This is a genomic window from Rudaea sp., from assembly GCF_036560865.1.
Lineage (GTDB): Bacteria > Pseudomonadota > Gammaproteobacteria > Xanthomonadales > Rhodanobacteraceae > Rudaea.
Window position 1 is genome coordinate 1 of the sequence record NZ_DATBQK010000069.1, and the last position, 57,671, is coordinate 57,671.

A 57,671-nucleotide genomic window follows, 5' to 3' on the forward strand; every position below is an offset into this window, starting at 1 on the left:
GGGTTTGTCGCCGCCGCCGGCAGCGAAGCCGTGAGCGCACGCGCGTTCTCTGCCGAGATGAAACGTGGCAACGCAGTTCGTCTACTGTGCTGGGCGCTGCCGTCGCTGCTCGCTCTTTCGCATATCGCAGCGGCACAGCAGATGCCAAACACGGAGATACGCGCTGCAATGATGTGGGCCCTCCCGCAAAATCCGCCCGCGAAAATTCCGGCCGCACCGGTCGACGACAAGACGCCGTTGCATGTGCCGGGCAGTGCAAGAACATTTACCGCGGCGCAGACCACGAATATTTCCAGCGTGCCCGACTGGTGGCCTCAGGATCATCCGCCGATGCCCGAGATCGTCGCGCATGCGCGCGGGCAGACTTGGCCTTGCGGGTATTGCCACTTGCCGAACGGGCAGGGGCGTCCGGAAAATTCCGCGCTCGCCGGATTGCCCGCCGCCTACATCTTCGCGCAGGTCAAGACGTTCCGCAGCGGCGAACGCACGAGCGGCGCGCCGGAGATGGCGAAATACATGCCGGTCGAGGCGCGCAACGTCAGCGATGACGATCTGCATCTGGCTGCGGAATATTTTTCCGGTTTGCACTTCAAGGCGTGGACGCGAGTGGTCGAAACGGCAAGCGTGCCGAAGACGCAATGGGAGCACTTCATGCTGGTGCCGATTGCGGCTGCGGGCCGCGAGCCGATCGGCAATCGCATCATCGAAATGGCGCAGAATCTCAAGCGCACCGAGTTGCGCGATGCGCGCTCCGGATTCATCGCCTATGTGCCGCCGGGCAACATCGCCCGCGGCAAAGCGCTGGCCAGGAACGGTGGCGGCAAGACGCAGGCCTGCATTACCTGTCATGGTGCGGGCCTGCGCGGCGCCGGCGACATTCCGCCGCTGGCCGGACGCTCGCCGACTTATCTCGTGCGTCAGCTGATCCAGTTCCAGGATGGCGGACGCAGCGGCGTAGCGAGTTTGCCGATGCAGGCCGTGGTCGCCAAATTGACTGTCGACGACATGATCGCACTCGCCGCCTACGCCGCATCGCGCACGCCTTGAGGAATCTTCCCCGCAATGTTCTGGCGATTCGTTATGGCGGGTTGGCACATGGCAAATCATTCAGGTCGTCTGTACGGGTGCAGGCGGGAAACTTCAGGCTTTGCCGTGCGAACGGCCCTATACTTCGCCGAGTCCACACCTCAGGGGCGGTTGACGTCGGTGTTTGATCTACCGGGTTTCCACATCACGCGCGAGCTGGGCCGTGGCGGGATGGCGACGGTGTATGTGGCCGAGCAGACATCGCTCGGGCGGGAAGTCGCGCTCAAGGTACTTGATCCGCAGCTGGCCGCCGATCCTTCCTCCACCGAACGCTTGCTGCGCGAAGCGCGCACCGTCGCCAGCCTGCATCACCCGCATATCGTCGCGATATACGACGTCGGCCTGCACCAGGGCATGCAGTACATCGCGATGGAATATCTGCCGTTGGGTGCGATCGCCGCGACCGGCGAGCAGCTCACGCCGCGCGAGGTTTTGCGCTGCGTGCGCGAGATCGCCAGTGCGCTCGACTATGCGCACGCGCACGGCATCGTGCATCGCGACGTCAAGCCGTCGAACATCCTGCGCCACGAGCACGGCAATTATCTGCTCGCCGACTTCGGCATCGCGCGCGTGAACAACACAGGCGCCACGATCACAGGCGCGGGCAGCGTGATCGGCACGCCGGCGTACATGAGTCCGGAGCAGTGGCGCGGCGGTCAGCTCGATGGTCGTGCCGATCTGTACAGTCTTGGCATCGTGCTGTACGAACTGCTGACCGGCGCCGTGCCTTACGTCGGCGACGATCAGTGGGCGGTCGGCATGCAGCATATGAATGCTGTGACACCCGAGCTGCCGGCGCCGTACCGGGGCCTGCAGGGATTGCTGGCGCGGATGCTGGCCAAGCAGCCGGCGGATCGCGTCGCGACTGGCGCCGAAGTGGTGGCGCAGATCGAAGCGATCGAGCGCGAAGGTGGTTTTGCGGACGCACGCACGACCCCGGTGCCGCTATCGAGTGCCAACACATCGCAGCCATCTCGATCGAACTCGCAACAGGCAGCGACGCGCATCTCCGGTCCGCTGCCTGAACCTGGCGTCAGTATGGATGGATCGAGTGCGGCGTATGTCGCGCAAACCGCGCCGTCGTTTTTTTCCGAACTCAAACGGCGCAACGTATTGCGGGTCGGGGCATTCTATGCGGTGGTCGCCTGGCTGCTGGTGCAGGTCGCGACGCAAGTCCTGCCTATCTTCGGCGTCTCCGCGCTGGCGCAGCGGATCATGGTCCTGATCGTCATAGCCAGTTTTCCGCTCGTGCTGGCACTGTCGTGGATCTACGAAATAACACCGCAGGGGATCGTCAAGAGCAACGCCGTCGCGCCGAACGAATCGATCGTGCAGCGCACCGGGCAGAAGCTCAATTTTGTGATCATCGCCGTTCTCGGACTCGCGGTGGTGTTTCTGCTGGCGCAGCGTTTCTGGCTGCCGCAGAAGGCGGCAGAGGCAGCCACGACCATATCGGATAAATCCGTCGCCGTGCTGCCGTTTGAAAATCTGTCGGACGACAAGGCCAACGCCTACTTCGCTGAAGGCATCCAGGACGAAATCCTGACTCGGTTGGCGAAAATCGGCGCGTTGAAGGTGATCTCGCGAACCTCGACCCAGCACTACGCGAGCAGCCCGGACAATCTGCCGGAGATCGCCAAACAGCTCGGCGTCGCCAATATTCTCGAAGGCACGGTGCAGAAAGTCGGCGATGCGGTGCATATCAATGTGCAGCTGATTCGCGCAGCGACCGACGATCACCTCTGGGCCGAGATCTACAACCGCAAGCTCGACGATATCTTCGCGGTCGAAGGCGAAGTGGCCGGCGCGATCGCCGACAAACTGAACGCCAAGCTCAGCGGTGCGGAACAGGAGGCGGTGGCGAAGAAGCCGACCGAAAATCTCGCTGCCTATGACTTCTATCTGCGCGGTCTGGCGTTGGCGGACTCAGGTTACGATTATGCAACGACGCGCAAGGCCATCGCTGCTTATTCCGAGGCTGTGCGTCTCGACCCGAAATTCGCGTTCGCTTGGGCGAGACTCGGAATGGCCGCCAGTTACCTGTATTTCAACAATGTCGATGCCGACAAATACACACCCCAGTTCGTCAAGAACGCGGCCGACACGGCGCTGCAGCTGCAACCGCAGTCGAGTGAGGCGCAACTGGCTCAGGGGGATTATTTGTATCGCGTCATGCGCGATTTCTCCGGCGCGCAGAAGGCGTTCGAAACCATCCTGCAACGTTCCCCGAACGACAAGGCGGCGCTCCAATACCTCGGCCTGGTCGAGCGCCGGCAGGGCAAGTGGGAGCGGGCGCTGGTGCATCTGAAGCAGGCCGCCGAACTCGATCCGCGCGATGCGGGTCTGATGACGACGATCGGCGCCGAGACGTTCGGCAATATGCACCGCTTTGACGAAGCCCTGCAATGGCTGGATCGGGCTGCGGCGCTGGCACCCGGCGATGCGCAGATCATTCCCTACCAGGCCTCCGCTTACCAGGCGATGGGCCGCCTCGCCGATGCGGCACACATACTCGATCCGGTTCCGTCGGCCGGAATCGATCCTCTCGCTGCCTATTTCCGTGGGTATCAAAGATTGCTCGAACGCCGTTTCACGACGGCGATCGCGGAACTGCAACCGGTGCTTGCGCGGCCCGAAGCCACGCTCGATGGCTTCGGCCCCCAGCTGACGCTTTACCTCGGAGACGCGCAGCAGCTGGCCGGGCAAAAAGCTGCGGCGCAGGCCACGTTCGAGCGCCTGATCACGCAGATCGAGCCGATGTCCGCGCAGGTCGATGATTCCCTGCTGCCGGTAATCCTGGGTCTGGCTTATGCTCACGCGGGGCGGCAAAAGGCGGCTCTCGATCAGGCCGCGCGTGCCGTCCAGCTTTACGCCAATGATGCGATCTGGCGGCCCGTGGCCGAATGGGGACTGGCCGAGGTGCAGACCATCGGTGGCGACCACGCTGCGGCGATTGCCACTTTGCGGCGGATCCTCGGCGTACCGGCAGGCCCGACGGTGGCGCAGCTGCGCCTGGAGCCGACCTGGGATCCGCTGCGTGGCGATCCGGCTTTCGACGCACTGCTGAAAGAACATGTCGATGACGGGAAAGGTTCGGGTCCGCAGTGAATTCTTGCTACGTTCCTTCTCCCCTCGGGAGAAGGTGCCCGAAGGGCCGATGAGGGGGAGACAGGATGTCGACCGGAGGTGAACTCCATGGATGGATTGTAATTAGACGCCGTACCCACACCCCACCCCCTCTCCGACGGGAGGGGCTTCAAAGCCGGTCGCCGCACAGATCGAACCTTCCAATAGTCAGGATTTTGCGCATGCGCTGTGCAGAATCCGCTCAGCGTATTCGCCGGCGACGTAGCGATCGCGCAGGACGAACTTCTGGATCTTGCCCGAGCCGGTCAGTGGAAATGCGTCGAGCACGATCCACTGCGCCGGAGTTTTCGGCGCGGCCAGCTCGCGGCGCGCATGGCTAACCAGATCGGCGGCATCGAATGCCGCTCCCGCGCGTGCGCGCAGGAAGCAGATCGCGATCTCGCCCCAGTGCGGATCGGGCACGCCGACCACGGCGACTTCGGCGATGGCGGCATGCGTGATCAGCACATTCTCGACCTCGGCCGGAAAAATATTCTCGCCGCCGCGGATGATCATGTCCTTGCCCCGGCCGGTGATGCGCACAAATCCATTTTTATCCATCGTACCGAGATCGCCGGTGTGCAGCCAGCCATCGGTGTCGATGGTCTTGGCTGTCGCTTCCGCGTTGTCGTTGTAGCCGAGCATCACGCTGTAGGCGCGCACGCAGATTTCGCCGACGGCGCCGAGTGCGACGACCTGATTATTCGCTGTGTCGCGGATCGACAACTCGGTCTGCGGATACGCTTGACCGATCGTCTCGGTGCGCTCGGTCCACGGATCGTCGAGCCGCGTCTGCGTGATGCCCGGTGACGTTTCGGTCTGGCCGTAAATGATCGTGAAGGCGCAGCCGAACGTGTCATGGATGCGCGCGATCAGGTCCGGCGGCACCATTGAGCCGCCGCTGAGTACGACGCGCAGCGAACTCGTATCGCGCGCTTGCCGCGCGTACGCTTCGAGCATCGCGATCAGCATCGTCGGTACGGCGATCATCAGATTCACGCGCTCGCGCTCGATGATCGAAAGCATGTTCGCCGGCTCGAACAGCCGCGCCATGACGAGGCGACAGCGCAATTGCACGCAGCCGAGCAGACCGATCGAGCAGCCGGCCGTGTGGAACATCGGCATGACGTTGAGGTAGGTGTCGCCGGCGCGCGCACCCAGGCGCGCCAGGCTGAAGCGGGCGTTGTTGGTCAGGTTGCGATGCGAGAGCACTGCGCCTTTCGGAAATCCGGTCGTGCCCGAGGTGTACTGCACCTGCGCCGGATCGTTCGCCCGCACGACGGGCCGCACACAAATCTTGCGGGCGACCGCGAACAATGCCGAGTGATCCTCGAGATCGACGATCTCGCGCAGGTTCGGCAGCGTTGAGCGTACGCCGGCGGCAATCTCGGCCAGCGCATTGCCGCGACATTCTCCGACCAGGAACAAGCCGACGCTGCGCGACTGCTGCAGCACGTAGGCGAGTTCCTTCGCCTGATACGCGGGATTCACGGTGACCAGGGTCAAGCCCGCAAGCGCGGACGCGAATTCGAGCATCGCCCACTCCGGCGAATTCGGCGACCAGATCGCGATGCGCTCGCCGGGTGCGAAACGCGAGAGCAGGGCGTCGGCGAGGAACTCGGTATCGCGGCGCAATCCGGCATAGGTCCAACGTCTGCCGATCGAGCCATCGGCACGCGCTTCGACCAGTGCGACGGCATTGGGGTCTTCGGCGGCGGCTTCGAGCAGCACATCGCCGATCGTCGTGTCGCGCACGACTTCGTCGCGCTGAGCCGGAAAATACGATTCCTGCAAGTCGACCTGGTACATCGTGCCTCCCCGTTGGCGCGCAGACAATGCACCGAACGCACGCGACTGGCAAGCGAGTCTGCGGGGCTTCGTCCACGCTCAAGGTATAAAAAAAGCCGCGGGAAAACCGCGGCTTTTTGTTCGCTAGGCGAGTTGAGAATCAGGCAAGGCCAGCCTGCTTCATGACCACGGCGGCGTAGTCCTCGACGACCTTCTCGATGCCTTCGCCCACAGCGAGACGCTTGAAGCCGATCACGTCGGCACCGGCCGCTTTCGCAGCGGCTTCGACGCTCTGGTCGGTGTTGAGCACATAGGGCTGGCCGTACAGCGTGTTCTCGTTGACGATCTTGGCGACCTTGCCGCCGATGATCTTCTCAAGGATCTGCTCCGGCTTGGCCTTGTCCTTTTCCGACATCTTCGCCAGCTCGATTTCTTTTTCCTTGGCGATGAAATCGGCGGGCACGTCGGCGGCCTTGTTGTACGGCGGATTCATCGCGGCAATATGCATCGCGACACCGCGTGCGAACTCCACGTCTCCGCCCTTCACTTCGGCGAGCACGCCGATGCGGCCACCATGCACGTAAGCAGCGACATGATTGGCGCTGTCGATACGCACGAGGCGACGCACCTGCACGTTTTCGCCGACCTTGGTGACCAGCCCCAGGCGCGCTTCCTCGACGGTGGGGCCGAACGAGGTCTTGGCGGCTTTGAGCGCCTCAACGTCCGCAGCGCCGCTGGCTAGCGCGGCCTTGGCGACCTCGGTCGCGAAGGCGACGAAGTTGTCGTCCTTGGCGACGAAATCGGTTTCCGAGTTGACTTCGACCAGCACGGCCTTGCCGCCATCCTGCGCCATGACAATGCGGCCTTCCGCAGCGACGCGGCTGGCCTTCTTGTCGGCCTTGGCCAGGCCCTGCTTGCGCAGCCATTCGATCGAGACGTCGATATCGCCGTTGTTCTGCACCAGCGCTTTCTTGCATTCCATCATGCCCGCGCCGGAACGCTCGCGCAGTTCCTTGACCAGGCTTGCGGTAATTTCCATGGTGAACCTCACTTGGGAATTCTTGGGTGGATACGCGATTTTGAAGATCGCGCGTTACAGCTTCTCCTTCTCCCACCGGGAGAAGGTGCCAAAGGCGGATGAGGGGAGGGCGCCAATTCAATGGCGCCGCGCGTGAAGCGCTTTCCCTCATCCGGCGCTTCGCGCCACCTTCTCCCGCGGGGAGAAGGGAAGCGTTCCGAATTATTCGGCAGTCGGCTCGGCAGTCGGCTCAGCCGCCGCCTCGACCACACCTTCCGCCGCTTCGGCCGGCTTGTCTTCCGCCTTCTTCACGGCAGCAACCGGACCAGTGCGACGCTGACCCGGCAGAGTCTTCTTCGCCGGTGCTGCGGGCCTGCGCGGTCCGGGCTTGCGACGGTCGCGATCGCGGTCGCGGTCACGATCGCGCTGATCGGCCACTTCCTTGGTGCGCGGATTGCCTTCGGCGTCGAGTTCGACGAACTCGTCCTTCGCGGCTGCGGCATATTGCGGCGCGGCGGCCTTGCCTTCGAGCACGGCGTCGGCGGCGGCGCGGGTATACAATTGCACCGCGCGGATCGCGTCGTCGTTGCCCGGAATCGCGTAATCGACCAGGGTCGGATCGTAGTTCGTATCGACCACGGCGACGACCGGGATGCCGAGCTTCTTGGCTTCCTTCACCGCGATGTCTTCATGACCGATGTCGATCACGAACAGCGCGTCGGGCAGGGCGCTCATGTTCTTGATGCCGCCGAGGGACTTGTCGAGCTTTTCCTTCTCGCGGACCAGGCCCAGCACTTCGTGCTTGACCAGCTTCTCGAAACGGCCGTCGATCGACATCGCCTCGATTTCCTTCAGGCGCGCGACCGATGCCTTGACTGTGCGGAAGTTGGTCAGCATGCCGCCGAGCCAGCGCTGTGAGATGTATGGCATGCCGCAACGCTCGGCTTCTTCCTTGAGCGAATCGCGTGCCGAGCGCTTGGTGCCGACGAACAGCACGGTGCCGCGCTTCTGCGCCAGACCCGACAGGAAATTCATCGCGTCGGTGAACAGCGGCAGGGTCTTTTCGAGATTGATGATGTGGATCTTGCCGCGCGCGCCGAAGATGTACGGCGCCATGCGGGGATTCCAATAACGGGTCTGGTGACCGAAGTGCACGCCGGCTTCGAGCATCTGGCGCATGGTGACTTGAGGCATTGTATACTCTCTCTTGCAATGGGCGTCAGCGCATCGTGGATGCGGAAACCCGGGGTTGAACCTCCACGTATCCAGCGCTGGCGACCTCTTGCGAGGCACCCCGACAACGGTATCGATACGTGTGCGGATTTGGGCGGTATGCCCAGTGCGGCCATTGGGAATGCTTCCCCGAGACCGCATTTCCTGATTGCCGTTAGTTACTTACGAAACGGCAACGCGTAACCGTAGAATTATAGCGTGCGTCGCTTGTCACAGACAAGTGCGCCTAGGAAATCGACCGAGAAAGCCATGCCCGTCACCATCAAAACCCCCGAGCAGATCGAAAAAATGCGTATCGCCGGTCGGCTCGCCGCCGATGTGCTCGAAATGATCGCAGCGCACGTGAAACCGGGCATCAGCACCGAGGAACTCGATGCGCTGTGCCACGATTACATCGTCAATGTGCAGCAGGCGGTGCCGGCGAATGTCGGCTACAAGGGCTTTCCGAAGACGATCTGCACCTCGGTCAATCATGTGATTTGCCATGGTATTCCGAGTCCGGGCAAGGTCCTCAAGGACGGCGATATCGTCAATATTGACGTCACCGTGATCAAGGACGGCTGGCACGGCGACACCAGCCGCATGTATTACGCCGGCAAACCCGATGTGCGCGCACAGCGCCTGTGCACGGTCACCTTCGAGGCGATGATGCTCGGCATCGGCGTGGTGCGTCCGGGTGCGACGCTCGGCGATATCGGCAATGCAATCCAGAAGCATGTCGAAGGCAATGGGTTTTCCGTAGTACGCGAATACTGCGGCCACGGTATCGGCCAGATCTATCACGAGGATCCGCAGGTGCTGCACTACGGCCACCGCGGCCAGGGCCTGCGCCTGGAAAAGGGCATGACCTTCACGGTCGAGCCGATGGTCAACGCGGGCAAACCGCAGACGCGCCTGCTGCCCGACGGCTGGACCGTGGTCACCCGCGATCATTCATTGTCGGCGCAATGGGAACACACAGTGACGGTGACCGACGACGGCGTCGAAATCCTGACGCCCTGGCCGCAAGCGGCTTGATGTAAGGAAAGAGCCTTAACCACGGAGTACACGGAGAACACGGAGAGAAGCATTTCAGTTTTGTTTTCTCCGTGTTCTCCGTGTACTCCGTGGTTCAATATTTTGATCTTGATCTGATCTGGAAATAGTGATGCCCACCGCCGTTGCCCATCCCGAGCCCGCACTGCTGCGCATGCCGCGGCTGCCGAAGAGCGTGCCGCGCTCGGGTGTGTCCGAACAGGCGCGTCTCTCCCTGCGTCAGTTGCTCGGCGATATCGGCCGTCAGCTCGCGGATGCGTTCAAGGCGGGCATGAGCGCCGATCAGCTCGTGCTGGCGCGCGCCCAGGCGGTCGAACGCATCGTCGCCCACGTATGGGTCGCCTGTGTCGGTGAGAGGGAGAAAAAAGCGCTGTTCGCGGTCGGTGGTTTCGGCCGCGGCGAGCTGTTTCCGTACTCCGACGTCGATCTGCTGGTGCTTGCCGAGGCGCCGGCGAAAGGCGATTGTGGGCGCGCGCTCGAATTGTTTTTCTCCTGCCTGTGGGACATCGGACTCAAGCCCGGCCATGCGGTGCGTACGCTCGACGAATGCCGCGAGCTGGCCGCGGGCGATGCCACGATTTACACGAGTCTGCTCGATGCGCGCCTGATTCACGGCACGCCGGCGCTGGCGCAGGCGTTCACGTCTTTGACGGACGATGCGCAGCTGTGGCCGCGCGAGCGCTATTTCATCGCCAAGCGCAGCGAGGAAGAGCAGCGCCACGCGCGTTTCAACGACACCGCCTATAACCTCGAACCGAATCTCAAGGACGGTCCGGGTGGCCTGCGCGCGCTGCAATTGATCTTGTGGCTCGGTCGGCGTGTGTTCGCCGCGCCGACGTTCGACGCACTGGTGCGCGATGGCATGATTTCCGCGGCCGAAGCCGCGCGTGCGGAAGATGCGCGCGCGACGCTGTGGCGCATCCGCTATGCGCTGCACCTGATCGCCGACCGCCCCGAAGAACGGCTGTTGTTCGACTATCAGCGTGAACTCGCCGTGCGCCTGGGCTTCAGCGACGAGCACGCGCAGAATCTCGGCGTCGAACAGTTTATGCAGGGCTATTACCGCGCGGCGATCGCGATCCAGCGGCTCAGCGATCAGTTCATGCAGCGCTGCGAGGAAGCGCTCGACCCGGACACCGATGCGCAAACGCTGCGCCTCAACCTCGATTTCGTCAGCGTCGGCGGGCGCCTGGATTGCGATCCGCCCGATCTGTTCCTGCGCCGCCCGGCAGCGCTGATCGACCTGTTCCGTGTCTGGATCGAGCATCCGGAGATCAAGGGGCTGCGCGCCGACCTCTCGCGCCGCATCAACGAAGCGCTGGCGCGCGTCGGCCCCGATCTGGCCCGGGACACCGATGTCAACGCCGCGTTCGCACGCCTGCTGCGCAAGGGCGCGGCCGCGGTCGACGCGCTGGTGCGCATGAACCGCCATGGCGTGCTCGCGCAGTATCTGCCCGCATTTGGGCGCGTGGTCGGGCGCATGCAGTACGACCTGTTCCACGTCTACACCGTCGACGAACACACGATGCGCGTGCTGCGCAACGTCGCCAGGTTTGCCGCCGAGGAAACCAGCAGCGACTACGCGCTCGCGCACGAACTGTTCACGCACCTGCCCAAGCCCGAACTGCTGCTGCTCGCCGCGCTGTTTCACGATATCGCCAAGGGCCGTGGCGGCGATCACTCCGAACTGGGCGAGGGCGACGCGCGCGAATTCTGCCTGCGTCTCGGCCTGTCGCAGACCGATATCGATCTCGTCGCCTGGCTCGTGCGCTGGCACCTGATCATGAGCGTGACCGCGCAGCGCCAGGACATCACCAATCCCGACATCGTGCACCGCTTTGCCGTGAACGTGGCCGACTGGGAACGGCTCGACTACCTCTACCTGCTCACCGTTGCGGATATTTCCGGCACCAGCGCAAAATTGTGGAATTCGTGGAAAGATAAACTTCTGGCGGATTTGTATACCAGTGCGCGCTATATGCTGCGCGCGGGCCTGGAACGTCCGCCGCATGCGGACGAGCGCGTGCGCGAATGTCAGGCGCAGGCGCGCGAATTGCTCGCCGAACAGGACGTCGATGTCGATGCAGTCGCGCGTATCTGGGCAGATTTCCCCGAGGAATGTTTCCTGCGTTTCCGCGCCGAGACCATCGCCTGGCAGACCGCCGCGATCGCGCGCGCCGGATCCGGCGATGCGCCGCTGGTGCAGATCGATGCGCATGGCTCGCGCGGCGGCAGCGAACTGCTGGTCTACGCACCCGACGGCGACGGTCTGTTCGCCGCGGTGACGACCGTGCTCGAACGCATGCGCCTGTCGGTGCAGGATGCGCGCATTGCGACCCTGCGCAGCGGCATGGGCATGGACAGTTTTCTGGTGCTCGATGCGCGCGGCCAGGCGCTCGACGAAACCACCGTCGCTCGACTCACCGGCGCACTCCACGAAGTACTGGCGCAGCGGCCGTACCGCGCGCAGATCAGCGAACAACGGCCGGCGCGGCGCCTGCGCCATTTCCATGTGCCGACGCGCATCGAATTCCGCGACGAGATCGCAATCGGCCGCACCCAGCTTGCGCTCGTCTGTTCGGATCGCCCCGGCCTGCTTGCGGCGATTGCGCAGACCTTGCGCGAACGCGCCGTGCGCGTACACGATGCGCGCATCGCAACCTTCGGCGAGCGCGTGGAAGACTTTTTCCTGATCACCGACGACGACAATCGTCCGCTGAACGCAGCCGACTGCGAAGCCTTGCGCGATGCGCTGGTCGCGCGCGTGGCACCGCCGGCGGCGATATCCAGCACCGTGGAGTCCTATGACATCGCTTGAAAACCTGATCGACTCGGCCTGGGAACGCCGCGCCGAATTGCAAACCGATGAAATCGAAGCCAGCCTGCGCCCGGCGATCGAGCAGGCGCTGACCTTGCTCGAAAGCGGTGAGCGACGTGTCGCCGAGCCGGACGGGCAGGGTGCCTGGCAGGTCAATCAATGGTTGAAGAAGGCGGTGTTGCTGTATTTTCGCATCAATGCCAATCGTTTGATGGGCGCGGCGCCGGCACCGTACTTCGACAAGGTGCCGTTGCGCTTCGAGGGTTTCGATGCGGCCGCATTCCGCGAACTCGGCGCGCGCGCGGTACCGGGCGCGGTCGTGCGCCGCGGCGCGCATATCGCCAAAGACGTGGTGCTGATGCCGAGCTTCGTCAATATCGGCGCGAACGTCGGCGCGGGCACGATGGTGGACACCTGGGCGACGGTCGGTTCCTGTGCGCAAATTGGCAAAAATGTACATTTGTCCGGCGGCGTCGGCATCGGCGGCGTGCTCGAACCGCTGCAGGCCGGACCGACGATCATCGAGGACGACTGCTTTATCGGCGCACGCTCCGAAGTGGTGGAAGGCTGCGTGGTCGAGCGCGGCAGCGTGATCGGCATGGGCGTGTTTATCGGCCAATCGACGAAAATCTACAACCGTGCCACGGGCGAGGTCAGCTATGGCCGCGTGCCTGCGGGCAGCGTCGTCGTCGCCGGCTCGCTGCCTGCGGCAGACGGCAGCCATAGCCTGTACGCAGCGGTCATCGTCAAGCAGGTCGACGCGAAGACGCGCTCGAAGACGTCGATCAACGAACTGTTGCGTAGCAACGACTGAAAGCGCGATGGCGACGCTCGGCCTCGACCATTACAACATCCGCGCGCCAAGTCCGCTGCTCGAACAACTTCGCGATTTCTATTGCGCAGCGCTCGGCCTGCGTAGCGGACCGCGCCCGCGCCTTCGCACGCTTGGTTACTGGCTGTATGCGGGCGAGCAGGCGGTACTGCATCTGAGCGGCACGCGACCCGGCGAAATACGCGCGGTCGGTGTAACGCCGACCTTCGATCATGTCGCGTTCCGCTGCAACGACGATGCGGCGATGCGCGCCGCGCTCGATGCCGCTGGCGCCGCGTACACAGTAGAAGATGCACCCGAGCGCGCACAGAGGCAGATTTTTCTGCGCGATCCCGCCGGCAACGGCATCGAACTCAACTTCGCTATCGACTAGGCCGACGCATGGAACGCATCTCATCCGGACAGACGTTCTTCATGAAACGCGTTTTCCCCATCATCTGGTTCGGCTTCGTCGGGATTGGCGTGATCGTGAGTGGCATCGCGATTTTCTCGGGCAAGGGCACACACGGCCATCCGCCGCCGGCTCCGTTCATGCTGATTCCAGTGCTCATGCTGATTCTTGGCTTCGCTCTGTTCCGCAACCTTCTGTGGGATCTCGCCGATTCCGTGGACGATTGCCGCGACTATCTGCTCGTGCGCCGCGGCAGCGTCGAGGAGCGCGTCGCGCTGAGCAACGTGCTCAATGTCAGCATGACCCAGTTCAGCAATCCGCCGCGGCTGACGCTGCGCTTGCGCAAGCCCGGGCAACTCGGCGACGAGATCGTGTTCATTCCGAAATCGCCTTGTTTCAGGCTGAATCCGTTCAAGCGCAACGAGATCGCCGAGCGTTTGATCTTGCGCGTGGACCAGGCGCGCAACTCCGGAGAGGCACGACGATGATCATGGTTTACGGGCTCGACAAGTGCAGCACCTGTCTGAAGGCGCGCAAGTGGCTGGGCAAGAACAAGATCGAATATCGTTTCGTCGACTATCGTGAGCATCGCGTCGATGCGCCGACACTCAAGCAGTGGGCCAAAACTGTCGGCGGCTGGGAGAACCTGGTCAACCGCAGCGGCATGACCTGGCGCAATCTGCCGACGACGCGCAAGGCACCTGCATCCGACCCCGAGTGGCTGCTGCTGATCAAGGAATATCCGGCGCTCGTGCGCCGTCCCGTTGTCGTGCGCGGCGACGAAGTCAGTCTCGGATTTACCGACAAGTTGTTCGCTACACTGTTCGGCACCCAATAGCCCCCGCTCGTCATTCCGGCGAAAGCCGGAATCCAGTGTCTTTCGTTCTTTTGCGTCTCACACAAAAGCAAAGTCGCTGGATGACCAGCTGCGCTGTTGAAAAGCACCTCCGGCTTTCGCCGGAATGACGAGATAGGGTCTTCGCAGGTTCTTTGCATCGCGGACATTTCATGAGCGAAATCCTAGACCTCACCATCGAACTGGTCCGTCGCGCCTCGGTCACGCCGGACGACCAAGGCTGCCAAGCAATCCTCGCCGAGCGCCTGCAGCGCAGCAGCTTCGCGATCGAGCATTTGCGTTACGGCGCGGTCGATAATCTGTGGGCGACGCACGGCAGCGGTGCGCCCGTGCTGGTGTTTCTCGGCCATACCGACGTGGTGCCGAGCGGGCCGGTCGAGCAGTGGTCGAGTCCGCCGTTCGAGCCGACGGTCAGAAATGGTCGTCTATACGGCCGCGGCGCGGCCGACATGAAATCCGGCGTCGCGGCGATGACCCTGGCGCTCGAAGTCTTCGTCGCCGCGCATCCGCAGCACAAGGGTACCGTCGCGCTGCTGGTCACCAGCGACGAGGAAGGCCCGACGAATCACGACGGCGTAAAGCGCGTCGTCGAGGAATTCCGTCGCCGCGGCCAGCGCATCGACTGGTGCGTGACCGGCGAGCCGTCGTCGCGCGACCGTCTCGGCGATATCGTGCGCATCGGCCGGCGCGGATCGCTGTCAGGGCATCTGCGCGTGCGCGGCGTGCAGGGCCACGTCGCCTATCCGGACAAGGTGCGCAACCCGATCCACCTCGTGGCACCGGCCCTGGCCGAACTCGCTGCCACGCGTTGGGACGAGGGTAACGAGGCATTCCCGCCGACCTCGTTCCAGATTTCGAATATCAACGCCGGCACCGGCGCGCTCAATGTGGTGCCGGGAATGCTTGAAGCGGCGTTCAATTTCCGCTTCTGCACCGCCAGCACCGTGCAAAGCCTGCGCGAGCGGACCGAAGCGGTCCTGCGCCGGTATGGGCTTGATTTCGAGGTCGACTGGGACCTGTCCGGCGAAGCCTTCGTCACCCAGGACGGTGCGCTGCGGCGCGCCGTCGATGCGGCGGTGCATGAAGTCTGCGGCATCGAGCCGCAAGCCGACACGGGCGGTGGCACATCCGACGCGCGTTTTATCGCGCCGCTAGGCGCCGAAGTCGTCGAAGTTGGCCCGACCAATGCGTCGATTCACAAGATCGATGAGAACGTGGCGCTCGACGAACTCGAAAAATTGCCGCAGCTGCATCTGCGCATTGCCGAGCTTCTGCTCGGCTGAATTCGACCCCGCTTCAACCGAAGTGAAGCTCTTGTAGGTTGGGGTGAGCTTGCGAACCCCAACGCGTATGCCCGCGGCATATTCGCTCGGGAGATTTGCCAGTCGACTGGGCGTTGTCGGACGAACCCGAAGAACGGGGCGAATAACGTTGGGGTTCGCGGGCTCACCCCAACCTACGAATTACGAACTGGGAGAAAGTCGCAAAGTATATTTTGTTTCACCGGGCATGAACGGCGTCGCCTTGCCCTGCGCCCAATCCTCGTGACCGGCGCCATAGAACGGCGACAGCGGGTTGCCGCTTTGCCCGCCTGGCATGTGCATGTAGCCAGACTCCTCATGTCCAGGTTCGACGCCAAAGCGCTCGGACGCACCGAACGCCGCGCCCTGCACACGCGGCATATTGCTATCGCCGGGCAGCTGGTCGGCGGGCATGTCGAGCAGCCAGCCCATGCCCGGAAGCGCCGCGCTCAGCGGGTGGCGGATGCGCGTCGTGTTCGTTTCGCCCCAGGTGCGCGCGCCAAGTCCGCCGGGCAGCGCGCCGAGCTTTGTCGCGACGCGCTGCGCACAACGGAGCAGCAGGTCGTCCCAACTCGCGTAACCGGGTGGCAACAGATGTGCGGGACGCCGGATCAGGATCGCACCGACGATATTTTCGCCCTGCGCCAGGAACGGCAGCTTGAAGTCCGGATACTTCACGCGCACCGCGGCGGCGAAACCGTCGAGCACAGTGTCGATGACTTCCAGGCGAAATGCGCGTGTCAATCGGTAGCCGACCGATGCCGGATCGGCGTGACCGTTCCAGTCGGCTGTATATTTTTTCATCTCGGCAAGTTCCGGCGCGCTGGCGCCTGCCAGCGTGTCGCGCAGCAGGTCGTGCCAGTGCGAGAGCAGCAACGCGCGATCGTCGAGCTGGATCGCGAGGAAATCGCTTGGCGCGAACTCGGTTTTCGCCTTCAGATCGTCGCGGATCTGCCCGGCGCGTGCGCCGAGGTCGAAGCCGCTGTCGCCGAGGCGCGCATAGTCGGTGCTGGCGAAATCCAACGTGCGTGCGTTCGCGGTCCACAGGCGGGCAGAGGCCGGGTTCGGCAGGCGCGGATATTCCGCCGGTTCGAGCCAACCGTTCCAGCCCCGCCGTGATCCATCACTTGCGGGCTGGCTCCAGTCGGACGGCAATTGCGGATCGTAATCGCCTTGGCGCCGCGGAATGCGGCCAGCGATGGTCCAGCCGATATTGCCGGCGCGGTCGCCGACGACGAAATTCTGCGGTGGCATGCCGGCGTGGTTCGCCGTTTCGATCGCTTCATCGACGGTTTCGGCGACGTCCAGATGCAGCAATTCGATATTCAGGCCGCCCGGTTGCAGCGCGGTCCATGCGAGCGCGAGTGGCGTGCCGTCAGCGTCGGCAGCGAGTATCGGTCCCCAGCGAGTTTCGCGCAAATCGAGCTTTTCGTCCGCGCCATTGTGTACTTTGATGATTTCTGTACTTTGCACGAGAGGCTCCCAGCCGTCCGCGTCGCGGTAGCGCGCCTTGTCGGCCGGATCGAGATTGACACGCACCCAGTCGAGCCAGTCGCCGTAGCTGTTGGTGAACGCCCACGCGACATGCCGGTTGCTGCCGGCGACCAGGGCCGGCACGCCGGGCAAGGTGACGCCGATCAGATCGATGTCGTCGCCGGGCCGGCGCGAACTCGGATACTGCAGGCGCGCGCGAAACCAGATGTTCGGCACGCGCAGACCCAGGTGCATATCGTTGGCGACCATCGCCGCGTGAGTCGCCGTCAATGAGCCGCCGACCGCGAAACTGTTGCTGCCGACGAAATCGGGCGCGGACGTCGCGGCGTCGGCCAGCTTGAGCAGTTTGGGGTCGAGCTTGGACAGATCGATATCGCTCGCCGGCGGCAGCGCCGGCGCAGGCATCGGCGGGCCGAGCAGAGGCGCGTCCCAGGGACCGCCGCCCGCGCTGAGGAACCGATACACCGAGTCCGGCAGCGCGCTTTTGAGTTTCGCGTTCGCCAGTTCGCGCGCATTGGTCGAATCGTTCAGATCGAAGAACATCGCATCGAGCACGAGGATGCTGTCGTCTTCGCTCCACGGCCGCGGTGAGCTGCCAAGCAGCCAGTATTCCCACGGCCGCGAGTGCAGCGCGGCGAGGCCGGCATTGACGCCGTCGCGATACGCGGCGATATCCGCATGCTGCTCGGGTGCGAGCGTGGCCAGAATCTGTTGCGCGCGTGCGCGCATGCGGAACGCGCGACGTTGGCGGTCGAGCGGCAGTGCCGCTGCGCCGACCAGTTCGGACAATTCGCCCGCGGCGGCGCGGCGCATCAGGTCCATCGCAAAGTAGCGTTCCTGCGCGTGCACGAAGCCGAGCGCGTAGGAAACGTCGATACGGCTCGCCCCGTGAATGCTGACCACGCCGAGCGCATCGCGCTCGATCGTCGTCGAGGCGTGCAGGGACGTCGCGGCGATGTCTCCGCTGAGCTGAGGCAGGCTTGCACGTACCAGCAAGTAGACGCCGGCCACGACCGCAACCAGCAGCACGAGCAAGGTCAGCAGGAGGCGTTTGAGAATTCGCAAGGTCTTACGCATGGGCACTCTAATTTTGGTTTATGGCTGCGGTCTTGCTCTCAAGCGCTCGTCTCGATCCGCTCCACACGCTGGAAGCCGCGCGGCAGGGTGCCGCCGCGCTGCGCACGGTTGCCGTTGTATTCGACGAGGTCGGCCCACTTCAGAATCAGCTTGCGCTGGCCGGCGAACAGGGTGATTTCGCCCGCGCCCTCGGCGACCACGGCAATGCCCGCGACACGTTCGCCGTCGGTCAGTTTGGCCTTCGGAATCTCGATCAGCTTGTTGCCCTTGCCGCCGTTGTCGAGTTCGGGCAACTCGGCGACAGAGAACATCAGTAGGTGACCCGAATTGGTCGCGACGACGATACGGTCGCGCGCGGTATCGTTGACGTAGGCCGGTGCAAGCACATGCGCGTCGTCGTCGATATTGAGGAGTTGCTTGCCGGCTTTCTTGTTGCCGAGCAGGGCTTCGAATTTGGTCACGAAGCCGTAACCGAAATCCGAGGCGAGTACGAGCCTGGTCGTCGCGTCGGCCATCGCGACCGCATCGAAACGCGCGCCTCCGGCAGGCGTGAAGCGGCCGGTCAGCGGCTCGCCGTTGCCTCGCGCGGAAGGAAGAGTATGTGCAGGAGTCGAGTAACTTCTTCCGCTCGAATCGATAAACGCCACCTGCTGCGTGGTTTTGCCTATTGCCGCATTGTGGAAGCTGTCGCCCTCGCGATAGCTCAGGGCCAGCGTGTCGATATCGTGGCCTTTCGCCGCACGCACCCAGCCTTTTTCCGAAAGAATCACGGTGATCGGCTCGCTCACCACGAGCGCGGCCTCGTCCAGCGCCTGCGCGACTTCGCGTTCGACGATCGGCGAACGCCGCTTGTCGCCGTATTTTTCCGCATCCGCGCGCAGCTCGTCCTTGATCAGGGTCTTGAGCTTGGCCGGCGACTTGAGTGTCACCGTGAGTCGTGCGCGTTCTTCCTCGAGCACATCGCGTTCGGCGTTGAGCTTCATTTCCTCCAGACGCGCAAGCTGGCGCAGGCGGGTTTCGAGGATGTAGTCGGCCTGTTCCTCGCTCAGTTTGAAGCGCTTGATCAGAACCGGCTTGGGCTCGTCCTCGCTGCGCACGATGCGGATCACTTCATCGAGATTGAGGAAGACGATGCGCAGGCCTTCGAGCAGATGCAGGCGGCGCTCGACCTTGTCGAGGCGGTGCTGCAGGCGTTTGGTGACTGTGCTCTGACGGAAGCGCAGCCACTCGTTGAGGATCTGCTTGAGATTCTTGACCTGCGGCTTGCCGTCGAGGCCGATCATGTTGAGGTTGACGCGATAGCTGCGTTCAAGATCGGTCGTGGCGAACAGATGCTGCATCATCTCGTCGAGATCGACGCGGTTGCTGCGCGGAATCAGCACCAGGCGCACGGCGTTTGCGTGATCGGATTCGTCGCGCACGTCCTCGATCATCGGCAGCTTCTTCGCACGCATCTGGTTGGCGATCTGCTCGATGATCCTGGCACCCGAGACCTGATAAGGCAGCGCGGTGATCACCACATTGCCGTCGTCCTTGACGTAGATACCGCGCGCACGCACCGAACCGTTACCGGTCGCATACATCGCCTTCAAATCGCTTTTGGGCGTGATGATTTCGGCGCTGGTCGGATAGTCCGGCCCCTTCACGTGCCGACACAGCTCGGCGATGCTCACCTCGGGCTCGTCGAGCAGATGGATGCACGCGCTCACAATTTCGCGCAGATTGTGCGGCGGAATATCGGTCGCCATGCCAACCGCGATGCCGGTCGAGCCGTTGAGCAGCACATGCGGCACACGCGCTGGCAGCCACGAAGGCTCCTTGAGCGTGCCGTCGAAATTCGGCGTCCACTCGACCGTGCCCTGGCCGAGTTCCTGGAGCAGCAGTTCGGCGATCGGCGTGAGTCGGGATTCGGTATAGCGCATCGCCGCGAACGATTTCGGATCGTCCGACGAACCGAAGTTGCCCTGGCCGTCGACCAGCGGATAACGATACGAGAACGGCTGTGCCATCAGCACCATCGCCTCATAACAGGCGCTGTCGCCATGCGGGTGGAATTTGCCGATGACATCGCCGATCGTGCGCGCGGATTTCTTCGGTTTGGAGCCGGAGTCCAAGCCGAGTTCGCTCATCGAGTAGACGATGCGGCGCTGTACCGGTTTCAGCCCGTCGCCGATAAAGGGCAGGGCGCGATCCAGCACCACGTACATCGAATAGTCGAGATAGGCGCGCTCGGCGTAGTCCTTGAGCGGAATTTGTTCGTAATTGGCTTGCAGATTCATGGATATGGCTGGCCGGAAAGGGCATGCGGATGCAATCGCTTATTGTGCCGGAAAACGCCGGTCGGCGAATCTTCGGCTCGTGTGCTGCCTGGCGTACGCAGACCGGCATGAGCATATAGCCAAGCGGCATTGCGCCGGCGAGCGGAATGCGTAGCATGGGCGGGTCGAAATCTGGCGGGGGACTTGCCGTGGCTACCGATTCCGCAACTGCGCCGAAGCCGGCGCCCGTTTCATCCTGGCGCGAACTGTTCGGCAAGGAAGACTGGTGGGCGATCTGGATCGGCCTCGGCCTGGTGATCGCCGCGGTGATCGCGTTCGCCAATGGCGGCAGCATCAAGTGGCTGGCGGTCACGCCGCAGAAATGGTCGAGGTGGAGCGAAATCACCGCCCAGTTCGCGACCAACGCACCGCGTTATTTTTCCCTTTTTATACTCTGGCTGGTGCTGTTCGGTGTCGCCGCAAAAGCGCTCGGCATTCGCATCGCGCATTTCGTGCCGGCGTTTGCCGTGCTGTTCGTCGTGACCACGCTGATCTACGCGCTCGGCCTTTGGGATCGCGCGGCCTATTACAGTCTCGAACCGCCGCTGGTCGCGCTGCTGTTCGGCCTGATCGTGTCGAACCTGTTCACCCTGCCGACGTGGCTGCACAGCGCTCTGCGCGTCGAGTTCTACGTGAAAACCGGCATCGTCCTGCTCGGCGCGGGCGTACCTCTGGCCTTGATCGTCTGGGCCGGACCGGTGGCGATCGTGCAAGCGGCGATCATTTCGCTGACCACGTTCGGAACGATTTACTTTGTCGCGAAAAGGCTCGGCCTGGATCAGCGCCTCGCCGCAGTGCTCGGCACTGGCGGCGCAGTCTGCGGTGTCTCCGCCGCGATCGCGGTCGGCGGCGCGGTCGGAGCGAAGAAGGAACATGTCTCACTGACGATCACGGTCGTGTTTCTGTGGGCGATCGTGATGATCTTCGTCCTGCCGCTGCTTGCCAAGGCGCTGAGCTTGCCCACCGGCGTCGCGGGCGCATGGATCGGCACATCCGAATTCGCCGATGCCGCTGGTTTCGCGGCAGCGCAGACCTACGCCGGTTTCGCCGGCCAACCCGGCATCTCGGGCACGGGCGAGGCCGCCGTGCAGGCATTCACCCTGATGAAGGTGATCGGCCGTGACTTGTGGATTGGCGTGTGGGCGCTGGTGCTGTCGATCGTCGCAGTGACGCGCTGGGAATCCAACGGCATCACCTCGCGCACCGACAGCGGAGAAATCTGGCGGCGCTTTCCGAAATTCGTGATCGGATTTTTCATCGCCTCGGCGATCGTCACCTTGGTCGCGCACGGTTTCGATTATGCGACTTACAAGAAGACCCTGGTTCCGGACGTGGTCGCGCCGCTGCAGGGCCTGCGTACCTGGGCATTCACCTTCTGCTTCCTGAGCATCAGCCTGACCACGCGTCTGCGCGATCTTGCCGCCGCTGGCGCGAAACCGTTCTACGCGTTCAGCGCGGGCGTTGCGGTCAATCTGCTGCTCGGCTATCTGCTGTCGACCCAGGTATTCGCGAGTTTCTGGCAGCAACTGGGGCAGCCGACGCCATGAATGCGCTGGAGGTGCGCGCGCAAATTCGCGCACGCGACCTGCGTGCTGCGCCGGCGTGTGCGACCTGTACGTTCTTCAGCGTCGACCCGCTGCAGATCGAAGCGCAGCTGCCCGGTTTGAATGCGCTGAGTTCAGGGTTTGCCTCGGTGCGCGGCGGCGACGGTCTGTGCGCCAGACATCAACGCCTGCTGCGCGCGACGAGCTTTTGCGCGAATTACTCCGCGCTGCCACAATTTCAGCGCGACGCCTGATAGCCGCCCGGCACGCCGCGCGGCGACAGCACGATCTGCCAGAGCTGATCGCGCCGCGCGCGGAAACTCGCCGCGCTCGCAGCAAGATAAAAATGCCACATGCGGCGGAAGCGCTCGCCATATTTGGCCTGCAGGCCCGGCCATGCGGCATCGAAGTTGTCGCGCCAGGCGAGCAGGGTCTTGTCGTAGTCGGTGCCGAAACCGTGCCAGTCCTCGATCACGAACAGGCCTTCGACGGCCGTCGCGATCTGCGCGGCCGACGGAATCATCGAGTTGGGAAAAATATACTTGGCGATCCACGGATCGGTGTGATTGGTCGATTCGTTGCCGCCGATCGTGTGCAGCAGGCTCAGGCCGTCGTCGACGAGGCAGCGGCGCACGGTCTCGAAATAGGTGCGGTAGTTCTTCACGCCGACATGTTCGAACATGCCGATCGACCAGATGCGGTCGAAGCGTTCGCCGCCGATTTCACGCGGAATGTTGCGATAGTCCTGCACGCGGATTTCGATCGGCAAACCCGCGCACAGCCCGCGCGCGAATTGCGCCTGTTCCAGCGATACGGTGATGCCGACGCCGCTGACGCCGTATTTTTCCGCGGCGTAGCCGAGCGCCTCGCCCCAGCCGCAGCCGATATCGAGCACATGCATGCCTGGCGCCAGGCCGAGCTTGCGGCAGACGAGGTCGAGCTTGGCCTCCTGCGCCGCGTCGAGCGCTGGCGCATTTTTCCAATATCCACAGCTATACACAAGGCGCTGGCCGAGCATCGCCTCGAACAGGTCGTTGCCCAGATCGTAGTGATGCTCGCCGACCTCGTAGGCGCGGCGGCCGCGTTGCAGGTTGAGCAGCTTGGAACGCAAAAACAGCGCCGCGTCGTCGATACCGCCGACGCGCTCGTCGATATGCGCGTGCAGCACGCGGTAAAGGAATCCGTCCAGATCGCGCGCATCCCACCAGCCATCCATATAGGCTTCGCCCAGTCCGACCGAGCCGTGCGAGATCGCACGTGCGTACAGATGCTCGTCGTGCACCTGCATATCGGTCGGCGCATCGCCGTCGATGCTTACTCCGGCAAGGTTCAACAGGGATTCGATGCGGTTGCGGGCGGTCAGGCGAGGCATGGGATGTCGAGTGTGAGTATTGGGCAAGTATAAGCGGCCAACGCACTCTCAAGTCCAGTCGCGGTCCGCCGGCTTTCGACGGGTTGGGTGCTTCGTCTTTATACCGGATTGGACGACCGCTCAGGCACCTGCATCGGGATCGATCTCGTCGAACTCGGTTGCCAGGCGGGCAAAGAACAGATGGACTTTCTCCTTGCGCAGGTCGGCGATCAGCGCATCGGCCTGCTCGTTGGTCAGGATGAATTCGACCAGCACGGGCACGTCGCCGGCGAGTTCAAAAAAATGCTGCTCATGCAACTGGCCATGCCGGCCGAACCCGGCGATCGCGCGGAACGCCGAGCCGCCGTGGATGCCGAGTTTCTTCGCCTTCTCGAGCAGCCATTCGTACAGCAGTGCGCCGCCGTGGCGGCGGTTCTCGTATGTGTAAAAGCGTAAATGTATACCTTGCATGGCGGCTTCCTTGTTGAAGTACGAACTTCGCGATCAGGGATGAGGACGGGGATTCATTTGAACAGCAGACGCATGACACCGATGCCGGCCAGCGTCATCAGCAGCGATCCGAACAAATGCGTGGTGACGATCGCGAGCGACCAGCCGTATTGCTGGCGCAAAAGCAGGGTGACGGTTTCTGCGGAGAAGGTTGAAAATGTCGTCAGCCCGCCGCAGAAACCGGTGATCACGAACAGACGCAGTTCCGGCGGCAGGCTCTGGAACTGATCGAAGACGCCGATTGCGCTGCCGATGATGAAACCGCCGACCAGATTCACGGTCAGCGTGCCGAGCGGCAGGGTGGGCAGCAACGGATTGAGCGCAAGTCCGAGCGCCCAGCGCAGCGCGCTGCCGATGGCGCCGCCGAGCAGAACGGAAAACAACGATAACCAAGTCATGGTGCATCCGGGTTGTGTGAACAAACCCGAAGCCCAAACGATCGGTGCGTTGAAAAGCGCACGCCACCTGACGCCCGGCTACGGGGACATGTCAGGCATCATCAGCCTTGCGGCGGTTGGCCCCCCAGCGGAGCGGGAGGCATGCCATCTCCCTGCGAGGGGAGCATGTTACCGCAGGTGCCACCGCGCCGGTCAAGCTCGGCGCCGAAAGCCGTCAGCAGATGCGCGCGAGCAATGCCTGCTGCGCCGAGTGCGGCATGTCGTCGCCCGGCGTCACGCGTTCGTAGTGACCGTCGGCGTGCAGGCGCCAGGCCTGCGTGTTGTCGGCGAGATAGTTCGCCAGCCCTTCATCGTAGACGCGCTGAGCGAGTTCGGGATCGAGGATCGGAAAACAGGTTTCGATCCGGCGCAGCAGGTTGCGTTCCATCCAGTCCGCACTCGAACAATACGTTTCCGGCTTGCCCGCATTCGCGAACCAGTACACGCGGCTGTGTTCGAGGAAGCGGCCGACGAGCGAACGCACGCGGATGTTTTCCGAAATGCCGGGCATGCCGGGCCTGAGCGTGCAGGCGCCGCGCACGATCAGATCGATCTGCACGCCGGCCATCGAGGCCTTGTACAAAATTTCCACCACGCTGATTTCGTTCAACGCGTTCATCTTGGCGATGATGCGTGCCGGGCGTCCGCTGCGCGCGTGCGCAATCTCGCGCTCGACCATCGCCATCACGCCCTTGTGCAGGGTGAACGGCGACTGCAGCAGGCGCTTGAGCTTGATCACCAGACCCAGACCGGACAGCTGCTGGAACAGTTTGTGCGCGTCCTCGCCGATATCCTTGTCTGCGGTCATCAAGCCGAAATCGGTGTAGAAACGCGAAGTGACCTGGTGATAATTTCCGGTGGAGAGATGCACGTAGCGGCGCAGACCTTTCTTCTCGCGGCGCACGATCAGCAGAACCTTCGCGTGCGTCTTGAAGCCGACCACGCCGTACACGACCTGCACGCCGGCTTCCTGCAGGCGATTGGCGAGCTGAATGTTCGCCTCCTCGTCGAAGCGCGCGCGCAATTCGACAACGACGGTGACGTCCTTGCCCGCGCGCGCCGCGTCGATCAAGGAGTTGACCAGCGGCGAGTCGTTGCCGGTGCGGTACAGGGTCTGTTTGATCGCGAGCACCCCGGGATCGCTCGCCGCCTGCTTGATCAGCTCCACCACCGCGCCGAAGGATTCGAACGGATGGTGCAGCAGCAGATCGCGCTCGGCGATCGCGTCGAACAGGTTGCGCTCGGCGACGATCGGCGCGGCTAGGCGTGCGGTGAACTTGGGAAATTTCAGATCGGGGCGGTCGACCTGATCGTAGATCGTGGTGATGCGATGCACGTTGACCGGCCCGGCGCAGCGGTAGATCTCGCTTTCGCCAAGCTCGAAATTGTGCATCAGGTATTCGGCGACCGGTTTCGGACAGGTGTCGGCAATCTCCAGTCGCGCCGCGCGCGCAAAGCCGCGTCCGCGCAATTCGTCGCGCAAGGCGAGCGCGAGATTCTCGACATCGTCCTCGTCGACGAACAGTTCGCTGTTGCGCGTGACGCGGAACTGGTAGGCGCCGGTAACGCGCATGCCCGGAAACAGTTCGTCCATGAACTGGTGCAGGATGCTGGAGAGAAAAATGAAATCGTAGGGTTTCTCCGCAACTCCCTCCGGCAGGCGCACGATGCGTGGCAGCGACCGCGGCGCGCGCACCAGGGCCATGTTGCCTTCGCGGCCGAACGCATCCTTGCCTTTGAGCGAGACGGCGAAATTGAGACTCTTGTTGAGGATGCGCGGAAACGGATGCGCGGGATCCAGCCCGAGCGGCGAGAGCACCGGCAACACTTCGTTCTGGAAATATCCCTGCAGCCAGCGGCTCTGCTTCTCCGTCCATTGGTCGCGCGCGATGAAGCGGATGCCTTCGCGGTCGAGTTCAGGCAGCAGGGTATCGTTCCAGAACGAATACTGCGCGGCGACGAGTTCGAGTACGCGCGTACGGATGCGTGCCAGCAGCTCGCTCGGGTTTACGCCGTCGGGCCCGGCCTCGGCATCGCCGAAGGCGACGTGGTGGCGCAGGATCGCCACCTGCACTTCGAAGAATTCGTCGAGGTTGGAATTGGAAATGCACAGAAAGCGCATGCGCTCGAGCAGCGGCACGCGCGCATCCTGCGCCTGCGCGAGCACGCGGAACTGGAATTCGAGCTGGGCCAGTTCGCGATTGAGATACAGCGACGGGTCGCGCAGATTCAGTTCCGCATTGGCGCCCGCGGTTTCAAGTGGCGTACGCGCAGGCTCGGGTTTGTTCGCCGCCGGGGTCGCTTCCGCGGATGCGGGCGATGCGGAGCGCCGGCTGCGCGCAATGAGCGTGGCCGCAGACTGGGCCTGTGGTTCGGTGTCGCCGCCGTTGGCGTGATCGCTCGTCATCTTGGACAGTATCCGCCAAACGCGCGCGGGAATCCGTTAACCAGCGACGTGCGTTGCCGCCGGCGTCGAGTTCCTTCAATGCGCATGCGTTTCATCCATCAATACTTCGGGCGCGAGCAGGCGCTCGCGCGCAAACACGCAACTAAAGGTGCTGCCGACGCCGACTTCGCTCTGGATTTCCAGTCGCGCCTGATGCAGCTGCAACACATGCTTGACGATGGACAGACCCAGGCCCGTGCCGCCGCTTTCGCGCGAGCGGCTGGTCGAGACGCGATAGAAGCGCTCGGTGATGCGCGGCAGATGCTCGGCCGGAATGCCGTAGCCGGTGTCGGCCACGGCGAAGCGTGCGCCGCCGTTCGCAGTGGCCTGCCAGGACAGCTCGATACGCCCGCCTTCTGCGGTGTAGCGCACCGCATTGGAAACAAGGTTCGAGAACGCGCTGTGCAGGTAATCGGTCGAGCCGCGCAGATCGCTGTCGCAGCTCTGCACGATGTCCACCCGATGACGGCCCTGCGAAAGACCCTCGGCCTCGCGCCTGAGCGTGGACAAGAGCGCGCGTATCGACACGCGCTCGGCGTCGTTGATCTGCTGCTGCGCTTCCAGGCGCGACAGGGTGAGCAGGTCCTCGACGATCTGGGTCATGCGCCGCGACTGGCCGCGCAGGTCGGCGAGGACCGGCGCCAGTTGCGGCATGACTTCGGGTTCGAGCATTTCCAGATATCCGTGCAACACGGTCAACGGTGTACGCAACTCGTGTGACACGTTGGCGACGAAATCGCGACGCACCTGTTCCAGTCGCGCCAGCGGGGTGACGTCGCGCACGACCAGCAGCAGGTGGTCGCGCGAATACGGTATCAGGCGGAACGACAGGCGGATCGCCTCGTCCAGGTTGGATGCGACCTCGCGCAGTGGTTCCTGGGCCGGATCTTCGGTCAGCCAGGAGCGCACCGGCAGCGGCAGGAATCCGTCGATATGCGCGCCGCGGTCGCGCGGTGCGGCGAGGCCGAGCAGGCGCGCGGCGGCTTCGTTGAACCAGACCACGCTGCGTCCGCGTGTGAGCACCACGACGCCGTCGGGCAGGGCGGCGGCACCCTCGCGGAACGCACGCAGCAGGTTGACCAGACGCCGCTTGCGCGAGCGCTCGGCATGCAATTTAGTATACATGTGCGCTGAAATATCCGACCACACGCCACGATCCTCCGGCGGCGGTCGGCGCTGGCGCGAGCGCAGCCACGACTGCATCTGGTACAGGCTGACCAGCGACCACACCGAATAGCCGGACAGGGCAATCAACGCGGCGTACAGGGGCGCGCCGAACCACCAGCCGACGGCGAGCGAGACCGCAAGCAGGACGACGAAACGCCCGAGCGAAACCTGCCAGGCGTGGCTTTGCAGAAAATCCAGATGCATCGGGGACGGTTGCCTGATCGCGGATGCGCACAATTATACTCCTATGCGCAATGTTTCCCTTCTCCCACCGGGAGAAGGTGCCGAAGGCGGATGAGGGAAACGCCTTGCACGTCGGTGTTGCGTGGAATCACCAAATGCTTCTCCCTCATCCGGCGCTGTCGCGCCACCTTCTCCCGCGGGGAGAAGGAAACGTCAAGCCGACGGCGTGGTCGAAAAACGGTAGCCGGCACCGCGCACGGTCTGCACGAGCTCGTCGCAGCGATACGGTTCGAGCGTCTTGCGCAGGCGGCGGATATGCACGTCGACCGTGCGTTCCTCGACATAGACGCTGCCGCCCCAGACATAGTCGAGCAGCTGGCTGCGCGAATACACGCGTTCGGGATGGGTCATGAAAAAATGCAGCAGGCGATATTCGGTCGGTCCGATCGGTACGCTGACTTCGCCCGCATGCACGCGGTGGGCGGCGCTGTCGATCCTGAGCGCGCCGATGGCGACCACGCCGTCGGTATCGGCGCCGTGCGCGCGGCGCATGACCGCATTGATACGCGCGATCAGTTCGCGCGGCGAAAAAGGCTTGACCACGTAATCGTCGACGCCGGCCTCGAGGCCGCCGACGCGGTCGGCCTCCTCGCCGCGCGCGGTGAGCATGATGATCGGCACGTCGCGGGTGAGTTCTTCCTTGCGCAGGCGGCGCGCGAGATCCAGACCGCTCATGCCCGGCAACATCCAATCGAGCAGGATCAGATCGGGCACGCGCTCAACGATCATCGTCTGCGCCGCGCGCGCATCTGCGGCGTGGCTGGGTTCCATGCCGGCCTTGCGCAGGGCAAAGGCGACCATGTCGCGGATCGCGGGCTCGTCTTCGACGATCAGGATATTTTTCAGCACGAGTTCAAGCCTGTCCTGCGCCGGGGGGCGGCGCTTTGTTGCAGATTTGTGCTATTGCAGCGGTTAATTGTTACGGCTCGATGACGGCGCGCCGCAATCGTTGGTCGTGGCTGGTGCCTCGGACAGGTTCTGCAATGCGGAATTGCTGCCCGGCCAGCCCGTTGCCGCATTGCCCAAGCCTGCGTCTTGATCGGCCCGGTAGCCATTCGAGCGGAAGCCATTCGCGCCGAACCCGTTCGGCGTGGGCGCCAGCGGCGTCGCCTGTGCACTGAAACGCAAACCGGACGGATTCTTCAGGCAGGTCGCGCTGAATTTGCCCTGGTCCGCGGGCTTGATCTTGTGCCGGCGCAGATCGAGCACGAGCGGAGTCATCTGCGCGATCAAGGCTTCGACGCGCGTGCGCTGGTAATAGTTGAGGTCGCCACGCTTGGAGATATCCTTCAGCTGGTTCAACGCATCTTCGGCGCGGCCGTTGAGATAGGCGGCCGTGGCGTGTGCCTCGCCCGCGCGCACGCTGTCGCCGGCCAACTCGCAGGCGCGCGCGAAGCTGGTCTGCAGGTCGGGATCCTCGTCGTCCTTCGACAACTGCGCGCGCAACAGTTCCTGCGCCTGCTTGCCCGCGGCCTTGTCGCCGTGCTGCACGAGCGCATCCGCGTGCGCAAGGGCGAGCGCGCGATTGCTCGGAAACGTCTTCTCGGCGCGCACATAACGCTGCAGGGCCTCGTCGCGCGCACCCGAGTAAAGTTCCGCATTGCCCAGCGCAATCTGGAAAACCAGATTTTCGGGTTGCGCTTCGGCGAGTTTCTGCAATGGTTCGATCGCCTGTTTCGCTTTTCCGGCCTGGATCAGGGCGAGCGCGTAACCGTAGCGATTGGCCGGCGTATTGAACTCGGCGTGATTGCGCAGGTTGTCGGCGTAGTAGGTAACCATCTCGGCCGGCTGCGCACTGGCGAGTACGCGCACGCGTTCGCGCATGAGCAGGAAATAGGCCTGGTTCAAAGCGCGCTGGCGCGCACGCGCCTGCGGCGATTCAAACCTGACGGCGGAATCCGATGCGATCGACGCGATCAGGGACGCGGCGTGCGGCGCCTCTTTTGACGCCACCGACGTGGCGGAACTGTCCGCGGCGGTGGTATCGCCGACACAGGGATGGTCGCCTTGGCAGGGCAATTTGGATGTGCTCGTGCCGCCGGCTTCCACGTTGCCTACGCTCACACTGTATGTGTTGTATTCCTTCTTGATCACGTCGGCGCGCGCCTTGGCTTCGCTGATGCGTTGCGTGGTGACTGGATGGTCCATCAGCAGGGCAGGCACGTCGTTCTCGTCGAAGCCCGGGCGTAGCGCGCGCTGCATGCGTTCGAAGAAATCGGCCATCGCGTCCGGATCGAATCCCGATTTGGCGAGCGTGTAGATGCCGACGCGATCTGCCTCGGCTTCGTCCTGACGGGTGAAGTTGATCTGCATCTGGGCCGCGAGCCCCTGCACCGTGGCCATCGCACCGATACCCGAGTTGCTCGAACTGTAGGGGCTCTGATGGCTGGACGCAGCGATCGCCCCGATCATCGCAAGGATCATCAACGGCTCCATCTTCTGCTCGGCTTCGACCGCGCGAATCAAATGATTCTGCGTGATGTGCGAGATTTCGTGCGCGAGCACGGCGGCGAGTTCATTCTCGGATTCGGTCGTGGTGACGAGTCCCGCATTTACGCCGACGAAACCGCCGGGCAGGGCGAACGCGTTGATATCGTTGTCGCGCACGACGAAGAACGTGAACGCCTGATCCGGCTGCGTGCTGTTGGAGACGAGGCGATAGCCGAGTGTGTTCAGATAATCCGTGAGCAAGGCATCATCGAGGACGCCGCTCTGGTTGCGCAATTCGTGCAGCACATAAAAACCGTACTGGCGCTGCTCCTCGGGTGAGGCGATCTGGCCGGCCGAACTGCCGAGATTCGGCAGGCGCGTATCGGTTGCGTTTGCGTTGCCGCAGAGCAGACCGAGTGCGGCCACAAGCAGGATTAGCGGGAAGTTTTTCAACAACATTGCCTGGAATCGAAGGTGGGGCCGATGGGTTGGATTACATTACTCCTGCCAGGGTTCCGCATCCACCATGCATCCACGATTGGCGAATGCGCGCTTAGCCGGCGTTTATGCCCACCGCACCTGCGAATATGCACATCGCAAGGGCTGGAAATGTGCGGCCGCAGCCCCCACACTTCAACCGTGCGCGCGGGTGAAATCTCGCGGCGTGTTGCCAGTGCCCCGGACGGGAACCAGACGGAATCAAGCATGAGCGCGAAAGTAGAAATCTATACCGGCCCCAGCTGCGGCTCCTGCGTCGCGGCGAAAACCCTGCTCAAGCAAAGGGGCCTGAACTACGAGGAGATCCGCATCGACACGGATCCGGTCAAGCGCGATGAAATGCTGCAACGTTCCGGGCAGCGGCGCACGGTGCCGCAGATCTTCATCAACGACCAGCATATCGGTGGCTTCGAGGAGCTCGCCGCCGCCGACCACAGCGGCAAGCTCGCGCAGATCATCGGAGCCGCGACATGAGTACCGGCGCGCGCAAGCGTCCGGCCAAGGCCGTCACCGCGAAGAAAAATCGCGTCAGGGAATTCAGCGAATTCCGTCAGCGCATGAACGAGCGAATTCTTGCCGAGGACAACCAGGTCGTGCGTCGCTTCTTCGCGCTCGATACGCAGACCTACAAGGACGGCGCACTCAATCTGAAAACCAAGGAGCTGCTCGGCCTCGTCGCCTCGCTCGTGCTGCGCTGCGACGACTGCATCAGTTATCACATCGCTCAGTGCCGCGAAGCCGGCGTGAACCGCGCCGAGTTTTTTGAAACGTTCAGCGTCGGCCTCGTGGTCGGCGGCTCGATTGTCATTCCGCACCTGCGCCGCGCCGTGGATTTTCTCGATCAACTCGACGCAGACGCTTGAGTTAAAAACAAAGGGCCACCGCGAACGACGCAAAAGACGCAAAAATATCGAGGAAGAAAAAGCCGGTAAAAAATTCCTTTGTTTTTTCTTCGTGTCCTTCGTGTCCTTCGTGGTAAATCTTGCGCTTTGCTTGTGACTCTCCTACGTTCACCGCAATAATGCGCTGCATTTTTCGACGCAACAGCGAGCTTTCCCATGAGTGACAGAACAATCGCGGTGATCCCGGGCGACGGGATCGGCCCGGAGATCATGCGTGCGACCCTGCGCGTGCTCGATGCGCTCGATCTCGGTCTCAAATACGAGGTCGTCGAAGCGGGTCTCGCCGCGCAGGAAAAATACGGCGAGCTGTTGCCGGCGGCGACGATCGAGAGCATCGCCGGGCATCGTGTCGCACTGAAGAGTCCCTTGACCACGCCGGTCGGCGAAGGCTTCACCTCGATCAACGTCGCGCTGCGCCGGCGCTTCGACCTGTATGCCAACGTGCGTCCGGCGATCTCGTTTCCGGCGACCAAGTCGCGCTATGAAAACATCGATATTCTGACCGTGCGCGAAAATACCGAGGGCGCCTATATCGGCGAAGGCCAGCAGGTTTCCGCCGATGGCGACACCGCGACGCTGACGCAGAAAGTCACGCGCAAAGGCTCCGAACGCATCGTGCGCTACGCCTTCGATCTCGCGCGCCGCGCGGGCCGGCGCAAGGTCACGATCATGCACAAGGCAAACATCCTGAAGTCGACCTCGGGCCTGTTCCTCAAGGTCGCGCGCGAGGTATCGGCGCAGTATCCCGATATCGAGCACAACGAAATGATCGTCGACAACTGCTGCATGCAGCTGGTGATGAACCCGTGGCAGTTCGACGTGATTGTCACCACCAACTTGTTCGGCGACATCATTTCCGATCTGTGCGCCGGGCTGGTCGGCGGCCTGGGTCTCGCGCCCGGCGCCAATATCGGCGTGGATGCGGCGATCTTCGAGGCGGTGCACGGTTCCGCGCCGGATATCGCCGGCAAGGGCATCGCCAATCCGTGCGCGCTGCTGCTTGGCGCCTGCCAGATGCTCGGCCATCTCGGCATGGAGGATCATGCCAACCGCGTGCGCGTGGCGATCCGCGCGACGCTGACTGCGCGCGACCGCGTGACGCCGGATCTAGGCGGTACCGGCACGACGGACAGCTTCGCTGATGCGCTGATCGAGCGGCTGGCAAAACCCGCTGCGTAATTCGAACGGTGCGCGGCCGCGCCAGTTTATAAACCTATACTTTTATCTTCGCTCGATATGGCCCAGCACGCGCTTCGCGCTTTTCCCCAGTGGCGTTGCTCGGCGCAGACAGGATTGCACATAGCGCTCGGCGCGGCGCGCCGATTGCAATGGCGTGTGCTTGAGCGCGAGTCCAGCGGCAAGCGCGGATGAGAGAGTGCAACCGGTACCGCGTGCTTCGAACGGCAGTCGCGCGTGTTCGAAACGCGTTTCGGAGTTTGCGTTGATAAAGTAGTCGCGCACGCGTGCTGTTGCGTCGCCAAAATGTCCACCCTTGAGCAGCACCGCGCGTGCACCATCCTGCAGCAGCGCGCGCGCGGCCTCGCGCATTTCGCGCGCGGTGCGGATTCGGCATCCAAGCAAGGCTTCGGCTTCGGGGACGTTGGGCGTAACGATGTCGGCGAGCGGCAACAACGTTCTGCGCAACTCATCCAGGCCGCGCGCCGTGAGCAGCCGGCTGCCGCTGCTCGAGATCAGCAGCGGATCGAGCACGATATTGCGCAGACGCTGCGCACGCAGCCAGCGGGCGACGGCGCGGATGTTCGCCGCGTTGCCGAGCATGCCGATTTTCACGGCCGCGATCGGGAAATCCGTGCTCAGTGCGTCGAGTTGAGCCAGCAACAGCCTGCTCGGCAGGATACGTGTCGACTCAACCGTGCGCGTGTTCTGTGCGGTGATCGCGGCGATCGCGGTCAATCCATGGACTCCGAGGGCCGCGAACGTCTTCAGGTCGGCCTGGATTCCCGAGCAACCGCCGGAGTCCGATCCCGCAATACTCAACACACAGGGAATCAGGGAGCGATTGGACACGCGCGATGTATCCGTCGTCTGTTGCTAAATTGCAACGCGGGGAAGCGGCTGCAGTTGCTTGGTACCCACAAGTTTCCCAATTGCAGCGCCATCTTAACTTTCTCTTAAGGCTTGACGGAGTGTAGCTTTTTTGCCAACATTCCGCCCAGGTCAGAGGGCGACAAAGCTCTTTGTGTCCGGGGGCTATGCGTCAAACACGAACCAGGCAATCAATTCTCGCGGCTGCGATAGCCCTTGGGCTCTCGCTGACGGGAGGCTTTGCGTCCGCGTCCACACCGACGCGCAAGGCAAGCGATACGGCTGCGGTATCCGCGACGTCAGCATCCGCGATCGCGGGTGAGCTGGCCGACACCGCCGGGCTGATCGATACCTGGCGCGACTATGCGCTGAGCAGCCTGAAGACGAATTTTTCCTGGGCGAGCGATCCGGCCGAAGTGGTCCAGGCGCCGTCGGTTTTCAACCGCGGGCGTTCGAACTTGTCGCGCTCGCCGGCGCTGCATTTGCCGGAAACCTCATTGTCGCAGGACAGCGGACTGCATGTGGCGATGCAGTCGACGCACGTCACCGACACGCCGCTTTACGCAACGGGGGAAGCGTCCAGTCTTCTGCCCGACTACTCACCCGGCCTGCGCCGTTTGATCGTGGCGCCGTCGTTTACCCGTCAGGTTGGCGAGTCCAGTTCGTTCAGCGTGGCCGCGATTCTGGCCTATCAACGCCTGGCAGGATTCGATCTGGCCGGTGCGCCCGGGATCGCGGGTTCGCTGCTCACCCCGACGCAGTTTCCCAATGGCGAAACCGCGTTCGGCGCCGCGGCACGTTTTGATTTCAGCCATGCGCTGTCCGATTGGGCCAGCTGGCAGGTGGGCTATCAGTCGCGCGTGAACATGGACAGCTTCAATACATACCAGGGTTTGTCCGTGCGCCCGGGCAGTTTCGACATTCCCGCCAGCACCAATATTGGCTTGGGTTTGAAGATCACATCTGATCTACGCGCGGACCTTGGCGTCGAGCGCATCATGTACAGCGATGTCGCTCCGCTGATCAGCACGAGCCTGCCTCCGCGCCTGCTCGCGCAGTTGGGCGGCAGCCGCCTGAGCAGTTCGTTCGTCTGGGAAAATCTCATCGTGCGCTCGCTGGGCCTGAGCTGGCACGCGGGAGCTGTCGGCGATCTCGGCCTGCGCTACACCACGCGCCAGCAGCCCTTGCCGACGTTGCCGCTGTTGCAGCAAGCGTTGGCCCCGGATATTTCCTCGCGCAGCTGGGAATTCAGTTTTGCGCGCGGATTTGGCCAGAACTCGACGCTGCGTCTGCTCGGCGTTTACGCGCCGATTCAATTGTTCGGCGCGCCGCTGACCAGTTACAGCCTGAGTGGCGGTTCCGGGAGCAACCAGGTGCGCGTCGAAGGTCTGTGGACAACGACATTCTGAGTCGCTGATTTCCGCAACATTCCATTGCAAGGGAGCGTCATAGCTCCCTTTTTCGTTTTGGGCGACGCAACCAGGTGCGGCTACAGCATCTCGGATGCGTAATCGGCCAGCCGCGAGCGCTCACCGCGGCGCAAGGTCACGTGTGCGGAATGCTGCCAGCCCTTGAATCGATCGACGGCGTAAGTGAGCCCCGACGTTGTCTCGGTGAGATAGGGTGTGTCGATCTGTTCGACGTTGCCGAGGCAGATGATCTTGGTGCCCGGACCGGCGCGTGTGATCAGGGTTTTCATCTGTTTGGGTGTCAGATTCTGCGCCTCGTCGATGATCAGATAGCGATTGAGGAACGTGCGCCCGCGCATGAAATTCATCGCCCGGATCTTGATCCGCGATGCGAGCAGATCGTTCGTCGCCGCGCGGCCCCATGCGCCCCCTTCCTGCGGCGTTGCCAGCACTTCGAGATTGTCGGTCAGCGCGCCCATCCACGGGGTCATTTTTTCTTCCTCCGTGCCTGGCAGGAAACCGATGTCTTCGCCGACCGAGACGGTCGCGCGAGTCATGATGATTTCGCGATAGCGCTGCTGGTCCATGGTCTGCGCAAGTCCCGCGGCAAGCGCGAGCAGGGTCTTGCCGGTACCCGCGGTACCGAGCAGGCTGACGAAATCGATGTCCGGGTCCATCAGCGCGTTGAGCGCGAAATTCTGCTCGCGGTTGCGCGCGGACACGCCCCAGACCGCGTGCGATCCGCTGCGGAAATCGTCGATGATTTGCAGGGTGGCGAGACCATCATGAATGCGCAGCACGCGCAATTCGATTTCGTTGTCGCCGGGAAGGTATACAAATTCCTGCGGGTACCAGTTTTCGTCCTTGCGCAGCTTGATTTCGTAGAAGGTATGCCCGCGCTCCGACCACGAGCGCACTTCCGGATGGCGATCCCAGAAATCCGCAGTCAGCTGGTGGTGGCCCGCCGGCAGCAGGCTGAAATCGTCGATCGCGCGGTCGTTTTCGTAGTCCTCGGCCGCAATCCCGTAAATCGACGCCTTGATGCGCAGGTTGATGTCCTTCGACACCAGCACGACCGGTACGTCGGGTTTCTGCTCGCGCAGATCGAGGATCGAGGCGAGAATGAGATTGTCCGGCACATGCTTCTTTTTTGCCGCGCCGTTGATCGGAACCAGATTCTGCGTCTGGAAGTATAGACGTCCAACTCCAGCGGGGCGATCGAGCTGCAGGCTCTTTGGCAGCCTGAGTTCGAGCCCCTGGTCGATGTGCTTGGCATCGCCGTGCTCGATCAGTTCGTTGATGAAGCGGCTGACCTGGCGCACGTTGCGCGAAACCTCCGATGTGCCCTTCTTGCCCGCATCGAGTTCCTCGAGCACGGTCATTGGCAGGAACACGTCGTGTTCCTCGAAGCGGAACAGGGCAGTCGGGTCGTGCATCAGCACGTTGGTGTCGAGCACGTAAATGCGCTTGCCTCGGGTCATGCGGAAGTCACCGTGGTGGAATTGTGAAGGAAAGAAGCCGCACCGCAGTCTGCGGTGGATTTGTTGCAGGGAGGTACGTCACTTGCGCTCGGCATCCAGCGCATCGAGCACGGCCGCGGCATGGCCGGGCACCTTCACTCCGCGCCATTCGCGCAGCAGGCGCCCGTCGGGACCGATGAGGAACGTGCTGCGCACGACGCCGAGATAGTGTCTGCCGTACAGCACTTTGTCGTGAATCACATCGAAGGCGCGGCACCAGGTTTCGTCGGCGTCGGCAACGAGATCGAAGGACAACGTCTGTTTCTTGCGAAACCCCTCATGCGACTTGAGCGAGTCGCGCGATACGCCAAGCACGATCGCGCCGCGTTTGCCGAAGTCCTTCTGCAGATCGCGGAAATCCTGCGCCTCGCGCGTGCAGCCGGTGGTGTTGTCCTTCGGGTAGAAATATACAACGATGAATTTACCCTCGAGCTTGCGCAGGGAAATTTCGCCGCTGGTGCCGGCGCCGGAAAGGTCGGGAATCTTGTCGCCTGTCTTCATCGCGATACTCGTGCGCGGTTCAATACTTCATCGGATCCATGATCGCGTCGAGGTTGAGCCCGTCGCAGAATTCGAGAAAATCATCGCGCAGCGCCGCGATGTGCGTGTTCGCGGGTATGCCGACCGTGATCTGTGCGGAGAACATGTCCGCGCCGGTCTGCATCGCGCGATAGCGCGTGGATTGCAATTGCTCGATGCTGATCTCGTGGCGCACGAAGAACTCCGCGAGCTGATGAAGAATGCCGGGCTTGTCCGCCGCCACGACTTCGACGACGTAGGGCAGCAGATTCGACTGCGAGGCCTTCGCGCCAGTGCGGTAGTGGGCGATGCGCAACTGGTCGTCGCGCTCCAGCCGCGCGAGTGCCGATTCGAGCTTGGCGATCGCATCCCACGGGCCTTGCACGAGCACGATCACGGAAACGTCCTGACCCAGCGCGGCGACGCGCGATTCGGCCACGTTGCAACCGCAATCGGCGATGCGTTTGGTGATGGCGACCAGCGGTGATTTGGCGTGCGCGGCGAACGCACTGATCAAGAGGAAATTTTCGTTCGCGGCGGGGCGTGGAGCGGTGTCGGTCAATGCAATCCGTCCTGATCGGCGCGAAGGGGCCTCGCCGGATTGTGAGAATACTTGCCACGCCCCAGACCCGCAAGTAACATCGGCCGTTCGCATAAACCCCGCGGGTTCGCCTTGAAGAGAATTATCGGCAGCATCTGTGCACTGGCGACGCCGTTCCGCGGCGGTGCGCTGGACTTGGATGCCTATGCGCGTCTGCTCGACCATCAACTCGACGGCGGCACGCAAGCGCTTGTCGTAGCCGGCTCGACCGGCGAGGCGCATGCGCTGGATCCAGCCGAATTCGATCGTCTGCTGAGCTTCGCCGTGCAGCGCGTTGGTGGACGCGTGCTGGTACTCGCCGGCACCGGCAGCGCGAACACGCGCAAGACGATCGCCGCGACGCAACGCGCACACGCACTCGGCGCCGATGCGGCGCTCGTCGTCACGCCGTACTACGTGCGGCCGACACAGGAAGGCCTCGTTCGACACTTCAGCGAAGTCGCCGATCACGGCGGACTGCCGGTGATGCTGTACAACGTGCCCGGACGCACTGGTTGCGATCTGTTGCCGGAGACGACAGCGAAACTCGCCGCGCACGAGCGCATCGTCGGCATCAAGGAGGCGCGCGGCGATGCCGAGCGCATCGCCGCAGTGGTCAAGTTGAAAAATCCACAATTCAGCATTTTGAGCGGCGACGACCCGACCGGCATGCAGGCGTTGCTTGCCGGCGCCGAAGGCGTGATTTCCGTCGCCGTGAACCTCGCGCCGGTACAGTTCCGCGCACTCTGCGATGCCGCGCTCGCGGGCGATGCCGCGCGCGCCGGGGAATTGAACGCTGCGCTGACGCCGCTGTACGAGTTACTGGGCGTCGAATCGAATCCGATTCCGCTCAAATGGTGTCTGCACGCGATCGGCATCGGTACCGGCGAGCTGCGTCTGCCGATGCTGCCGCTGTCCGCGCAGCATCACGAGCGCGCGTTGCGCGTGGTCGGCGAACTGACGCAATTGACCGCCGCGGTTCAGCCGCGGCACAGCAGCGCCGCTTAAACTTGTCTCCCAATTCTTGGCTCAGGATGTAACCGTGAAGCGTCACTCCCTAATTCGCTGGTCTTTACCGGCGCTCGTCATTGCCGGCTCGCTGCTCAGCGGCTGCAGCTGGTTTCATCGCGATCGCGTGGACTACTACAAGGGGGCGCAGGAAACGCGTCCGCTCGAAGTCCCACCCGATCTGGACACGCCGTCGAGTTCGAAGGAACTGGTCGTGCCCGGTCCAGGCGCTGCCAGCGCACCGGCTGCTGCAGGAACCACGCAGACTGCGCCGAGCGCCGCGTCGCCGAGTGCGGCCGCGAGCGCGCAAGGCGCCGACTTGCATGTCGCCGATTCGGTCGAACACACCTGGCAGCGCGTCGGTCTGGCGCTCGATCGTGCGCAGATCGGCGCGCTGACCAGCCGCGACGAGGCCGGTCGCAGCTACACCATGGATTTCAACGGCACAGTGACGACCGTGGAAGCGCCACCGGCACCCGAACACCACTGGTACGCGCGCGTCCTGCACCCGTTTGGCGGCAGCGGCGGTAGCAGCGCGCAGGCCAGGACGCAGCAGGCGACCAGCGCGTTGCGCATCAATGTCAGTGAAGACAACGGCGGCGCGCGCGTCAGCGTGATCGGCAATGCGAACGATAAATCCGCGTCCGCTGCCGCACGCCGCGTGATCGAGGTATTGCGCGAACGCATGTCCTGAGGGTGGGAATTGCGACGCTGACGCTGCGCCTCGGCGCTTCGGCTCAACGCTCCAACAAAGGCAGCTTGTCCGCTTTGCCGTCCCATTCCTTGGCGTCGGCGGGCGCGTCCTTGCGTACGGTCAACACCGGCCAGCCTTTGGCCAGGTCGGCGTTGAGCTTGACGAAGTGTTCCTGGCCCGCCGGCACGTCGTCTTCGGGGAAAATCGCGTTCGCCGGACATTCCGGTTCGCACAAGGTGCAGTCGATGCATTCTTCCGGATCGATCACCAGGAAGTTCGGGCCTTCGTGAAAACAATCCACCGGGCACACTTCCACGCAGTCGGTGTACTTGCACTTGATGCAGTTTTCGGTGACGACGAATGGCATGCTTGCTTCTTTTCTTCTTTTGACAGAGAAGTGCGGCCAAGGATGGTCGCTTTGTGATCTTCGCGTTCATGGATGAACGCACGAATACATCTTCCGAGCACCGTACGGGCGTCAGCCGCCGAGCGCAGCAGCTTGTATGACGGTTTTTGGCGCTCCCTACGAGGTTCGAACTCGTGTTCCAGCCTTGAGAGGGCCGTGTCCTGGGCCACTAGACGAAGGGAGCGGGGTTTGATCGATGGCAATCCAAAACGCCGGATTGGGTAAATCCGGCGCGGGCGGTAGTATAGCGGTTTGGCCGGTCGCAACAAAGATCGATCCGCCGCGCACATAACGAAAATAACGAATGACTCAAGCTGTCCCGACTTCGAACCCTCCCGCCGTCCCGGTGCATCTACGCATCGTCCCGCGCGAGCAGCACTCCATCTCGCGCAAAAACATTTCCGCGGCTTCGCTGCGCGTGCTCTATCGACTGAATGAGGCAGGGTTCGCCGCGCATCTGGTCGGCGGCGCGGTGCGCGACCTGCTGCTCGGCGGGCGGCCCAAGGATTTCGATATTGCCACCAACGCGACGCCCGAAGACGTCAAGCGTCTGTTTCGCAACTGTCGTCTGATCGGCCGGCGGTTTCGCCTCGCCCATGTCGTGTTCGGCAACGAGATCGTCGAAGTCGCGACGTTTCGCGGCTCCAGCGACGACGGCAGCGGAGATCGCCATGTCGTCGATGGACGCATCGTGCGCGACAACGTCTACGGCAGCATCGAGGAAGACGCAGTGCGTCGCGACTTCACCGTCAACGCACTGTACTACGACATCGCCGATTTTTCCGTGCGCGATTACGTCGGCGGCTATGAGGACCTTGCGCGGCGCGAACTGCGTCTGATCGGCGATCCGGTGCAGCGCTATCGCGAGGATCCGGTGCGCATGCTGCGCGCGGTGCGCCTCGCCGCCAAACTCGATTTCAGTATCGCGCCGGAAGCGCGCGCGCCGTTCGACGAGCTTGGCGAGTTGCTGCTGCAGGCGCCACCCGCACGGCTGTTCGACGAATCGCTGAAATTGTTTCTCGCCGGCAGCGGCCTGAAAAGTTTCCATGCGCTGGATAGTTCCGGCTTGCTCGCCGACGTGTTTCCGCTGACCGCGCGCGCGCTGGCCTTCCGTGGTGGCGGCGCTTTCCGCGCAATGATCGAACGCGGTCTTGCCGGCACCGATGCACGCATCGCCGAAGGCAAGTCGGTGACCCCGGCATTTCTGTTCGCGATCCTGCTCTGGGGGCCGCTGCGCGCACAGGTCGATCGTGAAATCGCCAAGGGCGTCGATGCCACCCTGGCTTGGCAGCGCGTCAGCCAACAGGTGATGACCGAACAAACCAGGCACGTCGCGATCCCGCGCCGCTTCGGCGTGATGATGCACGAAATCTGGCTGTTGCAGCCGCGCTTCGAGTTGCGTCAGAAGAAGCGCGTGTTTCGCCTGCTCGCGCATCCGCGTTTTCGCGCGGCCTATGATTTTCTGCTGTTGCGCGCCGACGAAAGCCCCGAGCTTGCGCAACTGGGCGAATGGTGGACACAGGCGCAGACCGCGGGACACGACGCCCTCGCGGCGCAGCTGGGCACTCTCGTACCGACGCAAGCCGACGCGGCGGATGCGGAGGCTGTTGCGGATATCACGGATGCGCCGAAGAAGCGTCCACGCCGCCGTCGCCGCCGGCCGGATGCGTCCGCAGGCGCATCGCCAACGGCGGAGTAGGGCGGCATCGTCATGGTCGTCGCCTATGTCGGTCTCGGCAGCAATCTCGCAGCGCCAGACGTTCAGGTCGAACGCGCCCTCGCAGCGCTCGACCGGCTCCCCCGCACGCGAGTTGTGGCGCGCTCGCACCTTTACCGCACCGCGCCTTGGGGCTATCTGGATCAACCGGACTTCGTCAACGCGGCCGCCGCGCTTGAGACTTCACTGGATGCGCGTGGGTTGATGCAGGCGCTGCTGGGCGTCGAGCAGGAATTCGGACGCCAGCGCGACGACGTACGTTTCGGCCCGCGCGTGCTCGATCTGGACCTTTTGCTCTACGCCGATGCGCGTATCGATGAACCCGGTCTGCATGTGCCGCATCCGCGCCTGCATGAGCGCGCCTTCGTGCTTGTGCCGTTGGCCGAAATCGCGCCGCTACTCGATGTGCCGGGGCAGGGCAGGGTCGATACCTTGCTGGCGCGGGTCGATGCATCGGGGTGCCGGATGCTGGCCGCGGTCTGAGCGGCTGCTGGCCGGCTTGAATCAGGCGCTGCGCGCTCGCATATCCGAGTCGATTGCTTTACCCTGCGCGCCTCGCACGGGTAGTGTGCGATCGATTCCAGCCGCACGAATACTAGCCCCTCCGCTACGAGTCGCCCGATGGTGTCGAATACGAAAATCGCCGCGACACGTGAAAAACCAGCAGGCGACAAGGTCACGGTGCCGCGCCTGCGCGAAATGAAAACGCGCGGCGAGAAGATCGTCATGCTGACCGCCTACGACGCGGGCTTCGCCGCGCAGTGCGAACTCGGCGGCGTCGATTCGGTGCTGGTCGGCGATTCGCTCGGCATGGTCGTGCAGGGGCGCGCAAGCACCCTGCCGGTGACGCTGGACGAGATGGTCTATCACTCCGCCGCCGTCGCGCGCGGCACGCACACGGCCTTGCTGATCGCCGATCTGCCGTTCATGACGTTTCGTGATGCGGACACGGCGCTGCGTTCGTCCGCGCGCCTGCTTGCCGAAGGCGGCGCAGCGATGGTCAAGCTCGAAGGTGCGGACTATGTACTCGACGTGATCCGAGCGCTCGACCGTCACCAGATTCCGGTATGCGCGCACCTGGGACTCACGCCGCAGTCGGTACACAAATTGGGTGGCTACCACGTCCAGGGCAAGGGCAAATCGGCGGCCGAGCGTCTGCTCGCCGACGCCAGGGCCGTCGAGCAGGCCGGCGCCGCGCTGCTGGTGCTCGAATGCGTACCCGCGGCACTGGCCCGACAAATCACCGCGCAGCTGCAGATTCCGACGATCGGCATCGGCGCCGGCGCGGATTGCGACGGTCAGGTCTTGGTGATCTACGACATGCTCGGCATTACGCCGGGCAAGCGCCCGCGTTTTTCCAGGGACTTTCTCGCCGGCCAGGGTTCCGTCGCCGATGCGATCAGAGCGTATGCGAAGGCCGTACGCAGCGGCGCGTTCCCTGCCGCCGAACACTCATTCTGAAAACGGTTCGATAAAACGATGGAAACGCTCACCACGGCCGTGGAATTGCGCGCAAGAATCTCCGCGTGGCGGCGCGAAGGCGCGCGCATCGGTCTCGTGCCGACGATGGGAAATTTACACAATGGGCATTTTTCGCTTATTACACTTGCGCAAAAGCATGCCGACCGCGTGGTCGCCAGCATATTCGTGAATCCGACCCAGTTCGGTCCGCGCGAGGATTTTGCCAACTATCCGCGCACGCTCGCGCAGGACCAGAACGGATTGGCGGCGCACGATTGCGACCTGGCGTTCGTGCCCAGTGTCGAGGAAATGTATCCGTTCGGTTCCATGCAAAGCGTGCGCGTCGAAGTTCCGGCGGTCAGCGAGCCGCTTGAAGGGGCCACGCGGCCGGGACATTTCGCCGGCGTGGCGACCGTGGTGACCAAGTTGTTCAATCTGGTGCAGCCGGATTGTGCGGTGTTCGGGCGCAAGGACTATCAGCAACTGCTTGTGATACAGCGCATGGTGCGCGATCTGCGCCTGCCGATCGAGATCGTCGCTGCGCCGACCCAGCGCGAGGCGAACGGCTTGGCCATGAGCTCCCGCAACCAGTATCTCTCCGCCGAAGAGCTCGAACACGCGGCCGCGATCTATCGCACGCTTTGTGCGATGCGCGACGCCCTGAATGCGGGGCAGGACATCGCCGTAATCGAAGCGCAGGCACGCCAGCGACTCGAAACGGCTGGCCTGCTTCCGGACTATGCCGTTCTGCGGCGTGCGGACGATCTACTTGAGGCCCAGCCCAATGTGCGCAGCGGTCTGATTGCGCTGATCGCCGCGCGGCTCGGCCGAGCGCGTCTGATCGACAATCTGGCTTGCTGAGTGCGGATCGGCGCGTCGTTAGCGAACCAGTTCGCATACCTGTAGCAAAAAAGTTTTTCGTGTGGTATTCTCGCGACCGTCATTGGGATTTCTGCAACGTTAACTCGTTGCCCCAGTGCACGCAGGGCGCATGTTTGGTAATCGTCACTCTGACTTACAAACCCTCGCTGGTTTCAGCTGAGGGTTTTTTTTGTGCACAATAAATGTATAAGTGGTTGAAATACATTATATTTATAGATGTGCTTGGCACTGCATGACTTACCCGCAGCGACGGGCGTAGAGAATTGGGCGCACGTGCTGCGCTCTGTTGCGTAAACGCGACACAATCGTTTGCGACAAGTCGCTGTGTACCTCAAATTTTCAAAGCCTTAAGTTCAGCGCGCAGTCCCACCAAGCCCGGTCAACTTGCGTTGCTGTGCTTCCAGGGCCCACAGCACATGCTCGCGTACGAGTTCTGATTCGTGATCTTTCCGAGCCAGCAAGGCATCGACAATCTCGCTGCGATGCGGCGCGTTGCCCAGTGCTACGGCGATATTGCGCAGCCAGCATGCATGACCGATGCGACGGATCGCAGAACCTTCGGTGCGCTTGAGAAACTCTTCCTCGCTCCAGCCGAACAGCGCGATCAACGAGGGGCTGTCGAGTCCGTGGCGTACGATGAAATCCGGCTCGGCGCTCTTGCGCGCGAACTTGTTCCACGGACACACGAGCTGGCAATCGTCGCAGCCGTAGATGCGATTGCCGAGCAACGGACGAAACTCGAGCGGAATGCTGCCGCGCAGTTCGATGGTCAGATACGAAATGCAACGGCGCGCGTCGAGCTGATTCGGCGCGACGATCGCCTGGGTCGGACAAATCTGTATACAACGCACGCAGGTACCGCAATGCTCACTCGCCGGCGCGTCGATCGGCAGCGGCAGATCGGTATACAACTCGCCGAGAAAAAACCACGAGCCCGCATCGCGGTTGAGCAGATTGGTGTGCTTGCCGATCCAGCCCAGCCCCGCATTGCGCGCGAGCGCCTTTTCCATCACCGGCGCCGAATCGACGAAGGCGCGATAGCCGAACGGCCCGATTTCCGCCGCGATGCGCTCGGCAAGTTTCTGCAGGCGGGCGCGCAGCAGCTTGTGATAGTCGCGGCCGAGGGCGTAGCGCGAGACGAAGCCAAGCGTGGCGTCGTCGAGCACTTCCCAGGCGTCGCGCGCCTGCGGCGGATCGTAGTCCATGCGCGCTGAAACCACGCGCAGCGTGCCGGCCTGCAGTTGCGCGGGACGGCTGCGTTTGCTGTCGTGGCGCTGCATGTAGTCCATCGTGCCGTGGCGCCCGGCGGCAAGCCAGTTCAACAGATGCGTCTCGTCAGCACCCAGTTCGGTCGCGCTGATGCCGATCTGCTGAAAGCCGAGCTCGCCGCCCCAGCGTTTGATGTCCGCCGCGAGATCGGCGTAGTCCGGCAATTGGCGGGCGGGGGAGTTCAAATGGGCTCACAAAGGCAGGAACGATGCCGCCAAGTATAATTCGCCGATGAATACGGATTTGTATACGGTTGCGCAAGTGCGCGCGCTGGAACGCGCGGCGGTCGAACGCCTGGGCATCTCCGGCTACGTGCTGATGCAGCGTGCCGCGTTTGCGGCTTTCAATTTTCTGCGCCGACGCTGGCCCGACGCGCAACGCATCGTCGTGGTCTGCGGCAGCGGCAATAACGGCGGCGACGGTTATGCGCTGGCCAGACTCGTGCGCGAGGCCAGGCTCAATGTGCAGGTGCTCGCGCTTGCGCCGCCACCGGCTGGCAGCGAGGCGGCGCAGGCATTGGCGGATTGGCATGCGATCGGCGGTGATGTGCTCGCCGCGGACGCAGTCTGGCCGCAGGCCGATCTTTATGTCGATGCGCTATTCGGCATCGGTTTGTCGCGCCCACTCGAAGGCCATGCACGCGAGTGGGTCGAACGCATCAACACCTGTGCCCGCCCCGTGCTTGCGCTCGATGTGCCTTCGGGCGCGAATGCCGATTCAGGCGACGTGCCGGGAGTCGCGGTGCGTGCCACTGCGACGCTCAGCTTCATCGCGCGCAAGCGCGGACTGTATACCGGCGTGGCAACCAGCTACGCCGGCAATACCGCGCTCGATACGCTTGGTCTGCTGATGGAAATGTATACCAGCTCACCTGGTGACGCGCACCTGCTCGACATGGCTGTTTTGCGCGGATGGCTGCGCCCGCGTCCGCGCGATGCGCACAAGGGCGCGTTCGGCCATGTGCTCGCGATCGGCGGCGACATCGGCATGGGCGGGGCGATCCGGCTGACAGGCGAGGCCGCGCTGCGCGTCGGTGCGGGTCTGGTCAGCGTGGCGACGCAAGCCGAACACATCACGGCGCTGAACGCGGCGCGCCCCGAACTGATGGCGCACGCGGTGGCGGGCATCCAGGAATTGCAGGCCCTGATCGAGCGCGCGAACGTGGTAGCGATCGGCCCCGGCCTCGGCCAGCGCGCTTGGGGACATGAGCTGTGGCGCACCGCCATCGTCGCTGGCAAACCGCTGGTGCTCGATGCCGACGGCTTGAACCTGCTCGCACGCGAACGCCTGGACCTGCCGGCACAGACCGTGCTGACCCCGCATCCGGGCGAGGCTGCGCGCTTGCTCGACACCGATACGCAAACGATTGCACGGGATCGATTTGCGGTCGTGCGCGAATTGGCGAAGCGCCATCATGCGATCGTCGTGCTCAAGGGCGCGGGTAGCCTGATTGCGAATCCGCGAGGCGAGGTGGCGGTCTGTGCCTGGGGCAATCCCGGCATGGCCACGGGCGGTATGGGCGATGTGCTCACCGGCGTCATCGCGGGATTGCTGGCGCAGGGTCTCGACGCCTGGCGTGCGGCCCAGCTCGGAGTTGCCTTGCACGCGCAGGCCGGCGATGCCGCAGCGGTTGCGGGCGAGGCCGGCCTGATCGCCAGCGACCTGTTCGAGCCGCTGCGGCGTTTGCGCAATGAATGGTCGACGGCATGAGTGCGGCGGGTTTTTCAGCGACGCTCGATGAAAGCGAACTCGTAGCCTTGGCCGCTCGCTTGGCGCAGCAGGTGGGTGAGGGCGGCGTGATACACCTGATCGGCGATCTGGGTGCAGGCAAGACCACGTTCGCGCGCGCGCTGCTTGGTGCGCTCGGCGTCGGCGAGCGGATCAAGAGTCCGACCTACAGCCTGATCGAGTCGTACATGGCCGGCGATCTCAGCGTGCATCACCTGGATCTGTATCGCATCGTCGCGCCCGACGAACTGGAATGGCTGGGCTTGGCCGATCTTGTCAGCGGACATTTCCTGCTGGTGACGGAATGGCCCGAGCGCGCGGGTGGCGCCTTGCCCGAGCCCGACCTGTTCGTGCGTCTGGCACATGCAGGTGCGAGGCGCGCTTTGGAAATGGAGGCGAGGTCGGCGCGCGGCGAGCGCTGGCTGGCTCGATTGGGAAGCGCAACTTGAGGGGTTTTGCGCAAACCAAACAGGGAGTTGCAGTGAGTTTGTCAAAACAGATTCTCGTGTACTTGTTCAGGAATCTCTTCTAGACAGCGGATTTACAACGAAAAAACTTGATTTTTTTCATCGACTGCGGTTGAATCCGCAGTATGAGGGGAATCTCGCGCCATGGTTTGATCCGTTCGCTCGTCGCCGGGTTCGCGCTGGCTGCGGCTGGGCTTGCCGGCGCGACCGAAATCAATACCGCGCAGCTATCGGTTGCCCCCGAGTACACGCGCGTGGTGTTCGACGTCTCCGGTCCGCTCGACTACAAGCTTTTTGCAATCGCCAATCCCGACCGCATCGTGCTCGATATCCGTGCGTCCGAGCTGGCAAAAGGCTTCGTCGCGCCGGGCGGCAAGGGCCTGCTCAAGTCCGTGCGTACCGGGGCGCAGAAGACCGATGTGCGCATCGTGCTCGACCTCGCCGCTGGCGTGCGGCCCAAAAGTTTTCTGCTGCCGCCGGACAATACGCAGGGCTATCGACTCGTCGTCGATCTGTACCCGAAGGACAAGTCGAAATCCGCGATCGTGAAGAGCGCGCGCACACCGCCGGTGAAGACGCGCGATGTCGTGGTGATGATCGACCCCGGCCACGGCGGCGATGATCCCGGCGCGATCGGCAGCGGCGGCACGCGCGAGAAGAACATTACGATGGCGGTGGCGCGCGAATTCAAGCGCCAATTGGAAAAACAGCCGGGCATGCGCGGCGTGCTCACGCGCGACGGCGACTACTACGTCGGGCTGGAAGATCGCTACCGCAGGGCGCGCGAGGTCAAGGCCGATCTGTTCGTCTCGATCCACGCGGATGCGTTCACTTCCAGTGACGCGCGCGGCTCGTCGGTGTGGATGCTGTCGCCGCGCGGTGCGACCAGCGAGGCGGCACGTTTCCTCGCCGATCGCGAGAACAACGCCGACCTGGTCGGCGGCGTGAAGCTCGACAAGAAAGACAACACGCTGGCTGCGGTTCTGCTCGATCTGTCGCAGGGTGCGACGCTGGAAGCCAGCGGCGTGGTCGCGCAACAAGTGCTGCAGGCGCTGGCCAAGCTCGGGCCGACCCATCGCGGCTATGTCGAGAAGGCGAACTTCGTCGTGCTGCGCTCACCGGACGTGCCCTCGATCCTGGTCGAAACCGCGTTCATCACCAATCCGCTGGAAGAAAAGCGCCTGAACGATGCCGAGAAGCGTGAGCAACTCGCTAGCGCGATCCTCAACGGCGTGCGCAATTATTTCCAGACCGCGCCGCCGCCGGGCACCTTGTTCGCGGTGAATGCAGAAAAGAATCGGCCGGAGCGTCTCGCTTCGCGCAAACCCGCGGCGGCCAATGCCGACGATCTGGATGAAGACAGCGTTGCCGTTGCGCGCGGACCACGCTCGTAGGCCGAAGTGGGGATTGGCACAGCGTAGACGGATTGACTTGTACCCGTGCGTCCCTCGCGATAAAAAATCCTGCGCTCGATTCGTTATCATGCGTGCAGCTCATGCCGCATATCCGCCAGCTTCCGCAGGAACTCGTCAACCAGATCGCCGCCGGCGAGGTGATCGAGCGGCCGGCGTCCGTGGTCAAGGAACTGGTCGAGAACAGTCTGGATGCGGGTGCCACGCGCGTCGAGATCGAGGTCGAGGATGGTGGCGCGCGCCTGATCCGCGTGCGCGACGACGGCAGCGGCATCGATGCCGATGAACTCGCGCTTGCGCTTGCGCCGCACGCGACGAGCAAGATCGCCACGCTCGAAGATCTGCAACGCGTACGCACCTTGGGCTTCCGCGGCGAAGCCCTGCCGTCGATCGCTTCGGTGTCGCGTTTTGCCATCACTTCGCGCTCTCGCGAAGTGATCGCCAAGGATGATTCCTCGCGCGCACGCGCGGCGGACGCGGCTTGGCGCATCGAGATCGAAGGCGGCCGCACGTCGCCGGCGCGGCCCGCACAGCATCCGCCGGGCACCACGATCGAGGTTCGCGATCTATTCCACAACGTGCCGGCGCGGCGCAAATTCCTGCGTGCCGAACGCACCGAGTTCGGACACATCGACGAGCTGATCAAGTCGTTGGCGCTGGCGCGCCCGCAGATCGAATTCCGCTTGCAACACAATGGCAAACCGGCGCGCCTGCTGCGTCCGGCGGACAGCGAAGTTGCGCTCACTGCGCGCATTGCAGACATCCTCGGTGAGGATTTTACCGCGCACAGTCTGCGCATCGCGCATGCCGCCGCAGGCCTGCATTTGTCCGGTTGGGTTGGCTTGCCGACCGCGTCGCGCAGCCAGGCCGATCAACAGTATTTTTATGTCAATGGCCGTCTCGTGCGCGACCGCATCGTCGCGCACGCCGTGCGCCAGGCTTATGCCGACGTCCTGTTTCACGGACGCCATCCGGCGTACGTGCTGTTTCTCGATCTCGATCCGGCGATCGTCGACGTGAACGTGCACCCGGCCAAGTCCGAAGTGCGTTTTCGCGAAGGCCGGCTGGTGCACGATTTTCTCTATCGCACCCTGCACGAAGCGCTGGCGCAGACGCGCGCGGGAGCGGTTGCTTCCTTGCCTGCAGGAGCGTTGCCGGCAGCACTGGCCCATCCGGGCATGACCGCGGCAACGAATGCCGGCGCTTCCGCCTGGCGCAAACAAGCTGGCCTCGGATTCGGCGTGCGCGAACCGGTTGCGGATTACCTCGCACTTCTCGCTGGCTCGGTGGGAAAAGAGCGCATTGTGGATATTGCGCAAAAGTCCACTTCGGAAGGCAATGCCGGATTGCCGAATGGCGATGCAGACATCCCGCCGCTCGGGTACGCACTTGCGCAGCTGGCCGGAATCTATGTCCTCGCCGAGAACGCGCAAGGCCTGATCCTCGTGGATATGCACGCGGCGCACGAGCGCGTTACTTACGAAAAGTTGAAAGCGGCGCAGACCGCAGACGGCATTCGCGCGCAATTGCTGCTCGTGCCATTGGCGCTGGCGGTGAGCGAGCGCGAAGCGGCCTGTGCCGAGGAACATGTCGAGGATCTTGCGGCGCTCGGTTTCGAAATCGTGCGCAGCGGGCCGCAGAGCGTGACGATCAAGCGTTATCCCGGCCTGCTCGAAGGCGCGGATGTCGGCGGTCTCGTGCGCGACGTCCTCGGCGATCTGCTGACCCACGGCAGTTCGAGCCGGTTCGATGAGGCGCGCAACGAGATGATTTCGACGATGGCCTGCCACGGCTCGGTGCGCGCAAACCGACGCTTGACTTTGCCGGAAATGAACGCATTGTTGCGCGAGATGGAAGCGACCGAACGTTCCGGCCAATGCAATCATGGTCGTCCGACCTGGGTACAGATGTCGATCGCCGAACTCGATCGCATGTTTCTGCGCGGTCGCTGAATGAACGTGTGTTTATTTGTGAACTTATGCAGGTCTTGACCATGCGACGTATTACAACCATTCTGCTGGCTGTGCTTTTCAGCGCAGGCGTCGGCGCTGCGCCGACCTCGGCGGACGACAGCGCCGCTTATCGCAAGCAGATCCAGGACTGGCGCGCGCACCGCACCGAACGGCTCAAGTCGCCGAATGGCTGGCTTACGCTGGTTGGCCTCGACTGGCTCAAGGACGGCGCGAACAGGATCGGTTCGGCGAAGGACAATGCGATCGTCATCGCCAAGGCGCCCGCGCATCTGGGCACGATCATGCTCGATCGCGGCAGGGCGACGTTGTCGCTGAATCCGCGCGCCGATGCGAAGATCGACGGCGAAAAAAAATCGGGCGCGGCGCTTCTCGACGACAGCCACGAAAAGCCGACCGCCGTGAGTTTTTCCACGGTGAATTTTTTCCTCGTGCAGCGCGGCGATAAATTCGGCCTGCGCATCAAGGACAGCGCGGCGCCGACGCGCACGCATTTCCTCGGCGTCGATAATTTCGCCATCGACCCGAGCTGGCGCATCGAGGCGAAGTGGGAGGCCTACAATCCGCCGCATGAAGTCGAGCAGGCAAATATCATTGGCCAGATTGAGAAAACCGTGGTGCCCGGCGCCGCGGTGTTCGAACGCGACGGCAAGACCTGGCGCCTTGAACCGTCGATCGAGACTCCGGGCGACACCAATCTGTTCTTGGTCTTCGCCGACCGTACCAGCGGCAAGGAAACCTATGGCGCTGCGCGCTTTTTGTATACCGATCCGCCGAAGGACGGCAAGGTCGTGCTCGATTTCAACAAGGCCTACAACCCGCCATGCGCGTTCACGCCGTTCGCCACCTGTCCGCTGCCGACACCGCAGAATCGCCTCGGCATGCGCGTGACCGCGGGTGAGAAAAAGTATCGCGGAAATCACGAATAGGCTGTCGAAAAAGGCTCTACTTCCCGCTGAACACCGGTTTGCGCCGTTCGAGAAACGCCTGCGTGCCTTCACGCATATCGGCGCTGCTGAAACACAGGCCAAACGCCTGCGCCTCATAGTCGAGTCCGGCTTCGATACCGTTTTCACCGCCGACCAAGATCGTGTCGAGAATGCCGGCCAGCGCATGCGGCGCGCTCGCGGCGAGCTGGTCGGCGAGCGCATCGATTTCCGCGTCGAGTTGGTCCGCTGCGACCACACGCGTGAGTACCCCGAGAGAGTAGGCGCGCGCCGCATCGATCGGCGCGCCGGTCAGGCACAGCTCCAGTGCGGCGGCACGGCCGGCCAGACGCAACAGACGCTGCGTGCCGCCGAATCCTGGGATCAGACCGAGGTTGATTTCCGGTTGACCGACGCGCGCCTTGTCGCTGGCGATGCGCAGATGACAGCACATCGCCAGTTCCAGACCGCCGCCGAGGGCGAAGCCCTGGATGCGCGCGATCACCGGTTTGCCGAGGCGTTCGACGCCGAGCATCATCGCCTGGCCCCGACGCGAGAACTCTTGCGCCTGCAGCGGGGTCAGAGTGGCCAGTTCGCCGATATCGGCGCCGGCAACGAAGGCTTTTTCTCCGCTGCCGGCGAGCACAACGACGCGCACGCTGTCGTCGTGCCGCGCCTGGGTGAACGCGAGATACAACTCGTCGATCGTTTCGCGATTGAGCGCGTTGAGTTTGTCCGGGCGGTTGATGGTGATGCGACGGACCGCGCCGCGATCGTCGATGCTGAGGTTGCGGTAGGCCATGGCCGGGCTCGCGACGAGGAATGGGCGGCGATCATAGCAGGCAGGCGGAACACCTAATCCGTGCCTCGAATGGTCGGATCGCGGCGCGCCGAACAGCCCCGGTTCAGCCGGCAACTGTAGTATCGCTGGCCGGAGCACGGCGGCTTGCGCTAAACTGCCGGGCTTTGGTACCGAGCCCTGCCGACGCCAGCGTCGACACGGTCGATGAAATACGCGTTTCCCATTGGAGGTTTGCATGAGTTTGCGTTGGACTATTGCGGCGGCCGCTATGCTCGCCGCAGGATCGGTGTTCGCCCAGAACACTCAGGGTGGCAGCACCGCCGCGGCGACCGCGCCGCAGGGCGCGGCAGCCCAACAGCAGCAGAAACCGCCGGCGCCGCTGACCGCTGCGGACAAACCGAATCTTTCCTATGCGATCGGTTTCCAGATCGGCAACGATTTCCTCGAGAAGAAGATCGATATCGATCTGAACCAGGTCATCAAGGCGATGCAGGACGGTTACGCCAAGCGTCAGCCGACGGTGTCGGAAGACACGATGCGCGACGTGCTGACGCGCATGCAGTATCAGGTTTATTCGCAGGCCAAGGGCGAGTTCGACAAGATGGCCGCGGACAACAAGGCCAAGAGTCAGCGCTTCCTCGCCGAGAACAAGACGAAGAAGGGCGTGACCACGACGCCCGGCGGCGTGCAGTACCTGGTGATCGAAGAAGGCACCGGCAAGCATCCAACCCTGCAGAGCGACGTGACGGTGAACTTCCGCAGCTCGCTGACCAGCGGTCTGGAGCTCGACAGTTCGTTCGCGCGCGGCGAACCATTCAAGTTCAAGGTCGACTCGGTGATCAAGGGTTGGCAGGAAGTCATCCCGCTGATGAAAGTCGGCGACTACTGGCGCATCTTCGTGCCGCCCGAGCTCGCCTATGGCGAACGCGGCGACGGCCGTCGTGTCGGCCCGAACGAAGTGATGGTGTTCGACATGAAGCTGATGGATACCAAGCCGTAAGCAACGGCGGTGTTTTGCATGAGAGAACAAGATCAACGCCGCGCCCGTCGCGGCGTTGATGTTTCAAGGGCTAGCTGAAATGTGGTCGTCGAGTGTCCAGAAACCGATCCTCACGCCGTGCATCGGCATCTGCGTGCTCGACGCGAGCGGATTCTGTCAGGGCTGCCATCGCTCGATCGACGAAATAGCGCGCTGGGGCTCGTTGAGTGATCACGAGCGTGCGCAGCTGATGCATCACGCGCTGCCGCTGCGCGCCGAGGGAAAACCCCCAACGTGATTACGAGCGTGAGCGCGACCGCCGCAACTCTGCGCGAGCGCGTGCTGCGCGGCGTGCGTTCACTCGACGATGTGCCGGCCGCACCGGGCTGGAATCATGCTGAACTGAGCGATCTGCTCGGCCCCGGGCCGCGCCGTGGCGCCGCCGTGCTGGTGGCGATGGTCGAGCGCGATGACGATCTACGCGTGCTGTTCACGCGCCGCAACGAGCAGCTCGCCCAGCACGCCGGACAGGTGAGTTTCCCGGGCGGCGGGGTCGAGCCCGGCGATGCCGACGCATTGGCCACGGCGCTGCGCGAGACGCGCGAGGAAATCGGCATCGACGCGGGGCTGATCGAACCGATCGGCTATCTCGACGCCTTCGAGACGATCAGCAGTTATTGCATCACGCCGGTCGTGGCCTGGCTTGATCCCGATTATCAAGCCACACCCGATCCGCGCGAAGTCGCGCAGGTGTTCGAAGTGCCGCTGGGATTCTTCCTCGATCCGGCCAACCGGCACGCGCTGCGCATGCAGTATCAGGGTCGCGTGCGCGAGATTTCCGAATTCGTCTATGCCGACCAGCGCATCTGGGGAGCGACTGCCGCGATGCTGCTCAACCTGATCCTGCGCATGCAGGCTGGCGCATGAAACTCGCCACGTTGATCGGCGCGCAGGAGCTTGCGGCGCAGGGCAACGATCTGCTGATCGTCGACTGCCGCTTCGATCTGGCCGACAGCGCTCGCGGCGCGCGCGACTACGCGCAGGCGCATGTCCCCGGTGCCGTGTATGCGGATCTCAACCGCGATCTGTCGGATCTGTCCAAGCCCGGTCTTGGTCGTCATCCGTTGCCCGATGCGGCGGCGTTCTGCGCGTTGCTTGGCCGCTGGGGCTGGACGCCGCAGACGCGCGTCGTCGCCTACGACGATGCCAACGGGGCGCTTGCGGCTGCGCGCCTGTGGTGGATGCTGGGTCTTGTCGGTGCGCGCGAAATCGCCGTGCTGGATGGCGGGCTGGCTGCATGGAAGGCCGCAGGATTGCCGCTGAATGCGCAGGCAGCGACCCGCGAGCAGACCGTTGTCGCCGTGGAGTTCGACGCGAGTGAAATTGTATACACCGGGCAATTGCACCGCCTGCGCGAGGATCCGGCGACGCTGATTGTCGACGCGCGCGCGGCGCCGCGCTTTCGCGGCGAGAACGAGACAATCGATCCGGTTGGCGGACATATCCCGGGTGCGCGCAACCGGCCGTTTTCCGAAAACTTGCAGGCCGACGGGCGCTTCAAATCCGCGCTTGTGTTGCGCGCGGAGATCGACGCACTGCTCGGCGCGCATACACCCGACACGGTGATCCACCACTGCGGTTCCGGCGTGACCGCTTGTCACAACCTGCTCGCGTTTGCGCACGCCGGCCTGTCCGGCTCGCGCATCTACGCGCCGTCGTGGAGCGGCTGGATCGCCGATCCGGGAAACCCGATCGAGCGCGGCTGAGGCGCTACTTGCCGCCTTTGAGCCGCGCGACCAGCGCTTTCAGCGTCGCCTGCGATTCCGCGGAGAACCAGGCGTCGACGAATTCATCGATCGCGAATGCCCGCGCATCGGCAAATACTTCGGCCAGATCCGCGCGTGCGATGTGGCGCGTGTTCGTCATCGCCTGCGCGGGCAACTTGAGCAGACCTTCGAGCCACTCGCGTGTGCGCGGCACGACCTGTTCGGGCTCGACGACTTCGTCGACGAATCCGACGCGCAGCGCCTCGCTGGCGTCGACCATCGCGCCGACCACGAGCAGGCGTTCGGCACGGTAGGTGCCGACCAGACGGCGCAAGGCAAATTGTATATTTCCGGGGACGCTGAGGCCGATCTGCACTTCGTTGAGGCCGATCTTGAACGGGCCGTTCGCCATCACGCGGTAGTCGCAGAAGATTGCCAGCACGGCGCCACCGGCCGGGCTGTGTCCGCCGATCGCCGCGGCAATCGGAATCGGCGACCGCGCCAGCGCCGCGCACAGTCCGAAGAACTCGTGCCAGAACGCGGTCATGCCGTTGCGATCGAGTCGCAGCAAGACGGGCACGTCGAGTCCGGCCGAGAACATGCCCGGACGACCGCTGAGCAGCAGCGCGCGCACACCGTGTGCCGGCGCGGACTCGATCGCCACGCGCAGCTTGCCGACCAGCTCGGGATCGAGCGCATTCGCGGGCGGCCGCGCGAGATTGAGTTCAAGAATTTCGCCGTGACGGATCAGATCGAGCATCGATGTTTCCAAATTTGTAGTTGTGGTTCCGACAACTCATGCCCGAATGATGAGCGACCTGTTCAGCCGTCTACTTGAACGACTCCGTCCATTGATACTGCACGGTGTAGCTCAGGGTCACCTCGCCACTGGCCGGCACATCGAGTTTGAATTCGACCGTATCGGCGTTCTTCTTTTCGTACTTCGCCGAGGCCTGCACGATATTCCATTGCGTCCATCGATACAGATGCTCGCGCACGACCACGTTCCTGGCCGCACTGCCCGCATTGATCAGGCGCAGCGCAAAAGTTTCGTTGAGGCTGTGCTGGTCCTTGTTGATCTGGTAGTCGGTCTGGCGGCGTTCGCCGCGCAGGTCGAACGCATCGCCGAGTTGCAGCACGATCGGTTCGTTCTTCGGCGTATGCCCGATCTGGTCCTCGCCAACGAATTCGGGCGCACCGTCGGTTGCCGATCCTGAAGATGACGATTCGATCATGCGCACGCGGCCCGCAGGCAGGGGACGATCGATACGGAACGCGAGCGTCGAGCGCACCGGCGGCGCATCGGCGGCGCCGTAGCCGCGATCGGTGATCGGCGCCATCGAAGAATTTGCGCGGAAATTCGTCGCCTCGAACAGATACTGGCGTTGACAGGCCAGCGCCTGCTCCGGGAACAACGCGACGCGCTGCAGGCTGTTGTCGCCGATATCGAGCGGCGTATCGACGGTGTACTCGTGGTAGTCGCCGACCGTGCCGCTGTCCTCTGCGCTGTTGGCGCGCGCGGCACCCGCTGCCTTCGCCATCAGCATTGGCCGCGGCTGAGTCGCACGCATGACGCGATTCGGCGTGCCCGCAATCAGCTTGATCTGCGCGCCGCGATAGTTTGCACCGCTGCGATTGGCGATCAGCGCCCAGCCGGCCAGGTTCAATTTGCAGTCGTTGCCGGTGGCGATCCAGCCGCTGTATTCCGCGCGCCAGGCGATGCCCTGGGTCGGATAAACGATTTCGAACGTGCGCGGGCCGGCCTGTTTCGCATTCACCTCCCAACGCAGCGAAGGCTTCGCCGACATGCCCTTGGGCAGATCCGGAAACGTGACGCGGCTGTAGTCGGTGACCGTGGTCACGCGACCGTCGGCGAGTTGCACGGTGAGGCCGCCGACATTCGACAGCAGGGTGCCGGTGATCGGCGTCGCGGTCGGATTGGCGTTATTGCCGGCGATTTCGACCGGATGGCCGATCTGGCGCTGCACGAGCGCGTCGAAGGACAGGTTCTGATCGTCGAAGCGCTGGCTGACGATGACCGCATCGGTATCGTTCAATGCGCGCGCGCTCAGCGCCGATACATCGAGATAGCGCGCGACATCGTGAATCTCGATCGCGTTGCTGCCGGCCTTCAGATCGAATTGGCGGCGGTCGCGCACCACCGCATAGCCGCCGGACACCGCAGTGTCGGCATCGGCCGCTTCGAATA

General features: G+C 63.4%; 49 protein-coding genes, 1 tRNA gene, 2 pseudogenes and 1 riboswitch (1 of these 53 running past the window's edge). Of the genes and pseudogenes, 29 read left to right on the plus strand and 23 right to left on the minus strand.

The window, feature by feature from the left end; all coding sequences use genetic code 11:
* Both VIE67_RS07240 and VIE67_RS07245 read left to right on the plus strand, forming a co-directional pair.
* Positions 1-1,047, plus strand: a 1,047-nt coding sequence (locus tag VIE67_RS07240) for a c-type cytochrome (RefSeq protein ID WP_332024731.1), incomplete at its 5' end; no start/stop codon positions are given.
* A gap of 159 nt (positions 1,048-1,206) precedes the next feature.
* Positions 1,207-4,194, plus strand: a complete 2,988-nt coding sequence (locus VIE67_RS07245) for a protein kinase domain-containing protein (RefSeq protein WP_332024733.1) — start codon at positions 1,207-1,209, stop codon at positions 4,192-4,194.
* Between the two features lie 186 nt (positions 4,195-4,380).
* Here the strand turns inward: VIE67_RS07245 and VIE67_RS07250 are convergent, their stop codons facing one another.
* The 3 genes and pseudogenes from VIE67_RS07250 to rpsB all read right to left on the minus strand — a co-directional run.
* On the minus strand, positions 4,381-6,021 hold the full coding sequence (locus VIE67_RS07250; RefSeq protein ID WP_332024735.1) for a class I adenylate-forming enzyme family protein: 1,641 nt from the start codon (positions 6,019-6,021) through the stop codon (positions 4,381-4,383).
* A gap of 139 nt (positions 6,022-6,160) precedes the next feature.
* A complete protein-coding gene (tsf, locus tag VIE67_RS07255; protein ID WP_332024737.1) occupies positions 6,161-7,039 on the minus strand; it encodes a translation elongation factor Ts in 879 nt (292 codons plus the stop codon).
* A 476-nt stretch (positions 7,040-7,515) separates the two neighbouring features.
* A pseudogene (gene rpsB / locus VIE67_RS07260) lies at positions 7,516-8,212 on the minus strand (30S ribosomal protein S2); the annotation flags it as partial.
* Positions 8,213-8,500: 288 nt separating this feature from the next.
* On the opposite strand from rpsB, the gene map reads away from it, so the two are divergent.
* The 7 genes from map (at position 8,501) to dapE (ending at position 15,466) form a co-directional block, all read left to right on the plus strand.
* Entirely contained in the window at positions 8,501-9,268 is a 768-nt protein-coding gene (map, locus tag VIE67_RS07265) for a type I methionyl aminopeptidase (protein ID WP_332024741.1), read from the plus strand.
* 130 nt (positions 9,269-9,398) lie between these two features.
* Positions 9,399-12,104, plus strand: a complete 2,706-nt coding sequence (glnD, locus tag VIE67_RS07270; RefSeq protein ID WP_332024743.1) for a [protein-PII] uridylyltransferase — start codon at positions 9,399-9,401, stop codon at positions 12,102-12,104.
* The gene (dapD, locus tag VIE67_RS07275; protein WP_332024745.1) at positions 12,091-12,918 is read left to right on the plus strand and encodes a 2,3,4,5-tetrahydropyridine-2,6-dicarboxylate N-succinyltransferase; all 828 of its coding nucleotides are present in this window, start codon (positions 12,091-12,093) and stop codon (positions 12,916-12,918) included. The genes glnD and dapD overlap by 14 nt, the downstream gene beginning before the upstream one ends.
* A gap of 7 nt (positions 12,919-12,925) precedes the next feature.
* Entirely contained in the window at positions 12,926-13,309 is a 384-nt protein-coding gene (locus VIE67_RS07280; RefSeq protein ID WP_332024747.1) for a VOC family protein, read from the plus strand.
* A gap of 8 nt (positions 13,310-13,317) precedes the next feature.
* Positions 13,318-13,815 (plus strand): hypothetical protein, encoded by a 498-nt coding sequence (locus VIE67_RS07285; RefSeq protein ID WP_332024748.1) that lies wholly within the window; start codon positions 13,318-13,320, stop codon positions 13,813-13,815.
* On the plus strand, positions 13,812-14,165 hold the full coding sequence (locus VIE67_RS07290; protein WP_332024750.1) for a Spx/MgsR family RNA polymerase-binding regulatory protein: 354 nt from the start codon (positions 13,812-13,814) through the stop codon (positions 14,163-14,165). Before VIE67_RS07285 ends, VIE67_RS07290 begins: the two co-directional genes overlap by 4 nt.
* A gap of 170 nt (positions 14,166-14,335) precedes the next feature.
* Positions 14,336-15,466 carry a succinyl-diaminopimelate desuccinylase gene (gene dapE, locus VIE67_RS07295; protein WP_332024752.1) on the plus strand — a complete coding sequence of 377 codons (1,131 nt, stop codon included), beginning with the start codon at positions 14,336-14,338 and terminating at the stop codon, positions 15,464-15,466.
* A gap of 180 nt (positions 15,467-15,646) precedes the next feature.
* Here the strand turns inward: dapE and VIE67_RS07300 are convergent, their stop codons facing one another.
* The gene (locus VIE67_RS07300) at positions 15,647-18,055 is read right to left on the minus strand and encodes a penicillin acylase family protein (protein WP_332024754.1); all 2,409 of its coding nucleotides are present in this window, start codon (positions 18,053-18,055) and stop codon (positions 15,647-15,649) included.
* Positions 18,056-18,093: 38 nt separating this feature from the next.
* Positions 18,094-20,334 (minus strand): DNA topoisomerase IV subunit A, encoded by a 2,241-nt coding sequence (gene parC, locus VIE67_RS07305; RefSeq protein ID WP_332024756.1) that lies wholly within the window; start codon positions 20,332-20,334, stop codon positions 18,094-18,096.
* A gap of 188 nt (positions 20,335-20,522) precedes the next feature.
* Between parC and VIE67_RS07310 the strand changes: the two genes are divergently transcribed.
* On the plus strand, positions 20,523-21,920 hold the full coding sequence (locus tag VIE67_RS07310) for a YeiH family protein (protein ID WP_332024758.1): 1,398 nt from the start codon (positions 20,523-20,525) through the stop codon (positions 21,918-21,920).
* The gene (locus tag VIE67_RS07315; RefSeq protein WP_332024760.1) at positions 21,917-22,171 is read left to right on the plus strand and encodes a hypothetical protein; all 255 of its coding nucleotides are present in this window, start codon (positions 21,917-21,919) and stop codon (positions 22,169-22,171) included. The genes VIE67_RS07310 and VIE67_RS07315 overlap by 4 nt, the downstream gene beginning before the upstream one ends.
* On the opposite strand, the gene cfa is transcribed toward VIE67_RS07315, so the two are convergent.
* From cfa to VIE67_RS07350, 7 genes are all read right to left on the minus strand, one after another.
* Positions 22,156-23,289, minus strand: a complete 1,134-nt coding sequence (gene cfa / locus VIE67_RS07320) for a cyclopropane fatty acyl phospholipid synthase (protein WP_332024762.1) — start codon at positions 23,287-23,289, stop codon at positions 22,156-22,158. The genes VIE67_RS07315 and cfa overlap by 16 nt on opposite strands.
* A gap of 120 nt (positions 23,290-23,409) precedes the next feature.
* Entirely contained in the window at positions 23,410-23,739 is a 330-nt protein-coding gene (locus tag VIE67_RS07325; RefSeq protein ID WP_332024764.1) for a putative PII-like signaling protein, read from the minus strand.
* 53 nt (positions 23,740-23,792) lie between these two features.
* The gene (gene crcB / locus VIE67_RS07330; protein ID WP_332024766.1) at positions 23,793-24,176 is read right to left on the minus strand and encodes a fluoride efflux transporter CrcB; all 384 of its coding nucleotides are present in this window, start codon (positions 24,174-24,176) and stop codon (positions 23,793-23,795) included.
* Positions 24,177-24,261: 85 nt separating this feature from the next.
* A riboswitch (Fluoride riboswitch) is annotated at positions 24,262-24,337 on the minus strand.
* A 53-nt stretch (positions 24,338-24,390) separates the two neighbouring features.
* Positions 24,391-26,622, minus strand: coding sequence for a polyphosphate kinase 1 (gene ppk1 / locus VIE67_RS07335; protein ID WP_332024768.1), 2,232 nt, complete (start codon positions 26,620-26,622; stop codon positions 24,391-24,393).
* A 75-nt stretch (positions 26,623-26,697) separates the two neighbouring features.
* On the minus strand, positions 26,698-28,032 hold the full coding sequence (gene phoR / locus VIE67_RS07340; protein WP_332024770.1) for a phosphate regulon sensor histidine kinase PhoR: 1,335 nt from the start codon (positions 28,030-28,032) through the stop codon (positions 26,698-26,700).
* Positions 28,033-28,224: 192 nt separating this feature from the next.
* Positions 28,225-28,920, minus strand: a complete 696-nt coding sequence (gene phoB, locus VIE67_RS07345) for a phosphate regulon transcriptional regulator PhoB (RefSeq protein WP_332024772.1) — start codon at positions 28,918-28,920, stop codon at positions 28,225-28,227.
* Positions 28,921-28,983: 63 nt separating this feature from the next.
* Positions 28,984-30,960: a M48 family metalloprotease gene (locus tag VIE67_RS07350; RefSeq protein ID WP_414707311.1), complete on the minus strand. Its 1,977-nt coding sequence runs from the start codon at positions 30,958-30,960 to the stop codon at positions 28,984-28,986.
* 246 nt (positions 30,961-31,206) lie between these two features.
* On the opposite strand from VIE67_RS07350, the gene grxC reads away from it, so the two are divergent.
* Positions 31,207-31,473, plus strand: a complete 267-nt coding sequence (gene grxC, locus VIE67_RS07355; RefSeq protein ID WP_332024776.1) for a glutaredoxin 3 — start codon at positions 31,207-31,209, stop codon at positions 31,471-31,473.
* Positions 31,470-31,862, plus strand: a complete 393-nt coding sequence (locus VIE67_RS07360) for a carboxymuconolactone decarboxylase family protein (RefSeq protein WP_332024778.1) — start codon at positions 31,470-31,472, stop codon at positions 31,860-31,862. Before grxC ends, VIE67_RS07360 begins: the two co-directional genes overlap by 4 nt.
* Position 31,863: 1 nt before the next feature.
* Here the strand turns inward: VIE67_RS07360 and VIE67_RS07365 are convergent, their stop codons facing one another.
* Positions 31,864-32,031: a hypothetical protein gene (locus VIE67_RS07365; protein ID WP_332024780.1), complete on the minus strand. Its 168-nt coding sequence runs from the start codon at positions 32,029-32,031 to the stop codon at positions 31,864-31,866.
* A 26-nt stretch (positions 32,032-32,057) separates the two neighbouring features.
* On the opposite strand from VIE67_RS07365, the gene VIE67_RS07370 reads away from it, so the two are divergent.
* Positions 32,058-33,080, plus strand: a complete 1,023-nt coding sequence (locus tag VIE67_RS07370) for an isocitrate dehydrogenase (RefSeq protein WP_332024782.1) — start codon at positions 32,058-32,060, stop codon at positions 33,078-33,080.
* 42 nt (positions 33,081-33,122) lie between these two features.
* Here the strand turns inward: VIE67_RS07370 and thiD are convergent, their stop codons facing one another.
* On the minus strand, positions 33,123-33,929 hold the full coding sequence (gene thiD / locus VIE67_RS07375; protein WP_332024784.1) for a bifunctional hydroxymethylpyrimidine kinase/phosphomethylpyrimidine kinase: 807 nt from the start codon (positions 33,927-33,929) through the stop codon (positions 33,123-33,125).
* 185 nt (positions 33,930-34,114) lie between these two features.
* On the opposite strand from thiD, the gene VIE67_RS07380 reads away from it, so the two are divergent.
* Complete coding sequence (locus VIE67_RS07380; protein WP_332024786.1) at positions 34,115-35,356, plus strand: hypothetical protein; 1,242 nt, start codon at positions 34,115-34,117, stop codon at positions 35,354-35,356.
* A gap of 80 nt (positions 35,357-35,436) precedes the next feature.
* On the opposite strand, the gene VIE67_RS07385 is transcribed toward VIE67_RS07380, so the two are convergent.
* The 3 genes from VIE67_RS07385 to VIE67_RS07395 form a co-directional block, all read right to left on the minus strand.
* Complete coding sequence (locus tag VIE67_RS07385) at positions 35,437-36,837, minus strand: PhoH family protein (RefSeq protein ID WP_332024787.1); 1,401 nt, start codon at positions 36,835-36,837, stop codon at positions 35,437-35,439.
* A 78-nt stretch (positions 36,838-36,915) separates the two neighbouring features.
* Positions 36,916-37,377, minus strand: coding sequence for a peroxiredoxin (locus tag VIE67_RS07390; protein WP_332024788.1), 462 nt, complete (start codon positions 37,375-37,377; stop codon positions 36,916-36,918).
* A gap of 19 nt (positions 37,378-37,396) precedes the next feature.
* On the minus strand, positions 37,397-37,957 hold the full coding sequence (locus VIE67_RS07395; RefSeq protein ID WP_332024790.1) for a glycine cleavage system transcriptional repressor: 561 nt from the start codon (positions 37,955-37,957) through the stop codon (positions 37,397-37,399).
* Positions 37,958-38,068: 111 nt separating this feature from the next.
* Here VIE67_RS07395 and dapA point away from each other — a divergent pair, with 111 nt between their 5' ends.
* Together dapA and VIE67_RS07405 are read left to right on the plus strand one after the other, a co-directional pair.
* A complete protein-coding gene (dapA, locus tag VIE67_RS07400) occupies positions 38,069-38,983 on the plus strand; it encodes a 4-hydroxy-tetrahydrodipicolinate synthase (protein WP_332024792.1) in 915 nt (304 codons plus the stop codon).
* Positions 38,984-39,017: 34 nt separating this feature from the next.
* Positions 39,018-39,677: a hypothetical protein gene (locus VIE67_RS07405; RefSeq protein ID WP_332024794.1), complete on the plus strand. Its 660-nt coding sequence runs from the start codon at positions 39,018-39,020 to the stop codon at positions 39,675-39,677.
* Positions 39,678-39,720: 43 nt separating this feature from the next.
* Here the strand turns inward: VIE67_RS07405 and fdxA are convergent, their stop codons facing one another.
* The gene (gene fdxA, locus VIE67_RS07410) at positions 39,721-40,044 is read right to left on the minus strand and encodes a ferredoxin FdxA (protein WP_332024796.1); all 324 of its coding nucleotides are present in this window, start codon (positions 40,042-40,044) and stop codon (positions 39,721-39,723) included.
* Between the two features lie 147 nt (positions 40,045-40,191).
* Positions 40,192-40,267, minus strand: a tRNA-Glu gene (locus tag VIE67_RS07415).
* Positions 40,268-40,387: 120 nt separating this feature from the next.
* On the opposite strand from VIE67_RS07415, the gene pcnB reads away from it, so the two are divergent.
* From pcnB to panC, 4 genes are all read left to right on the plus strand, one after another.
* Positions 40,388-41,782, plus strand: a complete 1,395-nt coding sequence (pcnB, locus tag VIE67_RS07420) for a polynucleotide adenylyltransferase PcnB (protein ID WP_332024798.1) — start codon at positions 40,388-40,390, stop codon at positions 41,780-41,782.
* Between the two features lie 12 nt (positions 41,783-41,794).
* On the plus strand, positions 41,795-42,283 hold the full coding sequence (gene folK, locus VIE67_RS07425; protein ID WP_332024800.1) for a 2-amino-4-hydroxy-6-hydroxymethyldihydropteridine diphosphokinase: 489 nt from the start codon (positions 41,795-41,797) through the stop codon (positions 42,281-42,283).
* Between the two features lie 141 nt (positions 42,284-42,424).
* Positions 42,425-43,261 (plus strand): 3-methyl-2-oxobutanoate hydroxymethyltransferase, encoded by an 837-nt coding sequence (gene panB / locus VIE67_RS07430; RefSeq protein WP_332024802.1) that lies wholly within the window; start codon positions 42,425-42,427, stop codon positions 43,259-43,261.
* 18 nt (positions 43,262-43,279) lie between these two features.
* Complete coding sequence (panC, locus tag VIE67_RS07435) at positions 43,280-44,122, plus strand: pantoate--beta-alanine ligase (RefSeq protein WP_332024803.1); 843 nt, start codon at positions 43,280-43,282, stop codon at positions 44,120-44,122.
* A gap of 374 nt (positions 44,123-44,496) precedes the next feature.
* Here panC and queG read toward each other — a convergent pair whose 3' ends face one another.
* Positions 44,497-45,597, minus strand: a complete 1,101-nt coding sequence (gene queG / locus VIE67_RS07440) for a tRNA epoxyqueuosine(34) reductase QueG (RefSeq protein WP_332024805.1) — start codon at positions 45,595-45,597, stop codon at positions 44,497-44,499.
* A gap of 46 nt (positions 45,598-45,643) precedes the next feature.
* Here queG and VIE67_RS07445 point away from each other — a divergent pair, with 46 nt between their 5' ends.
* From VIE67_RS07445 to VIE67_RS07465, 5 genes are all read left to right on the plus strand, one after another.
* Positions 45,644-47,122 carry an NAD(P)H-hydrate dehydratase gene (locus VIE67_RS07445; RefSeq protein ID WP_332024807.1) on the plus strand — a complete coding sequence of 493 codons (1,479 nt, stop codon included), beginning with the start codon at positions 45,644-45,646 and terminating at the stop codon, positions 47,120-47,122.
* Positions 47,119-47,589 carry a tRNA (adenosine(37)-N6)-threonylcarbamoyltransferase complex ATPase subunit type 1 TsaE gene (gene tsaE, locus VIE67_RS07450; protein ID WP_332024809.1) on the plus strand — a complete coding sequence of 157 codons (471 nt, stop codon included), beginning with the start codon at positions 47,119-47,121 and terminating at the stop codon, positions 47,587-47,589. The genes VIE67_RS07445 and tsaE overlap by 4 nt, the downstream gene beginning before the upstream one ends.
* Positions 47,590-47,732: 143 nt before the next feature.
* Positions 47,733-49,001: an N-acetylmuramoyl-L-alanine amidase gene (locus VIE67_RS07455; RefSeq protein ID WP_332024811.1), complete on the plus strand. Its 1,269-nt coding sequence runs from the start codon at positions 47,733-47,735 to the stop codon at positions 48,999-49,001.
* Positions 49,002-49,102: 101 nt separating this feature from the next.
* A complete protein-coding gene (gene mutL / locus VIE67_RS07460; protein WP_332024813.1) occupies positions 49,103-50,971 on the plus strand; it encodes a DNA mismatch repair endonuclease MutL in 1,869 nt (622 codons plus the stop codon).
* 41 nt (positions 50,972-51,012) lie between these two features.
* Positions 51,013-51,918 (plus strand): DUF1684 domain-containing protein, encoded by a 906-nt coding sequence (locus VIE67_RS07465; protein WP_332024815.1) that lies wholly within the window; start codon positions 51,013-51,015, stop codon positions 51,916-51,918.
* 16 nt (positions 51,919-51,934) lie between these two features.
* On the opposite strand, the gene VIE67_RS07470 is transcribed toward VIE67_RS07465, so the two are convergent.
* A complete protein-coding gene (locus VIE67_RS07470; RefSeq protein ID WP_332024817.1) occupies positions 51,935-52,717 on the minus strand; it encodes an enoyl-CoA hydratase/isomerase family protein in 783 nt (260 codons plus the stop codon).
* Between the two features lie 235 nt (positions 52,718-52,952).
* Between VIE67_RS07470 and VIE67_RS07475 the strand changes: the two genes are divergently transcribed.
* The 3 genes and pseudogenes from VIE67_RS07475 (at position 52,953) to VIE67_RS07490 (ending at position 55,462) form a co-directional block, all read left to right on the plus strand.
* Entirely contained in the window at positions 52,953-53,717 is a 765-nt protein-coding gene (locus VIE67_RS07475; protein ID WP_332024819.1) for an FKBP-type peptidyl-prolyl cis-trans isomerase N-terminal domain-containing protein, read from the plus strand.
* A gap of 58 nt (positions 53,718-53,775) precedes the next feature.
* Positions 53,776-54,623, plus strand: a pseudogene (locus VIE67_RS07485) (DUF1289 domain-containing protein).
* Positions 54,620-55,462, plus strand: coding sequence for a sulfurtransferase (locus VIE67_RS07490; protein ID WP_332024825.1), 843 nt, complete (start codon positions 54,620-54,622; stop codon positions 55,460-55,462). Before VIE67_RS07485 ends, VIE67_RS07490 begins: the two are co-directional and overlap by 4 nt.
* 4 nt (positions 55,463-55,466) lie before the next feature.
* Here VIE67_RS07490 and VIE67_RS07495 read toward each other — a convergent pair whose 3' ends face one another.
* A complete protein-coding gene (locus tag VIE67_RS07495; RefSeq protein ID WP_332024827.1) occupies positions 55,467-56,222 on the minus strand; it encodes an enoyl-CoA hydratase/isomerase family protein in 756 nt (251 codons plus the stop codon).
* Between the two features lie 70 nt (positions 56,223-56,292).
* Positions 56,293-57,671, minus strand: the 3' portion of a protein-coding gene (locus tag VIE67_RS07500; RefSeq protein WP_332024829.1) for a DUF4139 domain-containing protein. 124 nt of this gene lie beyond the right edge of the window; 1,379 of the gene's 1,503 nt are visible here — the last part of the coding sequence; the start codon falls outside the window, past its right edge; the stop codon is at positions 56,293-56,295.

Excerpts from the sequence above, each read along its gene's own strand:
- VIE67_RS07250 (WP_332024735.1), bottom strand. The coding sequence starts at position 6,021 with ATGTACCAGGTCGACTTGCAGGAATCGTATTTTCCGGCTCAGCGCGAC.
- tsf (WP_332024737.1), bottom strand. The coding sequence starts at position 7,039 with ATGGAAATTACCGCAAGCCTGGTCAAGGAACTGCGCGAGCGTTCCGGC.
- map (WP_332024741.1), top strand. The coding sequence starts at position 8,501 with ATGCCCGTCACCATCAAAACCCCCGAGCAGATCGAAAAAATGCGTATC.
- glnD (WP_332024743.1), top strand. The coding sequence starts at position 9,399 with ATGCCCACCGCCGTTGCCCATCCCGAGCCCGCACTGCTGCGCATGCCG.
- dapD (WP_332024745.1), top strand. The coding sequence starts at position 12,091 with ATGACATCGCTTGAAAACCTGATCGACTCGGCCTGGGAACGCCGCGCC.
- VIE67_RS07280 (WP_332024747.1), top strand. The coding sequence starts at position 12,926 with ATGGCGACGCTCGGCCTCGACCATTACAACATCCGCGCGCCAAGTCCG.
- VIE67_RS07285 (WP_332024748.1), top strand. The coding sequence starts at position 13,318 with ATGGAACGCATCTCATCCGGACAGACGTTCTTCATGAAACGCGTTTTC.
- VIE67_RS07290 (WP_332024750.1), top strand. The coding sequence starts at position 13,812 with ATGATCATGGTTTACGGGCTCGACAAGTGCAGCACCTGTCTGAAGGCG.
- dapE (WP_332024752.1), top strand. The coding sequence starts at position 14,336 with ATGAGCGAAATCCTAGACCTCACCATCGAACTGGTCCGTCGCGCCTCG.
- VIE67_RS07300 (WP_332024754.1), bottom strand. The coding sequence starts at position 18,055 with ATGCGTAAGACCTTGCGAATTCTCAAACGCCTCCTGCTGACCTTGCTC.
- parC (WP_332024756.1), bottom strand. The coding sequence starts at position 20,334 with ATGAATCTGCAAGCCAATTACGAACAAATTCCGCTCAAGGACTACGCC.
- VIE67_RS07315 (WP_332024760.1), top strand. The coding sequence starts at position 21,917 with ATGAATGCGCTGGAGGTGCGCGCGCAAATTCGCGCACGCGACCTGCGT.
- cfa (WP_332024762.1), bottom strand. The coding sequence starts at position 23,289 with ATGCCTCGCCTGACCGCCCGCAACCGCATCGAATCCCTGTTGAACCTT.
- VIE67_RS07325 (WP_332024764.1), bottom strand. The coding sequence starts at position 23,739 with ATGCAAGGTATACATTTACGCTTTTACACATACGAGAACCGCCGCCAC.
- crcB (WP_332024766.1), bottom strand. The coding sequence starts at position 24,176 with ATGACTTGGTTATCGTTGTTTTCCGTTCTGCTCGGCGGCGCCATCGGC.
- ppk1 (WP_332024768.1), bottom strand. The coding sequence starts at position 26,622 with ATGACGAGCGATCACGCCAACGGCGGCGACACCGAACCACAGGCCCAG.
- phoR (WP_332024770.1), bottom strand. The coding sequence starts at position 28,032 with ATGCATCTGGATTTTCTGCAAAGCCACGCCTGGCAGGTTTCGCTCGGG.
- VIE67_RS07350 (WP_414707311.1), bottom strand. The coding sequence starts at position 30,960 with ATGTTGTTGAAAAACTTCCCGCTAATCCTGCTTGTGGCCGCACTCGGT.
- grxC (WP_332024776.1), top strand. The coding sequence starts at position 31,207 with ATGAGCGCGAAAGTAGAAATCTATACCGGCCCCAGCTGCGGCTCCTGC.
- VIE67_RS07360 (WP_332024778.1), top strand. The coding sequence starts at position 31,470 with ATGAGTACCGGCGCGCGCAAGCGTCCGGCCAAGGCCGTCACCGCGAAG.
- VIE67_RS07365 (WP_332024780.1), bottom strand. The coding sequence starts at position 32,031 with ATGCAGCGCATTATTGCGGTGAACGTAGGAGAGTCACAAGCAAAGCGC.
- VIE67_RS07370 (WP_332024782.1), top strand. The coding sequence starts at position 32,058 with ATGAGTGACAGAACAATCGCGGTGATCCCGGGCGACGGGATCGGCCCG.
- VIE67_RS07380 (WP_332024786.1), top strand. The coding sequence starts at position 34,115 with ATGCGTCAAACACGAACCAGGCAATCAATTCTCGCGGCTGCGATAGCC.
- VIE67_RS07385 (WP_332024787.1), bottom strand. The coding sequence starts at position 36,837 with ATGACCCGAGGCAAGCGCATTTACGTGCTCGACACCAACGTGCTGATG.
- VIE67_RS07390 (WP_332024788.1), bottom strand. The coding sequence starts at position 37,377 with ATGAAGACAGGCGACAAGATTCCCGACCTTTCCGGCGCCGGCACCAGC.
- fdxA (WP_332024796.1), bottom strand. The coding sequence starts at position 40,044 with ATGCCATTCGTCGTCACCGAAAACTGCATCAAGTGCAAGTACACCGAC.
- pcnB (WP_332024798.1), top strand. The coding sequence starts at position 40,388 with ATGACTCAAGCTGTCCCGACTTCGAACCCTCCCGCCGTCCCGGTGCAT.
- folK (WP_332024800.1), top strand. The coding sequence starts at position 41,795 with ATGGTCGTCGCCTATGTCGGTCTCGGCAGCAATCTCGCAGCGCCAGAC.
- panC (WP_332024803.1), top strand. The coding sequence starts at position 43,280 with ATGGAAACGCTCACCACGGCCGTGGAATTGCGCGCAAGAATCTCCGCG.
- VIE67_RS07445 (WP_332024807.1), top strand. The coding sequence starts at position 45,644 with ATGAATACGGATTTGTATACGGTTGCGCAAGTGCGCGCGCTGGAACGC.
- tsaE (WP_332024809.1), top strand. The coding sequence starts at position 47,119 with ATGAGTGCGGCGGGTTTTTCAGCGACGCTCGATGAAAGCGAACTCGTA.
- VIE67_RS07455 (WP_332024811.1), top strand. The coding sequence starts at position 47,733 with ATGAGGGGAATCTCGCGCCATGGTTTGATCCGTTCGCTCGTCGCCGGG.
- mutL (WP_332024813.1), top strand. The coding sequence starts at position 49,103 with ATGCCGCATATCCGCCAGCTTCCGCAGGAACTCGTCAACCAGATCGCC.
- VIE67_RS07465 (WP_332024815.1), top strand. The coding sequence starts at position 51,013 with ATGCGACGTATTACAACCATTCTGCTGGCTGTGCTTTTCAGCGCAGGC.
- VIE67_RS07470 (WP_332024817.1), bottom strand. The coding sequence starts at position 52,717 with ATGGCCTACCGCAACCTCAGCATCGACGATCGCGGCGCGGTCCGTCGC.
- VIE67_RS07475 (WP_332024819.1), top strand. The coding sequence starts at position 52,953 with ATGAGTTTGCGTTGGACTATTGCGGCGGCCGCTATGCTCGCCGCAGGA.
- VIE67_RS07490 (WP_332024825.1), top strand. The coding sequence starts at position 54,620 with ATGAAACTCGCCACGTTGATCGGCGCGCAGGAGCTTGCGGCGCAGGGC.
- VIE67_RS07495 (WP_332024827.1), bottom strand. The coding sequence starts at position 56,222 with ATGCTCGATCTGATCCGTCACGGCGAAATTCTTGAACTCAATCTCGCG.